Origin of the sequence: [Mycobacterium] stephanolepidis, from assembly GCF_002356335.1 — a bacterium.
GTDB classification, from domain to species: domain Bacteria; phylum Actinomycetota; class Actinomycetes; order Mycobacteriales; family Mycobacteriaceae; genus Mycobacterium; species Mycobacterium stephanolepidis.
In genome coordinates this window covers 4,459,805-4,517,475 of the sequence record NZ_AP018165.1, presented here as the reverse complement: position 1 = coordinate 4,517,475, position 57,671 = coordinate 4,459,805, and the positions used below count along the sequence as shown (strand labels likewise).

At 62.2% G+C, this 57,671-nt stretch carries 47 protein-coding genes, 1 tRNA gene and 5 pseudogenes (2 of these 53 running past the window's edge); 28 read left to right on the top strand and 25 right to left on the bottom strand.

Features of this window, described 5'->3' with window-relative positions; translation table 11 throughout:
- On the top strand, positions 1-1,212 hold the 3' portion of the coding sequence (locus MSTE_RS22435; protein WP_096506269.1) for an AMP-binding protein. It extends 429 nt beyond the left edge of the window; the window shows 1,212 of its 1,641 coding nt (coding positions 430-1,641); the start codon falls outside the window, past its left edge; it ends in the stop codon at positions 1,210-1,212.
- Positions 1,202-3,085, top strand: coding sequence for an acetoacetate--CoA ligase (locus MSTE_RS22430; RefSeq protein ID WP_096504523.1), 1,884 nt, complete (start codon positions 1,202-1,204; stop codon positions 3,083-3,085). Before MSTE_RS22435 ends, MSTE_RS22430 begins: the two co-directional genes overlap by 11 nt.
- A 17-nt stretch (positions 3,086-3,102) precedes the next feature.
- Here MSTE_RS22430 and MSTE_RS22425 read toward each other — a convergent pair whose 3' ends face one another.
- Complete coding sequence (locus MSTE_RS22425) at positions 3,103-4,164, bottom strand: ferredoxin--NADP reductase (RefSeq protein ID WP_096506267.1); 1,062 nt, start codon at positions 4,162-4,164, stop codon at positions 3,103-3,105.
- Between the two features lie 89 nt (positions 4,165-4,253).
- Between MSTE_RS22425 and MSTE_RS22420 the strand changes: the two genes are divergently transcribed.
- The 4 genes from MSTE_RS22420 to MSTE_RS22405 are packed head-to-tail and all read left to right on the top strand — an operon-like array spanning position 4,254 to position 8,331.
- Positions 4,254-5,108 carry an SDR family NAD(P)-dependent oxidoreductase gene (locus MSTE_RS22420; RefSeq protein ID WP_231896941.1) on the top strand — a complete coding sequence of 285 codons (855 nt, stop codon included), beginning with the start codon at positions 4,254-4,256 and terminating at the stop codon, positions 5,106-5,108.
- Between the two features lie 36 nt (positions 5,109-5,144).
- Complete coding sequence (locus MSTE_RS22415; protein ID WP_070921111.1) at positions 5,145-6,065, top strand: ferritin family protein; 921 nt, start codon at positions 5,145-5,147, stop codon at positions 6,063-6,065.
- 11 nt (positions 6,066-6,076) lie between these two features.
- Complete coding sequence (locus MSTE_RS22410) at positions 6,077-7,576, top strand: flavin-containing monooxygenase (protein WP_096504519.1); 1,500 nt, start codon at positions 6,077-6,079, stop codon at positions 7,574-7,576.
- Positions 7,573-8,331 (top strand): MerR family transcriptional regulator, encoded by a 759-nt coding sequence (locus MSTE_RS22405; protein WP_070921109.1) that lies wholly within the window; start codon positions 7,573-7,575, stop codon positions 8,329-8,331. The genes MSTE_RS22410 and MSTE_RS22405 overlap by 4 nt, the downstream gene beginning before the upstream one ends.
- 18 nt (positions 8,332-8,349) lie before the next feature.
- Here MSTE_RS22405 and MSTE_RS22400 read toward each other — a convergent pair whose 3' ends face one another.
- From MSTE_RS22400 to MSTE_RS22390, 3 genes are read right to left on the bottom strand one after another with little or no spacing between them, the layout of a single operon-like run.
- Positions 8,350-8,610 (bottom strand): cytochrome C oxidase subunit IV family protein, encoded by a 261-nt coding sequence (locus MSTE_RS22400; protein ID WP_096504517.1) that lies wholly within the window; start codon positions 8,608-8,610, stop codon positions 8,350-8,352.
- A 4-nt stretch (positions 8,611-8,614) separates the two neighbouring features.
- On the bottom strand, positions 8,615-9,208 hold the full coding sequence (locus MSTE_RS22395) for a cytochrome c oxidase subunit 3 (RefSeq protein ID WP_096504515.1): 594 nt from the start codon (positions 9,206-9,208) through the stop codon (positions 8,615-8,617).
- Positions 9,205-9,957, bottom strand: a complete 753-nt coding sequence (locus MSTE_RS22390) for a hypothetical protein (protein ID WP_070921106.1) — start codon at positions 9,955-9,957, stop codon at positions 9,205-9,207. The genes MSTE_RS22395 and MSTE_RS22390 overlap by 4 nt, the downstream gene beginning before the upstream one ends.
- A gap of 542 nt (positions 9,958-10,499) precedes the next feature.
- Between MSTE_RS22390 and MSTE_RS22385 the strand changes: the two genes are divergently transcribed.
- Positions 10,500-10,895: a hypothetical protein gene (locus tag MSTE_RS22385; protein ID WP_096504513.1), complete on the top strand. Its 396-nt coding sequence runs from the start codon at positions 10,500-10,502 to the stop codon at positions 10,893-10,895.
- On the opposite strand, the gene MSTE_RS22380 is transcribed toward MSTE_RS22385, so the two are convergent.
- Complete coding sequence (locus MSTE_RS22380) at positions 10,892-12,100, bottom strand: DNA polymerase domain-containing protein (protein ID WP_162291718.1); 1,209 nt, start codon at positions 12,098-12,100, stop codon at positions 10,892-10,894. The two genes, MSTE_RS22385 and MSTE_RS22380, sit on opposite strands and share 4 nt — an antisense overlap.
- A 121-nt stretch (positions 12,101-12,221) precedes the next feature.
- Here MSTE_RS22380 and fadD2 point away from each other — a divergent pair, with 121 nt between their 5' ends.
- From fadD2 to MSTE_RS22365, 3 genes are read left to right on the top strand one after another with little or no spacing between them, the layout of a single operon-like run.
- Entirely contained in the window at positions 12,222-13,892 is a 1,671-nt protein-coding gene (gene fadD2 / locus MSTE_RS22375; RefSeq protein WP_070921103.1) for a long-chain-fatty-acid--CoA ligase FadD2, read from the top strand.
- Between the two features lie 3 nt (positions 13,893-13,895).
- Positions 13,896-15,155, top strand: coding sequence for a saccharopine dehydrogenase family protein (locus tag MSTE_RS22370; RefSeq protein WP_070921102.1), 1,260 nt, complete (start codon positions 13,896-13,898; stop codon positions 15,153-15,155).
- A gap of 27 nt (positions 15,156-15,182) precedes the next feature.
- Positions 15,183-15,647, top strand: coding sequence for an SRPBCC family protein (locus tag MSTE_RS22365; RefSeq protein ID WP_070921101.1), 465 nt, complete (start codon positions 15,183-15,185; stop codon positions 15,645-15,647).
- 27 nt (positions 15,648-15,674) lie between these two features.
- On the opposite strand, the gene MSTE_RS22360 is transcribed toward MSTE_RS22365, so the two are convergent.
- From MSTE_RS22360 to MSTE_RS22335, 6 genes are all read right to left on the bottom strand, one after another.
- Positions 15,675-16,619, bottom strand: a complete 945-nt coding sequence (locus MSTE_RS22360; RefSeq protein ID WP_070921100.1) for an alpha/beta fold hydrolase — start codon at positions 16,617-16,619, stop codon at positions 15,675-15,677.
- The gene (locus MSTE_RS22355) at positions 16,609-18,792 is read right to left on the bottom strand and encodes an acyl-CoA dehydrogenase (RefSeq protein WP_096504509.1); all 2,184 of its coding nucleotides are present in this window, start codon (positions 18,790-18,792) and stop codon (positions 16,609-16,611) included. Before MSTE_RS22355 ends, MSTE_RS22360 begins: the two co-directional genes overlap by 11 nt.
- 14 nt (positions 18,793-18,806) lie before the next feature.
- Positions 18,807-19,658 carry an SDR family oxidoreductase gene (locus MSTE_RS22350; RefSeq protein ID WP_046255035.1) on the bottom strand — a complete coding sequence of 284 codons (852 nt, stop codon included), beginning with the start codon at positions 19,656-19,658 and terminating at the stop codon, positions 18,807-18,809.
- Between the two features lie 65 nt (positions 19,659-19,723).
- The gene (locus MSTE_RS22345; RefSeq protein WP_096504507.1) at positions 19,724-20,680 is read right to left on the bottom strand and encodes a 2-hydroxyacid dehydrogenase; all 957 of its coding nucleotides are present in this window, start codon (positions 20,678-20,680) and stop codon (positions 19,724-19,726) included.
- Positions 20,656-21,780 (bottom strand): alpha/beta hydrolase, encoded by a 1,125-nt coding sequence (locus MSTE_RS22340; RefSeq protein ID WP_096504505.1) that lies wholly within the window; start codon positions 21,778-21,780, stop codon positions 20,656-20,658. Before MSTE_RS22340 ends, MSTE_RS22345 begins: the two co-directional genes overlap by 25 nt.
- On the bottom strand, positions 21,781-22,386 hold the full coding sequence (locus MSTE_RS22335) for a TetR/AcrR family transcriptional regulator (protein WP_030097221.1): 606 nt from the start codon (positions 22,384-22,386) through the stop codon (positions 21,781-21,783).
- 115 nt (positions 22,387-22,501) lie between these two features.
- On the opposite strand from MSTE_RS22335, the gene MSTE_RS22330 reads away from it, so the two are divergent.
- The gene (locus MSTE_RS22330; RefSeq protein ID WP_096504503.1) at positions 22,502-23,083 is read left to right on the top strand and encodes a VOC family protein; all 582 of its coding nucleotides are present in this window, start codon (positions 22,502-22,504) and stop codon (positions 23,081-23,083) included.
- On the opposite strand, the gene MSTE_RS22325 is transcribed toward MSTE_RS22330, so the two are convergent.
- Positions 23,073-23,675 (bottom strand): TetR/AcrR family transcriptional regulator, encoded by a 603-nt coding sequence (locus MSTE_RS22325; protein ID WP_162291716.1) that lies wholly within the window; start codon positions 23,673-23,675, stop codon positions 23,073-23,075. The two genes, MSTE_RS22330 and MSTE_RS22325, sit on opposite strands and share 11 nt — an antisense overlap.
- Before the next feature lie 70 nt (positions 23,676-23,745).
- Here MSTE_RS22325 and MSTE_RS22320 point away from each other — a divergent pair, with 70 nt between their 5' ends.
- The 3 genes from MSTE_RS22320 (at position 23,746) to MSTE_RS22310 (ending at position 27,808) form a co-directional block, all read left to right on the top strand.
- Positions 23,746-24,681, top strand: a complete 936-nt coding sequence (locus MSTE_RS22320; RefSeq protein WP_096504499.1) for an oxygenase MpaB family protein — start codon at positions 23,746-23,748, stop codon at positions 24,679-24,681.
- Between the two features lie 633 nt (positions 24,682-25,314).
- Positions 25,315-26,841, top strand: a complete 1,527-nt coding sequence (locus MSTE_RS22315) for a sugar transferase (RefSeq protein WP_231896940.1) — start codon at positions 25,315-25,317, stop codon at positions 26,839-26,841.
- Between the two features lie 64 nt (positions 26,842-26,905).
- Complete coding sequence (locus MSTE_RS22310; protein WP_096504497.1) at positions 26,906-27,808, top strand: class I SAM-dependent methyltransferase; 903 nt, start codon at positions 26,906-26,908, stop codon at positions 27,806-27,808.
- Here the strand turns inward: MSTE_RS22310 and MSTE_RS22305 are convergent.
- A complete protein-coding gene (locus tag MSTE_RS22305) occupies positions 27,805-28,989 on the bottom strand; it encodes an alpha/beta hydrolase family protein (protein WP_096504495.1) in 1,185 nt (394 codons plus the stop codon). The genes MSTE_RS22310 and MSTE_RS22305 overlap by 4 nt on opposite strands.
- 261 nt (positions 28,990-29,250) lie before the next feature.
- On the opposite strand from MSTE_RS22305, the gene MSTE_RS22300 reads away from it, so the two are divergent.
- From MSTE_RS22300 to MSTE_RS22290, 3 genes and pseudogenes are all read left to right on the top strand, one after another.
- A complete protein-coding gene (locus MSTE_RS22300) occupies positions 29,251-29,661 on the top strand; it encodes a DUF6188 family protein (RefSeq protein ID WP_030097214.1) in 411 nt (136 codons plus the stop codon).
- A 149-nt stretch (positions 29,662-29,810) separates the two neighbouring features.
- Positions 29,811-30,355, top strand: a pseudogene (locus tag MSTE_RS22295) (hypothetical protein); the annotation flags it as partial.
- A 70-nt stretch (positions 30,356-30,425) separates the two neighbouring features.
- Complete coding sequence (locus MSTE_RS22290; RefSeq protein ID WP_231896939.1) at positions 30,426-31,583, top strand: IS3 family transposase; 1,158 nt, start codon at positions 30,426-30,428, stop codon at positions 31,581-31,583.
- Positions 31,584-31,944: 361 nt separating this feature from the next.
- On the opposite strand, the pseudogene MSTE_RS22285 reads toward MSTE_RS22290, so the two are convergent.
- The 5 genes and pseudogenes from MSTE_RS22285 to MSTE_RS22260 all read right to left on the bottom strand — a co-directional run.
- Positions 31,945-32,727, bottom strand: a pseudogene (locus MSTE_RS22285) (class I SAM-dependent methyltransferase); the annotation flags it as partial.
- Between the two features lie 322 nt (positions 32,728-33,049).
- Positions 33,050-33,190: pseudogene (locus MSTE_RS22280) on the bottom strand (class I SAM-dependent methyltransferase); the annotation flags it as partial.
- Positions 33,189-33,994, bottom strand: a protein-coding gene (locus MSTE_RS22275) for an IS5 family transposase (RefSeq protein WP_231896907.1) whose coding sequence is annotated in 2 segments (ribosomal slippage) — positions 33,189-33,647 and positions 33,650-33,994 — 804 coding nt in all. Because the reading frame shifts where the segments join, the coding sequence is not laid out codon by codon here. The pseudogene MSTE_RS22280 and the gene MSTE_RS22275, both read right to left, overlap by 2 nt.
- A 33-nt stretch (positions 33,995-34,027) precedes the next feature.
- Positions 34,028-34,672, bottom strand: a pseudogene (locus tag MSTE_RS22270) (class I SAM-dependent methyltransferase); the annotation flags it as partial.
- Positions 34,673-35,168: 496 nt separating this feature from the next.
- Positions 35,169-36,449: an IS256 family transposase gene (locus MSTE_RS22260; RefSeq protein WP_193442044.1), complete on the bottom strand. Its 1,281-nt coding sequence runs from the start codon at positions 36,447-36,449 to the stop codon at positions 35,169-35,171.
- A 115-nt stretch (positions 36,450-36,564) separates the two neighbouring features.
- Here MSTE_RS22260 and MSTE_RS25760 point away from each other — a divergent pair, with 115 nt between their 5' ends.
- Together MSTE_RS25760 and MSTE_RS22250 are read left to right on the top strand one after the other, a co-directional pair.
- A complete protein-coding gene (locus MSTE_RS25760; protein ID WP_096504491.1) occupies positions 36,565-36,756 on the top strand; it encodes a helix-turn-helix domain-containing protein in 192 nt (63 codons plus the stop codon).
- 1 nt (position 36,757) lies between these two features.
- A complete protein-coding gene (locus MSTE_RS22250; RefSeq protein ID WP_096504489.1) occupies positions 36,758-37,936 on the top strand; it encodes a tyrosine-type recombinase/integrase in 1,179 nt (392 codons plus the stop codon).
- A gap of 79 nt (positions 37,937-38,015) precedes the next feature.
- Here the strand turns inward: MSTE_RS22250 and MSTE_RS22245 are convergent.
- Positions 38,016-38,089, bottom strand: a tRNA-Gly gene (locus MSTE_RS22245).
- 309 nt (positions 38,090-38,398) lie between these two features.
- Here MSTE_RS22245 and MSTE_RS22240 point away from each other — a divergent pair.
- From MSTE_RS22240 to MSTE_RS22225, 3 genes are all read left to right on the top strand, one after another.
- Positions 38,399-38,938 (top strand): hypothetical protein, encoded by a 540-nt coding sequence (locus MSTE_RS22240; RefSeq protein ID WP_157997735.1) that lies wholly within the window; start codon positions 38,399-38,401, stop codon positions 38,936-38,938.
- Positions 38,935-39,740 (top strand): IS5 family transposase gene (locus tag MSTE_RS22235; RefSeq protein ID WP_231896907.1). Its coding sequence is split into 2 segments (ribosomal slippage): positions 38,935-39,279 and positions 39,282-39,740, totalling 804 coding nucleotides; the frame shifts between segments, so codons are not numbered across the junction. The genes MSTE_RS22240 and MSTE_RS22235 overlap by 4 nt, the downstream gene beginning before the upstream one ends.
- A gap of 1,212 nt (positions 39,741-40,952) precedes the next feature.
- Positions 40,953-42,290 carry a Fic family protein gene (locus MSTE_RS22225; protein WP_096504483.1) on the top strand — a complete coding sequence of 446 codons (1,338 nt, stop codon included), beginning with the start codon at positions 40,953-40,955 and terminating at the stop codon, positions 42,288-42,290.
- A 603-nt stretch (positions 42,291-42,893) separates the two neighbouring features.
- Here the strand turns inward: MSTE_RS22225 and MSTE_RS22215 are convergent.
- The 3 genes from MSTE_RS22215 to MSTE_RS22205 form a co-directional block, all read right to left on the bottom strand.
- Positions 42,894-43,193: a hypothetical protein gene (locus MSTE_RS22215; protein ID WP_096504481.1), complete on the bottom strand. Its 300-nt coding sequence runs from the start codon at positions 43,191-43,193 to the stop codon at positions 42,894-42,896.
- A 110-nt stretch (positions 43,194-43,303) separates the two neighbouring features.
- Positions 43,304-43,936: a hypothetical protein gene (locus MSTE_RS22210; RefSeq protein WP_096504479.1), complete on the bottom strand. Its 633-nt coding sequence runs from the start codon at positions 43,934-43,936 to the stop codon at positions 43,304-43,306.
- Positions 43,937-44,204: 268 nt separating this feature from the next.
- Positions 44,205-44,873, bottom strand: coding sequence for a TetR family transcriptional regulator (locus MSTE_RS22205; protein ID WP_096504477.1), 669 nt, complete (start codon positions 44,871-44,873; stop codon positions 44,205-44,207).
- A 178-nt stretch (positions 44,874-45,051) separates the two neighbouring features.
- Between MSTE_RS22205 and MSTE_RS22200 the strand changes: the two genes are divergently transcribed.
- The 5 genes and pseudogenes from MSTE_RS22200 to MSTE_RS22180 all read left to right on the top strand — a co-directional run bounded on the left by MSTE_RS22200 (position 45,052) and on the right by MSTE_RS22180 (position 52,634).
- Positions 45,052-45,483 carry an MmpS family transport accessory protein gene (locus MSTE_RS22200; protein WP_096506257.1) on the top strand — a complete coding sequence of 144 codons (432 nt, stop codon included), beginning with the start codon at positions 45,052-45,054 and terminating at the stop codon, positions 45,481-45,483.
- Positions 45,480-48,384, top strand: a pseudogene (locus tag MSTE_RS22195) (MMPL/RND family transporter). The gene MSTE_RS22200 and the pseudogene MSTE_RS22195 overlap by 4 nt, the downstream one beginning before the upstream one ends.
- Before the next feature lie 303 nt (positions 48,385-48,687).
- Positions 48,688-49,965, top strand: coding sequence for a S1C family serine protease (locus MSTE_RS22190; protein ID WP_162291714.1), 1,278 nt, complete (start codon positions 48,688-48,690; stop codon positions 49,963-49,965).
- Between the two features lie 56 nt (positions 49,966-50,021).
- Positions 50,022-51,755: a MalT transcriptional regulator family protein gene (locus MSTE_RS22185; protein ID WP_157997734.1), complete on the top strand. Its 1,734-nt coding sequence runs from the start codon at positions 50,022-50,024 to the stop codon at positions 51,753-51,755.
- Between the two features lie 39 nt (positions 51,756-51,794).
- The gene (locus tag MSTE_RS22180; protein ID WP_096504471.1) at positions 51,795-52,634 is read left to right on the top strand and encodes a helix-turn-helix transcriptional regulator; all 840 of its coding nucleotides are present in this window, start codon (positions 51,795-51,797) and stop codon (positions 52,632-52,634) included.
- A 20-nt stretch (positions 52,635-52,654) separates the two neighbouring features.
- Here the strand turns inward: MSTE_RS22180 and MSTE_RS22175 are convergent, their stop codons facing one another.
- The gene (locus tag MSTE_RS22175) at positions 52,655-54,073 is read right to left on the bottom strand and encodes an alkaline phosphatase family protein (protein WP_096504469.1); all 1,419 of its coding nucleotides are present in this window, start codon (positions 54,071-54,073) and stop codon (positions 52,655-52,657) included.
- 352 nt (positions 54,074-54,425) lie between these two features.
- Between MSTE_RS22175 and MSTE_RS25135 the strand changes: the two genes are divergently transcribed.
- On the top strand, positions 54,426-54,797 hold the full coding sequence (locus tag MSTE_RS25135) for a hypothetical protein (protein ID WP_096504467.1): 372 nt from the start codon (positions 54,426-54,428) through the stop codon (positions 54,795-54,797).
- Between the two features lie 300 nt (positions 54,798-55,097).
- Here MSTE_RS25135 and MSTE_RS22165 read toward each other — a convergent pair whose 3' ends face one another.
- Both MSTE_RS22165 and MSTE_RS22160 read right to left on the bottom strand, forming a co-directional pair.
- Positions 55,098-55,553, bottom strand: coding sequence for a nucleotide triphosphate diphosphatase NUDT15 (locus MSTE_RS22165; RefSeq protein WP_096504466.1), 456 nt, complete (start codon positions 55,551-55,553; stop codon positions 55,098-55,100).
- A gap of 127 nt (positions 55,554-55,680) precedes the next feature.
- Positions 55,681-57,671, bottom strand: partial view of an arylsulfatase gene (locus tag MSTE_RS22160; RefSeq protein ID WP_096504464.1) — the 3' portion only. Its footprint extends 517 nt past the window's final position; the window shows 1,991 of its 2,508 coding nt (coding positions 518-2,508); its start codon lies off the right edge, out of view; the stop codon is at positions 55,681-55,683.

Sequence of the window (57,671 nt, the reverse complement as noted above, 5' to 3'; positions counted from 1 at the left end):
CTGGTGGACGTGTTGTTCATCGGAACCTCCGACTGGGCGGATCTGATTGCGGGAGCAGGGCGGGTCTCCGAAGAGGCGTTGCGCATCCGGATGTCGCAGCTGTCCAACACCGATCCCATCAACATCCAGTACACCTCGGGGACAACGGGTTATCCGAAGGGCGCGACGCTGTCGCACCGAAACGTGGTCAACAACGGATACTTCGTGGCCGAGTCGATTCATCTGAAAGCCGGCGATCGGCTGTGCGTCCCGGTGCCCTTCTATCACTGCTTTGGAATGGTCATGGGCAATCTCGGATGTACGACGCACGGCGCCACCATCGTGGTCCCGTCGCCGGGATTCGATGCGGCGCGCACGCTCGATGCCATCGAACGTGAGCGCTGTATCGGGGTGTACGGAGTGCCCACCATGTTCATCGCGATGCTCGCGGACCCTGATTTCGCGCAGCGTGACCTGTCCTCACTGCGGGCGGGCATCATGGCGGGTTCGGTGTGTCCTGCGGAAGTGATGAAGCGGTGTATCGATGAAATGCACATGGTGGGTGTCGCTATCGCGTACGGCATGACGGAAACCTCGCCGGTCTCCTGTCAGACGCTCTTCGATGACGATCTGGATCGTCGCACCACGACTGTCGGCCGTGCGCACCCGCACGTCGAGATCAAGGTTGTGGACCCCGGGACCGGAGAAACGGTAGAGCGCGGACACTCCGGTGAGCTGTGCACGCGCGGCTATTCGGTGATGCTCGGTTACTGGAACAACGAGGAGTACACCGGTGAGGTGATTGACGCCGACGGATGGATGCATAGCGGGGACCTGGCCGTGATGCGAGACGATGGCTACTGCACCATTATTGGGCGAATCAAGGACATGGTGATTCGTGGCGGCGAAAACATCTATCCGCGCGAGATCGAGGAGTTTCTGCTCACCCATCCCGACATCGAGGACGTCCAGGTCGTTGGGGTGCCGGACGAGAAGTACGGCGAAGAATTGTGCGCGTGGGTTCGGATGAGGACAGCCCGCACGATCTTGGACGTCGCCGCTGTACGTGCCTTCGTCACGGGGCGCCTTGCCCACTACAAGATTCCGCGCTACGTGCACGTGGTGGAGAGCTTCCCCATGACCGTGACCGGGAAGGTGCGCAAGGTCGATTTGCGGGCGCAGGCGATCGAAATTCTGGGGTTACGCGAGCCGGACCGAGCACATGGGGGGTAACGCGTACGAGCGGTTCGTCGAGCACGTCTCGCGACGGTATGGGCTGTCACTGAACGACTACGACGATGTGTGGCGCTGGTCCGTTGATTCTGTACCGCAATTTTGGCGCGCATTGTGGGAGTTCTTCGATGTTCCGGGACGCGGGCTGCGTGATGGTGATGACGGCGTGCTCGCCGGTTCGGTGATGCCGGGGGCGCAATGGTTTCCGGGCACGGAGCTCAACTATGTGAGCCCGATGCTGCGCCATGCACATCTCGATGGGGCGGCCATCGTGGGTGTGGATGAAGCGGGCGAGCGCATCGAGGTCAGCTGGCGTGAATTGCCCGGCAGGATCGGTGCGGTGGCCGCAGCGCTGCGTCGGCTGGGGGTCGGCCGCGGTGATTGCGTGGCCGCGTATCTGCCGGATGTGCCCGATGCGATGGTCGCCTTCCTGGCCACTGCGGCGGTCGGTGCGGTGTGGGCGGGATGTGGCCAGGACTATGCCCCCGAGGGGGCGGCCGCGCGGTTGGGTCAGCTCAATCCAAAGGTGCTCATCTCCGGTCCCGGATACCAGTACAACGGCCGCTGGGTGGATAAGGCGGCCGACACCGCCGAACTACACCGTCTGTTACCCGGCACTCCCGCGCTGATGGTCGAATTACCCACGGACAGTGAGGACCCCGTGGTCGACATGGTGCCGTTCGATCATCCGATCTGGGTCTTGTTCAGCTCGGGCACCACCGGTAAGCCCAAGGGGATTGTGCACGGCCACGGCGGCATGCTCCTGGAGCATCTCAAAGGGGTGGGGCTGCACTGCGATCTAGGCCCGGGCGACGTGTTCTTCTGGCAGACCGCGTTGTCGTGGATGATGTGGAACTTCCGGTTGAGTGCGCTGCTGGTCGGCGCCACGGTGGTCTGTTACAGCGGACATCCGCTGTATCCCAACGCGGATCGGCTGTGGGAGCTGCTGGGTTCCGAAGCGGTGAGCTATTTCGGGACCAGTCCCGGACACCTGCAGGCAACCAAGAAGGCGAAACTGGAGCCGGCTGCCGAGTATGACCTGAGTGCACTGAAGACGTTGGGAAGCAGCGGATCTCCTCTCTCGCCGGACCTGTTCGATTGGGTGCGTTCGCATGTCGGAGTCACGGTGTCGTCTCTGTCGGGAGGCACCGACGTGTGCACCGCCTTCGCCGGCGGTACGCCGGGAGTGCCCGCGTATCCCGGCGAGTTGCCCGCCCGCTATCTGGGGGTGGACCTGCGCAGTTGGTCACCCGATCGCAGGTCTCTCGTCGGGGAGGTGGGCGAGATGGTGATCTTGCAACCCATGCCGTGCATGCCCATCCGATTCTGGGATGACGACGATGGATCACGCTATCGGGCTGCCTATTTCGAGCATGAATGGGCCGATGGTCGCCACCCCGGAGTCTGGCGCCATGGCGACTGGGTCACGGTCACCGAGCACGGATCGCTTGTCATCCACGGGCGCAGCGACGCCACCTTGAACCGGAACGGAATCCGGATGGGCTCGGCGGACATCTACGAGGTCGTGGAGTCCATGGACGAGATCGCCGAGGCATTCGTCCTCGGCGTCGACGGACCCGGCGGCGCGTACTGGATGCCGCTGTTCGTCACCATGGCGCCGGGGCACACCTTCGATACCGACCTGGGCGCGCGGATCGCACGGCAGATTCGCGCCCGCTTGTCGCCGCGGCATGTCCCCGACGAGGTGATCGAGGCGCCGGGAATTCCTCACACCCGAACCGGCAAGAAGCTCGAGGTCCCCATCTGTGGGGTACTCGCCGGACGTATTGATGTGTCATTGGATCCGCGCTCCATCGACAATCCGGATCTTGTTGATTGGTACGGCGAGCAGGGCCGCGGTCACCGCTGGTAGCGGCGCTAGAGCTTTTTCTAGCGGTCGAAGGCGACGGTTAATGTGTCCGACTGCGGCAGTGATTGGCACGCCAGCCGTACGCCGTGGCGGATCTCGTGGTCATCGAGGATGTCGTTGACCTGCATTGTCACTTCCCCCTCGCGAAGGGTGTAGGAGCAACCGCCGCAGTTCCCCTCTCGACAGACGTAGGGCGCATCGATTCCGAGGCCCAGGAGCACGTCCAGAAGGATCTGTGTTTTCGGCCAGCAGATCTGGTGGGTGTCGCCATCGATCTCCACGGTGGCGCTCACCGCATCGGGATCGGCCGGTGCGGTCGCGACAACTGGTGCCGCGGCGAAGGCGTCGGTGCTCAGCGACACGAAGATCTCGCGATGGATGTTCTCACGGGCCAGTCCGGTATCGCCCAGCGCGGCTGCCGCCGCATCCATGAAAGGGGCTGGGCCACAGAGATACGCGGCGGTGCCGGGGACTGGCGCGGGGAGCAGCGCGCGCAGGCCGTCCGGGGTCGGCAGACCGGCCTCCGCCTCGATCCAGTGCACGATCGTCAGGCGGCTCCCGTACTTCGATTGCAGTGCCGCCAGCTCGGCGTCGAAGATCACCGAGTCGCGGTCTCGGTTGGCGTAGACGAGGACGGCATTCTGTGCGGAGGTGGAGAGCACCGTACGGATCATGGACATGATAGGCGTGATGCCGCTGCCGGCCGCGATGAATATGGGAACTGCCGCGGTATCGCGAAGGGTGAATGTTCCTGCAGGGCGAAGTGATTCAAGGACCATCCCGGCGTGAGCGTTATCGCACAGCCAGTTCGATGCCTGGCCGCCGGTTGTGCGTTTGACGGTGACCTTCAGATGTTCGTCGAGGTCTGGCGCACTGGAAAGCGAGTAGCACCGGGAGATGGCTGCGGCGTCGCTACCGGCCGGCACGCGCAGGGTCAGGAACTGTCCGGGTCTATAGGTGAATTCCGTTTCGGCGTCCTGCGGTGCGGCGAACACGATGGAGACTGCGTCGGGAGTCTCGGTGATGACTTCAAGCACATTCAACGCATAGGCGCTGGGGGTTGTCGCTGCGTGCGTCGTCATGCGAGTTCCTTCCGGTGTGGTGAACAACTCATTGTCACCATGGACTGTGCCTTTGACAAATGGCACAGTTGCTGCTGTTCTATTCTGTCATGGGGTTACTTGATGTCTTCAGACGCCCGCCGATCTCTGTCAGCGCACGAGCAGTGGTCACCGGCGCAGGCAGCGGCATTGGGCGTGCATTCGCCCTCGAGCTGGCTCGTCGCGGCGGGCATGTGATCTGCGCGGACATCGACGGCGAGCGGGTCGCAGAGACCGTGGCCCAGATCGACCGGTTGTCATCGGGCTGCGCGCATGCTGTGACCTGCGATGTGTCGTCACGCGACGATGTAGAAAAGCTGGTCTTCGAGGCGCAGGAGGTCTTCTCCGGGCCACCCACGCTGGTGATCAACAATGCGGGCATCGGAATCGGGGGTAAGCCCGTCGGCGAAGTCGGGCTGGGCGACTGGAACTGGGCTCTGGGCATCAATCTGTGGGGCGTCATCTATGGGTGTGAGCTGTTCACGCCGTTACTCCGCAGCGCCGGGCGCGGCGGAATCATCAATGTCGCGTCCGCTGCAGGATTTGCTGCAGCGCCGGTGATGGGACCGTACAACGTGTCCAAGGCCGGGGTCATGTCGCTGTCGGAGACCCTCGCTGCCGAGCTGAGCGGCACGGGCATCAACGTGACGGTGCTGTGCCCGACTGTCGTCAAAACGAACATTTTCAAGGATGGTCGCCTCACCGGGGTGCAGGTCGGCACATCGGGTCTCGTGGACCGTCTCATCGAGCTCACGGGCTTCTCCCCGGAGCGCGTCGCTATAGACACGCTCGATGCACACGATCGTGGCCGTCTGTATGTGGTCCCGCAAATCGACGCCAAGGTCATCTGGCATTTCAAACGGCACTTCCCCGTACTGCACACGCGCGTTGCGGGCTTGCTTGGCCGCCTTCTTCCCACTCACTGAACTTCGCATTTACCTGACTGAAAGGAAAAATCCTCCATGGCAATGGATCTCGACAACATGCTGCAGATGATCAAAGACAAGCAGTGGTCCCTGGCCGATATCGACTGGGAAGCACCCGGTGCGGAGCTGATCGAGCCCGACCTGTGGGCCAAGCTCAAGCCGTTCATCGCGGATCTGATGTGGATCGAGAACGTCGGCGCACGCGGATTCGCGGCGCTGGCCAAGAAGGCGCCGAATCCCACTCTCAAGAGCATTTACGAGCACTTCCATGCCGAAGAGCAGAAGCACGCCAACGCCGAACTTGCGCTCATGCGCCGGTGGGGCATGCTCGAGAACGACGAGATCCCCTCCCCGAGTATCAATGTGCAGTTGGTGATCAACTGGCTCGACAAGTACTCCGACGGTATGTCGCTGTCGTTCCTGGGGACGGTCATCCCCATGCTTGAGGTCGCCCTGGATGGCGCACTTATCAAGTTCATCACCGACGAGGTCAAGGATCCGATCGCGCAGGAGGCGTTCAAGCGGATCAACTCCGACGAATCGCGACATCTTGCAGTGGATTTCGAGGTCATGGACATCCTCGGCCATGCCAAGATGCGCAAGATGCTCATCGAGTTTGTCGGCGGCTGGCTCAAGCCCAGCCTGCTGATCGGCGTGCTGAGCTATGTTCCGCTGCTCAACAAGATGCGCGACAACATCGTGGCGATGGGTGTCGACGAGGAGCGTCTCTACGGGGCGATGAAACGGTACAAGAGCGTGGGCGAGCGTAACGAGAATGTCCGGCGGCTGCCGAACTACCGCGTCATCTCCTGGCATGCGATGAAGGTGATCAATCGCAAGTCGAAGTACCACATCACCGCTGACTTGCTCGTGAAGTTGACGGGCAGAATTCCCTTGCGGTTGGTGGAGAACAAGCCCACCTGGTCCCAGGAACTCACCTACGAACCCGTCGCCTGAAAGCAGCCAGCATGAACATCTCCGTAGCCATCATCGGTGCCGGCTTTGCCGGCATCGGTGCAGCGATCCGCCTGAAAGACAAGGGAATCACCGACTTCGCGATCTTCGAACGCGGAGACACGGTGGGTGGCACCTGGCGTGATAACACCTACCCCGGGGCGGCGTGCGACATTCCTTCGAGGCTGTACTCCTACAGTTTCGCTCCAAACGCCGAGTGGTCGCACACGTACTCCGGTAGCGGCGAAATCCTGGGCTATATCGACCAGATGGTCGAATCGTCGGCCCTCGGGCCGTACATCCGCTTCGGGCACAACGTCGTCGGCCTCACATATGACGAGGTCGCCGGGGAGTGGACTGTCGAGTTCGAGGGCCAGGAATCGGTGCGGGCACGCACCGTCATCATGGCGTCCGGCCCACTCGCGAATGTGAGCTTTCCGGCCATTCCGGGCCTGGAGAGCTACGAGGGCCACAAGATCCACAGTGCGCGATGGGATCACGATTACGACTTCACCGGCAAGCGGGTGGCAGTCGTGGGCACGGGAGCCAGCGCCGTCCAGATCATCCCGGAACTGGTGAAGTCAGCCGAGATGGTGAAGGTTTTCCAGCGAACACCCGGATGGGTTTTGCCTCGAGTCAACCGCGCCACCGGTGGTCGGCTCAAACAGCTGTATCGCAACTGGCCGCTCAGTCAGCGGCTGGCGCGTGCGGCCTGGTTCTGGGGGCATGAGTCGGTGGCCATGGGTGTCGTGTGGGATACGCCGTTCACCCGTGTAGTCGAGGCGGTCAGCTCCGCGCACCGCCGCATGCAGGTCAAGGACCCGTGGTTGCGCCGGCAGCTGACGCCCGACTTCTCGGCCGGTTGCAAGCGTCTGCTGATGACCAGTGACTACTACCCTGCCTTGCAGGCAGAGAACTGCAAGCTGGTCACCTGGCCCATCGCCCGGCTGGCCCCGAAGGGTATTCGCACGGTTGAGGGTATTGAGCACCAGTTCGACTGCATCGTCTTCGCAACCGGTTTCGACGTGTGTAAGGCCGGTACGCCCTTCCCGGTGACCGGGATCGACGGACGGGACCTGGCCACCGAGTGGTCGGGAGGGGCGTATGCCTTCCGCAGCGTGGCGGTATCGGGCTACCCCAATCTGTTCCTGACCTTCGGGCCCAATTCGGGACCGGGGCACAGCTCGGCGTTGGTGTACATGGAGGCGCAGATCAACTACATCACCGACGCGATCGCGGCGGTGGTCAACAACGGCTGGAAATCGGTGGAGCCCCGCCCCGAGATTCAGGAGAGCTACAACCAGGACATTCAGCGTCGCCTGCAATCCACCACATGGAACTCGGGCTGCCAGAGCTGGTATCTGACGGATGACGGTTTCAACGCGACGATGTTCCCCGGATTCGCCACGCAGTATGTCAACCAACTCAAGAGATTCGACCTGCAGGACTATAAGATCACTGTCTCGAACGCCAGTGACGAACTGATACTGACAGGGCCAGCTTCGAAACCATGACCGAGTACCGGATCGACGACCTCGCGCGGGCATCGGGGACGACGACCCGGAACATCCGTGGTTATCAAGAACGGGGGCTCCTGCCCCGGCCGCTGCGCCGGGGCAGGACAGCCATCTACAACGATTGGCATCTGCGCCAGTTGAGGGCGATTAATCGCCTGCTCGGTGAGGGTTTCACTCTCAAACACATCACGAAGTTCCTCAGTGGGCTGCAGCGTGGCGCCCAGCTCGCCGATGTGCTTGACCTGTCGGATCTCGAGGGCCTGCTCGAGAAGCGGTTCTCCAACGCTGCCCAGGGAAATTTCTCGTTGGGTGAGCTCGAAGAGACGCTCGGCCCGATCGATTCGGCGGTCCTTGCGCGCCTGATCGAGGCCGGGCTGATCCAGCCTGTTGACGGTTCGGATTCGTATCTCGTCACCGATCTTGACACCATTGACAACTTTGCGGCATTGATCTCCCTCGGAATGAGAGTGACCGACTTAGCCGACATTCACGTGAGGACCAACGAGAAGCTCGACGATGCCGCACGGGTGCTCATCGGTGCCGCGCGCGATGAGGTGGCACGTCAACGTGGGCCCGGTTGGGTCCCCTCTACCGACGACGAACTCGCCTGGGCAACAGAACTTATCGGGACGATGCGCCGTGCGGCGACCCATACCTCGCACGCCGCCATGAACCGTGCGCTCGATGATGCGCTGCGCGCCGAGATGGACCTGTACCGGGAGCAGGCGCAGCTGCCCGCTGACCCTTCGTGAGTTGCCGGAAGTCTTGCGCTACACGTAGAAGAAACCGAGCAGGATCGTCAGGACGGATGCGACGTATCCGCCGAAGAGGAACTGCAGCACCAAGGGAGCTTCGCGCAGCTCCATGAAGTAGTTCCCGACCAGCCAGATCTTGACGAAAGTGATGGCGACGATCACCGATGAGATGTTGTGGCCGTGACCTTTTTCGGCGTCGAGCAGTAGCGATATGCACGTTGCGGCAACAAGAACGAGGAATACCAGTATCGCTTTGCGACTGTATGTGAGATTCATGTTCCTAAGCCAGATAGAGAAGTGAGAAGAGCCCGATCCACAAGAGGTCGATGAGATGCCAGAAACAGGAGCCTCCCTCTAGCAGTCGGATGTCCAAACTGGCTGCGGCGCCGCGTGATGCATATGCCATTGCCCCGAGTATGGTTGTGGCGACAATGGTGTGAACCAGATGGATTCCCGTGAAGACGAAGTAGACCATGAAGAAGTGGCTAGTCATGGGACTCAAGCCTTGGCTTGTAACCTCGTGGTATTCAATTAATTTCACGCCGATGAAGCAGACGCCGCTGCCTGCGGCCGCTAGGTAAAAGCGGGCCGCATGTGCTGATCCGTTTCGCGCCTTCTCCAAGCCGAGCACCACGAGTAGTGAGCCACTCAGCAGCAGAAAGGTATTGAGTGCTCCGAGACCAAGGTTCAACAGTGATTGTCCGGAGCTGAACGTCTCTGCTTCGGATGATCGATAGTTTGCGATGACGGCAAAGAATGCCGCGAAGACGATCATGTCGCCGAACAGAAACACCCAGAGTCCGGGCTCTCCGGGGACATGCGGATCTCGCCGGTCGGTCGGGGTTCGCGTGCCGGTTGTCGGATTTCCCGTCATGAGACCGTTGGCTTGAGCTGCTCTCGGCAGGTGGAAACCCCTGTCTGGGCGCGGTAGTCGGACAGAAGTGCCTGCGCGAGCGCAACGAACATCCCTGCCTGGAAGATTGCGGTGGCAACCACCGGGATGTATAGGCCGACAAGGCCGTCGTAGGCAAATGGCCCGTCCTTGAAGAAGATGATCAGCGCTGATCCGGCGAACAGAAGTCCGCACCAGAGGAGGAGATAGGCCGACCAACGTGGCAACGGCTCGCTGCCGGTTTCTGCGCGCAGGATCGCTATCGCCAAGAGCGTGAACAGGACGGTGAACACGGCCCAGGTGAAGAGGAAAATGAACCACCCCAGGTCGTTGAGTGTCTGAGTGATCTGCGGTTCGAGTTGCTCGGGGCGGAATGCGGCCACCGACCACGCGATGAACGGAAGAATCAGTAAAAAGAGCGCGATCGGCATGAGTACCAACGATGCGTAGGTGAACACCGGTGTGCCTCTTTCCGTTCGGCGTAGCCGGGCGAGTACCACCCCCAGTGGCAGCGCAAAGAGCGGCAGGAAGAACAGGGCCACGACGCACCCCAGGCGTATGCGATTCTTGTTCTCCACATAGAACGCCGCCAGCTGGTCAGCGCTCCAGGCCGGGCTTGGTGCGGGTAATGCAAAGCGCGCCAGGAGAATCCATCCGATGACGAATGCCAGTGTGAATCCACCGATTCCGATGGCGGTGAATACGGCCTGTGTGCGGACGTTTGATGACATGTGGGCAGACTCCTCGATACGTGAGCAGAAGATCCAGGGCGGTGGGGGACGGCGATTGCCCGGGATCGGGGATCTCCGGGGTGAGGTCTTGCTGTGCTCAGGCTCTGGATCGACGAGAAGCGATCACGGATACCCGCACCGCTCCGAAGTTGAACTCAAGGTCGGATGACACCAAGCGTGTTGTGTAAAGCCAACTTTGGAACCGATGGCGAGGCCGATGGGGAGCGGATGCACGGCTCATGCGCACCTCCTTGTGCGTCTGTTGGTGCATGCGGGTCGCCAAACCGAACGTATTTACGCTATATGGACAATCGTAAATTGAACAGTCGGTAATATCGGGTATCACACCCTTGCTCACCATGTGACGCCAGTCACATGGCGAGCAGACTTCTCGTGTCAGAGCGCCCGGGAGTGTGCATCCGGAGCGGGTATTGCGCGCCAAGGCGATCGGGATTAGTATACCGATCAGTCTACTTAAATGGTGAAGTGTAAATACGTTGTACGGCAACGTATTGCGGATATGACTCAATGAGGAGAATTTCATGCCTGCACAAGTGGCCAAACGCCCGAGCCTTCTGAAGCTTTTCATCCTGGGGCGCAGTACCGTTGCTTCCGGAAGCCTCTTTGCCCCGTACCTGTTTGCGCGGCTTTTCCGCATGCAGATCGCGGGGACGCCGGCCGTGTTCGCGATGCGGATGTTCGGAATCCGCAACGCGGTACTGGCGCTCGGCCTGGCGCGCCTGGATGCGTTCACCGTGCCCAAGACATTCCTTGGCCTCAATGTGGTGGTTGACGCTGTCGACGCGGTGGCGATTGCCGCGGCCGGGCGTCGGGGCGAAATCAGTAAGTTGACTTCGACTCTCGGCACCACGGTGGCGTTATCGGCTGTGGTGTTGGGTGCCGCCTCGTTGGCTGCGCAACCGGCGCAGCAGGGCTAGCCCCACGGCGAGTAGTCGGCGATCAGCTCCTCCTGCACGGGCCGCTGCGCCTCCGGCACGTGCACCAGGTTGACTCGCACCCGATACCAGATCGAGCTGGGGCCGCGCATTCCGTCAATCAGAATGTCTTGCGGTTCAAGTAATTTAGCTACTTCTGGATATTTGTCCCGCCACACGCCGAACGCGGCCTCAGCCTCCGGCTTGGTCTTGGTTCGCGCAACCTCGACCAGCGGCATGATCGACTGACGCCGACCGTCGCGGGAAGCGCCTTTCGGGGCCTTTTCGGCAGGGCCCAGTTCGGCGGCCAACTCCAGTAGCTGATCCAACGCCCCGGTGCCGGCTTGCCTTTCCACGTCCATGTCCCGCCACGGATCGCCGATCTCGGTGAATCGTTCACGCACGGTGTGCAGGGTGAACTCCGAAGGGCGGCAACGCGCGACCTCGTCCCAGCGCAGCGGCGTCGACACCCGGGCATCGGGGGTCGCACGCACTGAGTACGCCGAGGCCACCGTGCGGTCCTTGGCGTTCTGGTTGAAGTCGACGAACACCCCGTGGCGTTCCTCCTTCCACCACCGGCTGGTCGCCAGCTCCGGGGCGCGGCGCTCCACCTCGCGGGCCACCGTCTCGGCGGCCAGGCGCAGCTCCCGGAACGCCCATCGCGGCGCGATGGGCGCGTAGATATGAAAGCCGCGCGAGCCAGACGTCTTCGGCCATGCCGTCAGCCCGTGGTCTTCAAGAACCTCGCGCACGACGAACGCGACATCGAGGATCTGGCTCCACGGCACCCCCGGGACAGGGTCCAGATCAATGCGCAGCTCGTCGGGATGATCCAGGTCGTCCGCACGCACCGGGTGTGGATTGAGATCGACGCATCCCAGATTGAGCACCCACGCCAACGACGCCGCATCGGTGACAACAGCCTCTCGGGCGGAGGTACCGCGCGCGTAGTGCAGCTCCGCGGAGGCGATCCAGTCCGGCCGCTTCTCGGGCACCCGTTTCTGGAACACCGCCTCCTGCGCGATGCCCTTGACGAACCGCTTCAGAATCATCGGCCGGTCGCGCACTCCGCGTAGCGCCCCCTCGGCGACATCCAGGTAGTAGTGCACCAGGTCGCCCTTGGTGATGCCCGCTGTGTCCTCACCCGGTGGAAAGACCATCTTGTCGGGGTGCGTGATGGTGACCTCGCGCCCCGCGACCTGCAGCACGACGTCTGCCATGGCGTCATCGTAGGGCTGCGCACTGACTTTCCCGGGCGTAGTTGGTGACGTGCCCCCGACCGACCGGTTGGCTGTGCCGCTGAGAGGGAGGTCACATAGGCTGTCGATCATGTCGATCATCGCCGAACGGCCGCTCTTCTCGAAACTTCAGACTCTTGCGAAGCGCGGTGGCGCTGAGCTGCATTATCTCCGCAAGGTCATCGAGGCGGGCATGCTCAAACTCGATCCGCCCAACGTGCTCGCGGCGATCGTCCGCGACTTCTACCGGTTCGGGGAGATCGGTGCGGTACCGGGCTTCGGAGCGCACCGCAGCCCGGCTCGAACCGCCATCATCGACGACGAGGGCTCGATCACGTACGCCGAGCTCAACGACGCCGTCAACGCCCTGGCCCACGGCCTGAACCGCCTGGGTATCAAGGGCGGCGACGGAGTGGCGATCCTGGCGCGCAACCACCGCTGGTTCATCATCGCCAACTACGCCGCACACCGCGCCGGTGCCCGGGTGATCCTGCTCAACACCGATTTCTCTGGGCCGCAGACAAAGGAGGTCGCCGAGCGTGAAGGCGCCCGTGTCCTGATCTACGACGCGGAGTATGCCGAGTTCCTGGACGGATACAGTCCCGAGCTGGGCCGGATCATGGCATTGCCGACCAACCCGGAGAACCCGGATCAACCCGCCTCCGACGACGAGACCATCGCCTCGGTGATCAAGCGCAACAGCACCTCTGCTGCGCCGCGCCCCTCGAAGTACTCCTCGCTGGTGATCCTGACCAGTGGCACCACCGGCACGCCCAAGGGTGCGCCGCGCAAGCTGGCGCTGACCCTGGCGCCGGTCGGCGGCATGTTCTCGCATGTGCCGTTCCGCTCCGGCGAGGTGACATCGGTGCCCGCCCCGATGTTCCACGCCTTGGGATACCTGCATCAGAGCCTGGCGCTCACCCTGGGCTGCACTCTGATCCTGCATCGCAAGTTCAAGCCGGAGAACGTGCTCTCCGATATCGAGAAGTACCGGGTGACCGCCGTCGTGGTCGTTCCGGTGATGCTCAACCGCATCCTGAACGCCATCGATGAGGCCGCGAGCAAGCCCGACTTGTCTTCGCTGCGTATCGTTTTCGTGTCGGGATCGCAGTTGGGCGGCGAGCTGGCCTCCCGCGCGCTGGACACGCTGGGGCCGGTGATCTACAACCTCTACGGCTCCACCGAGGTCGCCTTCGCCACCATCGCGCGGCCCCAGGATCTGGCCATCAACCCGTCCACGGTGGGCCCCGTTGTCAAGGGCGCCACCGTGAAAATCCTTGACGACGAAGGAAAGCCGGTCTCGCAGGGCATCGTCGGACGGATCTTCGTGAGCAATGCGATCCCGTTCGATGGCTACACCGGCGGTGGGCACAAGCAGATCATCGACGGACTGATGTCCAGTGGTGACGTCGGCTACTTCGACGAGCACGGGCTGCTCTACGTCTCCGGACGCGATGACGAGATGATCGTCTCGGGCGGCGAGAACGTGTTCCCGGCGGAGGTTGAAGATCTCATCAGTGGACACCCGGAGGTCATCGAGGCCACCGCATTGGGGGTCGACGACCCGGACTGGGGCGCACGGTTGCGGGCGTTCGTGGTCCGCCACCCCGAATCGACGGTGGACGAGGACGGCATCCGCGCGTACGTGCGCGATAACCTGGCACGGTACAAGGTGCCACGTGACGTTGTCTTCCTGGATATCTTGCCGCGCAACCCCTCCGGCAAGATCCTCAAGCGCCAGCTGCGCGACTTGGAGGTGTAGTCGATGTCCCGGGAACATGACCGTGCCTATGACGTGGTCCTTTATGGGGCGACGGGATACGTCGGCAGACTGACCGCGCTGTACCTGGCAGGACGCGTGGAGGCCACCGGTGCGCGGATCGCACTGGCGGGACGAAACACCGAAAAGCTTGCCGCCGTGCGTGATGAGTGTGGGCCGGCGGCGCGCGACTGGCCGTTGATCGAGGCCGACGCCACGCGACCGGCCACGCTGGCGGCCATGGCAGCCTCGACCCAGGTGGTTGTTACCACTGTCGGGCCGTACACGAAGTACGGACTGCCGTTGGTGGCCGCGTGTGCCGAGGCCGGAACCGACTACGCGGACCTGACCGGTGAGGTCAATTTCGTGCGGGAGAGCATCGATGTCTACGGCAAGCAGGCCGCCGACACCGGCGCCAGGATCGTTCATTGCTGCGGATTTGATTCCATCCCATCGGATCTGAGCGTGTACGCGCTGTACCGGCAAGCTCAGGAAGACGGCACCGGCGAGCTGCTCGAGACAACCTATGTGCTGAGCAAGTTCCGCGGCGGTGTCAGCGGTGGCACGGCCGCGTCCATGGTCGAGGTGATGGAGGCGAGTGCCGAGGATCCGGAGGTGCGCCGTAACTCTCAGGACCCCTACTCGCTGAGCCCGGACCGTCCCGCCGAGCCTGAGGTGGGGCGTCAACGCGAATTTCAAACGCTTCGTGGTGAATCCGTGGCGCCGGAATTGGCGGGCAAGTGGCTGGGAGCATTCTTCATGGGGCCGGTCAACACCCGGATTGTGCGACGCAGCAACGCATTGTTGGATTGGGGCTACGGAACCCGGATACGTTATCGCGAGGTGATGAGCCTGGGAAGTTCGGTGGTCGCGCCGATCGCCGCGGCCGCCATCACCGGATTTCTGACAGCGGGCTTCGGGCTGGGAACTCGGGTTCGGATGCCGAAATTCGTTGCGCAGCGCCTACTTCCGAAGCCGGGTTCGGGCCCGAGTGAGCGCACCCGGAACAAGGGTCACTACCGTGTCGAGACGTACACAACCACAACCCAGGGTGTGCGTTATCGTGCGGTCATCGCACAGGAGGGCGACCCCGGATATAAGGCAACCGCCGTGCTCCTGGGTGAAAGTGGCCTGACCCTGGCGCTCGATCGCAGCGAATTGCCGGACAGGCTTGGGGTTTTGACGCCTGCGGCTGCTATGGGAGATCCGCTGCTGAAGCGGCTGCGGGTGGCCCAGGGCGTGACGGTCGAAGTCGAACGGCTCTAGTTCTCCGTTAAACGAAGGAGTGGGTGTATGTCGGTATCAGTGGTAGACGCGGGGCCCCAGCAGGTTCGTCGTTCAGTCGATGTATCTGCTCCGGCAGCGGAATTGTTCGGTATCGTCGCCGATCCGCGCCGTCATCACGAACTGGACGGGTCGGGCACTGTCGGCCAGAACATCCGCACGCCCGATCATCTCGAGGTTGGTTCGCGCTTTTCCACCGGCATGCGGATGTTCGGGCTTCCTTACCGCATCACCAGCACCGTGACGGAGCTCCAACCGGACAGGGTCATCGAATGGCGGCATCCGCTGGGCCACAAGTGGCGTTGGGAATTCGATGCGCTATCGCCCACCAGTACCCGTGTCACCGAGACGTTCGACTTCCGTAATGCCGGTGCGATACAGACCCTGCTGAACTACAAGCTGCCTGGCTTCATCAAGGCAAACGCCAGTGGAATCGAGGGCACACTGACGCGACTTCAGGGCCGCTACAGCTAGTCGGCATGAGGTCCGCCGGGACGGAGATTACCCGGCGGACTCCGTGGCGGTGCGGGTAACCGGCTGCTCGTGAGCTATCGCCTCGAGCACCGTGACGATCTCGTTGACAACCTCGCCGGCGCGCTCGTTGGGCAGCATATGACCCGAGCCCGGGTAGGTGCGCAGTTCGTTGGTCTGTAGGGCCGCGGCAATGATGCGGGAATCGCCTGCCGGAGTGAGGAAGTCACGGCCACCTGCCAGCACCGCGGCAGGCTTGCCGCGGTAGGCGCCCAGGCCTTCGGTCAGGTCCTCGTGCAGCACCATGCTTTCGGCGGCATCCTTGTAGCTGCGCGGGGTTCCGGAGCGGATCTGGTCCCACACTCGGCTTACGTCGTAGGGCCGTGGGTCACGCCCGAACACCAACGTCGAAATGATGGGGCGCATCAAATAGCCCTGCTGGAGGAACCAGCCCTGCGCCACCACACCCAGGATCACCGCCTTGACGACTTCGAACACCGGCGGGACGACCCGGAGCCGGTGCAGCAGCCTGCCCGCCGAGGTGGCGACAAAGACCGCACCGGATATCCGTCGCGCGACCAGGTCCGGGTGATATTCACCGAGGCCCATCATGGTCATGCCGCCCATCGAGTGACCGACGATCACGATCTGCCCGGTCGGGATTTCGGCATTGATGAAGTCGGCTGCATCCGTCGCCAGTTGGGGAACGTTCACCGAGCCTTGGGGCGCCGGATCGGACTGGCCGTGGCCCCGGTGATCCAGTGCGAGGATGCGCAGTTCGGGATTGCGCTCGTGCAGCGGACCCGCCACGTCGTCCCAGGCCTCACGGTTCTGGGTCCAGCCGTGCAGGAACAGTACGGTGACGGGCGCCGTGCGGTTCCCGGTATCGGAGAACCCGATTCGGGTGCCGTCAGCAGCGGTGAAAAAGTCCTCATGCTGACGCCACGCGGTTTCGGTCGCGGTATTACGGGTCACGCGGTAGTCCTAACAGTCGCTCGGCAATGATGTTTAGCTGCACTTCGGAGGTGCCACCGTAGATGGTGGTGGCACGGCTAGCTAGAAGATAGTCGGCCCAGCGACCTTGTTCCTGCTCGGAATCGCCGATAGCGCCGTCCGGTCCGAAATGGTTCACCACGAACTCGGCGTATCCCTGTCCGGTGCGCATGCCGAGCAGCTTGGACACGGCTGCCGAGGGCATCGGGTCCCCGCCCGCCAGCGTGAGGAGCGTGGAGCGCAGATTCAGCAGCTTCACGCCGTGTCCTTCGGCGATGAGTTGGCCCGCCCGGTCGCGTGCGACCTCGCTGAGTTCGTGCTCGCCGATGAAGGACACCAGATCGTCGAGGCTGGCAAGGAACGGCAGGTCGGAGCTGCCGATCGAAACCCGTTCCGCGGTGAGGGTGTTGCGGCTGACCTCCCAGCCGCGGTCGACCTCGCCGACGACCAGCTCATCGGGTACGAACACATCGTCGATGAAGACCTCGTTGAACAGTGCGCCGCCGGTCATCTCGCGCAGCGGCCGAACGGTGACACCCTCGCTCTTCATGTCGACCAGGAAGTACGTGATGCCATTGTGTTTAGGAGCGTTGGGGTCGGTCCGGGCCAGGCAGGCACCCCAGTCGGCGAACTGGGCCACCGAGGTCCAGATCTTCTGGCCGGTGAGGCGCCATCCGCCGTCCACCTTGACTGCCTTGGTGGACAGACCCGCGAGATCGGACCCGGCGCCGGGCTCGGAGAACAGCTGGCACCACATCATCTCGCCCCGGAACGTGGGAGGCAGGAATCGCTGCTTCTGCTCCTCGGTGCCATACGCGACGATGGACGGCACCAGCCAGGTCGCGATGCCGAGCTGGGGCCGGCGCACCTTTCCGGTGAGGAACTCCTGGGAGATGATCACCTGCTCGATGGGTGACGCGGCGCGCCCCCACGGCGTCGGCAGGTAGGGCAGTACCCATCCGCCTTCGGCGATGGCGGTGTTGCGCTTCCCGGACGGGATCTCCTTGAGAGCGGCGACCTCGGCACGAATCTCCTGGCGCAGCGCCTCGGTCTCCGGTGCCAGGTCGATATCTACCTTGCGCAGGCCGTGCTCGACCGCCGTGCGCACCACGGTCGTCGGCGCACTGCCGGAACGCCCCAGGGCGGCAATGAGACCCAGCGCCCTGCGGTAGTAGATGTGGGCATCGTGTTCCCAGGTGTAGCCGATACCGCCGTGTACCTGGATGCAGTCCTGCGCGCATTGCTGGGCAGCCGCCGGTGCCAGTGTCGCCGCCGCGGCGGCCGCGAACTCCACAATGCCCGCGGTCTCGTCCTCATCGTCGAGGGCGCGTGCGGCGTCCCACACCGCAGCGGTCGCACGTTCGGTGACGGCGGCCATGGTGGCGCACTTGTGTTTGATGCCCTGGAACTGTCCGATGGGGCGGCCGAATTGCTCACGCACCTTGGCGTATTCGGAGGCGATGTCGGTGGCCCAGCGGGCCACGCCGACGGCCTCGGCCGACATGATCGTGGAGATGATGCTGGTGGCCCGGGCATCGGTGAGGTTGGTCAGCACGCGATCGGCGGGTACCTGAACCGCGGAGGCCGTCACATGGGCGACCGGTCGCAGCCGGTCCACGCTCTGCTGCGGTGCAAGGGTGACGTCGTCGGCGCTCAGGACCACCCACACTCGATCGGTACCGACCGAAACCGGTGCCACCACATAGGCCGCCGACGCCGCCGTCAATACCGAACGCGCCTGCCCGTCGACGGTGAGGCCGTCGCCGGAGGCCGCACCGTCGAACGACGATGTGGAGGCGAAGGTGGCGATGGACGCACCCGAGGCCAGGTCGCTCAGCAGCGGGTGGTCGGGATCGTGACCGCTGATCAGCGCGCTCGCGATCACCGACGGGACGAACGGCCCGGGCACGGCGCCCCGCCCGAACTCGGCCACCACAATCGCCAGCTCCAGTGCGCCGAATCCTTGGCCGCCAACGGATTCGGCAAGATGTACGGAGGTAAGACCCTGATCGGCAGCGGCCTTCCAGAACGGAGGAGGCCACGGCAGGGGCGTTTCGAGGGTCTCGTGCAGCAGCTCGGAGGGCACCACACGTTCGACGAACGCATGCGCCGAATCTGCAAGTGCTACATGCTCACTGTTGATGGCGATAGGCATTGGTTGCTTCCTAACTAATCGGCGCTGGGCTCGCTGTGGCTGGCGCGGTTCTCGTATGCGGCACGCGCCGAGGTGCCATGGGCGTCGAGCATGAAGTGGTCCATCCCCAGCGATCGCGCCGCGGGACCGTACAGCGCCCTGGGCAGCATGGCCGTTGTCCGCAGCAGCGGGCCGAGTTTCTTGGGCACCATGACGGGGAACTTGCCTTTTCGTACGGCCTTGAGCACACCGGCGGCAATGTCTTCGGGCTGAACGATTCCGAGTAGCCAGTGTTCTTCGAGACCGGCCACCAGCTCGGTGTTGACCACGCCGGGCATCACGCAGACAACGGAGATGTTGTCGTCCTTGAGTTCGAGAGTCAGCGACTCACAGAGACCGACCACGGCCCACTTCGTCGCGCAATATGTGGCGAGCCCGGGTACGCCCATCTTGCCCGCTGCCGACGCGATGTTGACGATCACGCCGCCACCGCGCGGCTTCATCCGCGCTATGGCGAGCTGGCTGCCCCACATGACGCCGCGCACGTTGATATCCAGCTGACGTTGGATGGATTCCAGCGACTCTTCCCCGAATGGTGTGATCGGCATGATGCCCGCGTTGTTCACGATCACGTCGACGGGCCCCACGGTGGCCGCGATGGTGTCTAAAAAGGCCTCGAAGCTGCCGTAGTCGGTGACATCGAGTGGCAGGCCGATGGTGCCGTTACCGATCTCGGCCGCGGTGTTCTCACACAGCTTTTTATCGATATCGCCGATCGCCACCTTCGCGCCTTCGGCGGCGAACGCCGTGGCGATGGCCCGGCCGATTCCGCGTGCTCCGCCGGTGATGGCGACGACCTTGCCCGCGAGCTGTACAGCTGTTCCCATTCGTCCTCCCACGCCATTGTGGTTCGTTTACGAATACTCTCTAGTGTAAATCTCCGGGCGCTAGCCTAGCGCACGCGGTCAGCTAGCGGCAGTCCCTCATGTATACGCCGGCAGTTGTCTATCGCGTGCTCCAGATAGCGCGTCATGGTGTCCGCCGTGAACCATGTGACGTGTGGTGTGAGCACCACATTGGGCAGGGTCAGCAGGGGGTTGTCCGGCGAGATCGGTTCCTGTGCAAAGACATCCAGTCCTGCCGCCCCGAGGGGGCCTTGTCGCAGCGCGTCGATCAGTGCCGTCTCGTCGACGACTGCGCCGCGTGAGGTGTTCACCAGGACCGATCCGGATTTCATCCGGGCCAGGGCCGCGGCGTCGAGGAGGCCAGAGCTGGCATCGGTCAGCGGGAGATGCAGCGACACGATATCGCTGCCGGTCAACAGGTCATCCAGGCTGCGCCAGCCCGCGGAACCGTCGTTGCGGGTGCTGGTGTGCAAGACACTGGCGCCCATCGCCAACAGGATCTGTTCCAGAGTCTTGGCGATGTTGCCGTATCCCACCAATCCGACTGTGCAAGAGCCGATATCGCGCACAGTGTCGCCCAGGGACTGATCGGTGGGCCACCCGCGACCAGCGCGGATGTCTCGGTCCAGCCGTGGCAGCTGCCGCAGTGCGGCGAGCATGAGCAACAGCGCGCCCTCGGCGACCGAGGGCGCGTTCGCGCCCGGCATGTTGGCGACGGCCACCCCCTGCGCGGACGCGGCATCCAGCGCGATGGTGTTCACCCCGGCACCGAACTTGTGGATCAGCCGCAGCTGTGCGCCCTTGGCGACGTCGTCGGCAGAGAGCGGACGAAGCACATGCCACAGCACCTCGGCATGCGGTAGCTCGGCGTAGAAGGTGTCGACATCATCTTCGGCACAGAAGCGCACGTCAAGCCAATCGGCGTGTGGTGCAAGCTGTTCGCGGACGCGTGGGCCGCCCGGAAAGTGGGCGAGGACCTTCACTCCCACCGCTTGCTTGCCCACTCTGCAATCGTATCTGCCTGCTCCTGGCGGGCTCCGGGGTTCTGGAAGTAGTGGTCGGCGTCGACGGAGGCCTGGGACTTGTCGGTCGAGCCCAATGCGTCGTAGATGTGTTGAGCATCCGACGGGAAGACGCCGGTATCGCAGTCGGCGTTGATGACCAGCGCGGGAACGGTGACATCGGCAAGATGTGGTTCGGCCCGGGTCTGCGCGTGCGACAGGCTCCACATGCCGAGCCAGTTCTTCAGCGTGGTGGCACAACCGATTCCGAAAGTAGAGCGGTTGGCCTTCACCGGCACACCCGCGTAACAGAGGTTGGCCGGGCGTTTGGTGGGCTCCAGGGTGGGATCGACCATGCGGGGGTCGGCCCAGGTCCGGTGCACGGTGAAGGCGCGGTCGCTGAATCCGTCGGCGCGCACGCGGGCGAGCTCGTCGAGCGCCCATGCGGTGATCCGGTGGTTACGCGCCACCTGTCCTTCGCGGTACTTGGTGACGAATGCTGGGGAGTAAGCCGGTCCGTTGTCCTCGTTGAACAGGTCCAAGGCCGGGTCGGTGGAAGTCGGGTCGCTTTCATCGATGACCGAGGCGTCCATCCAGTCGGTCAGCACGTCGGGGCGGCCCAGGTGTGCGGCGCTGGCGACGTAGCCCGATGCGGCAGGCAGAGTGTCCAGCCCCTGCGCGGGGCGCATGCCCTCCAGGGGTGTCACCTTGGGAGCCGCCGCTTGTGACTGATACGCCGCCATGAGCGAGCCGCCTCCGGAATTGCCCAGCAGCAGCACGGTTTCCACGCCCGCCTCTTCCTGTAGCCAGCGCACGCCCACACCGATGTCGACCAGGGCGTGGTCGAGCAGGAAGTGGCTTTCGAATCCCCGGAATCGGGTGTTCCAGCCCAGGAAACCGTATCCGTGCCGCGCCAGGTATTCGGCGATGTAATGCTCTGAGAAGTCGATCTGATAGTGGGTGGCGATGAAGGCGATCCTGGGCCGGGTACCCGCGGCCCGGTGGTACAGCCCCTGGCATGGATGTCCGCCGGCGCCGTTGCGTCCCGCGGTGGGCGATGGCAGCCCGACAAACTCTCGCTCGACGGTCAATTCGGTGGGCATTCAGCAGACCTCCTTGGAATAGATGGCGCGATAACAGATTCCGGCCAGGGTGTCGATGCAGGCATCGTCGTCGACGGTGGCGGCATTTCCCTGGCTGAGCTGGTTGTAGGCGAACTGGTTCATCATCGAGACGATGGCGCTGGCCATGAGGTGCGGATCGTTGCCGGGGCTGTATCCGTCGCGCTGTGCGCGTTTGATGGTGGTGGTCAGGAAATCGATGGGCTCGGAACACATCTGGTTCCAGAACTCGGCGAATTCGGCGTTGATCATGGCCAGCTGCGACACGCTGATCATCTCGGCGAGTTGGTGGCGCCAGGTGAGCCAGTGTGCGGTCGCGATGTCTCGCGCGCGCTGCTTGTTGGAGCGCCCGTGCCCGATGACCGCAGATACCCGTTCCTGCGCCTCGGTGCGAAATCGCATGGCCCACTGCGCGACCATCGCCTCTTTGGAGTCGTAGTAGTTGTAGAACGATGCCGTGGACCGGCCCGCCTCGGTAGCGATATCGGCGACGGTGGTGGCGAGTATTCCCTTGCGGGCAATGACAGTTCGGGCGGCCTCATCGATCGCGGCCTGGGTTTGACGGCCTCGCACGGTGGGTTGGACCACGACGTCCCTCTCTCGCCGAACGGGTATTGACCCGTTTCTGAATCTGATGTTAGATTCAGGTTAGCGTAAAGCGCAAGACAGTCATGCGGTCGGATCAAGGAGGCTCCCCGTGACGATGATCAAACCGAACAACCCCAACTCCGAGTTCGAGTTCGGCGGGTTCAACCATGTGGCGCTTGTGTGTTCGGACATGGCGCGCACCGTGGACTTTTACACCAACGTGCTGGGCATGCCGCTCATCAAGTCGCTCGATCTGCCCATGGGGCAGGGGCAGCACTTCTTCTTCGATGCCGGGGGCGGCGACAGCCTGGCATTCTTCTGGTTCAAGGACGCGCCGGACGGCGTCCCGGGCATTTCGGCCCCGCCTGCCATTCCGGGAATCGGCGACATCGTGAGTGCCGTGAGCTCCATGAACCACATCTCGTTGCACGTCCCCGCCGAGAAGTTCGACGAGTACCGTGTCAAGCTCAAGGCCAAGGGTGTGCGAGTGGGGCCCATTCTCAACCATGACGAGAGTGAATTCCAGGTATCGAAGGAGCTGCATCCGGGCGTGTACGTGCGGTCCTTCTACTTCCTCGATCCCGATGGAATTACTTTGGAATTTGCTTGCTGGACCAAGGAATTCACCGCAGCGGATGTAACGGTAGCGCCGAAGGCGGCTGCTGAGCGCACCCCGCGGGAGGTCGCTACCGCCTGACCGGGTCGAGGAGCCGGGTCAAGACGGCGATGAGCTCGTCCGAACTCAGCGTCAACTGGCCGGAAACCCAGGCCGCGAGCGTCTGGCCGACGCCGCCGACGGCGAAATAAGCTGCGGCGCGCATCGATTCATCGTTCGGTAGCTGATATGTCTTGTTCAAGTGTTGACCGGAGAGCGCCGCGAAGAGCTGCTCTGCCGCGCTACGGCGTTGTGCGATTACCGAATTCGCCGGATTGCTACCGAAGAGCAGGTGGCCGATTCGTGGGTCGGCGGCAATGACGTGCACGATATTGGCGATACCGGCTGCGGTCTTCTTGCGCAGCGGCGCGGCGTCCACTGCTTTCTGGGTTGAGGTGGCGACCTCGCCGATCACGCCGTCGTACACCTGCGCCGTCAGCTCGTCCAGGTCGGTGAAGTTTTCATAGAAGTACCGGGCGACCACGCCGGCCTGCTTGCATACGCCGCGGACCGTCACGCTCGGCGCGGGACCGGAGGTCAGTAGGTCAAGACCCGCCTCTAGGAGCCGATTCCGACGCTCGGCCTGGCGGTCGGGGGCCTGTACACCCCCATAGACCCGCGATGACGTCACCAGTACATCTTGACAGGTGGCACCCCATTGAGAGATATTTGAGAACAATCGTTCGCAGATTAAGGGGTCAACGGTGACAATCGAGCGGGTGTCTGAAGTGGATGAAACGGTCGTCGGTGACGGCGGCCCGGGTACCCGGAGTCGTCGCGGCGAGCCGGTACCACCGGCTGCGCGTCTCTCGCCGGGATGGTCTTGGCGGCGTCAGCCCACCATGGTCGACAACATGATGGGGCTGGCCCTGCTGGCGGGCCCGGCCAACATCGTCATGCAATTGGCGCGCCCCGGTGTGGGATACGGCGTCGTCGATAGCAAGGTAGAGAGTGGACGCGCCGATCTGCACCCCGTCAAGCGGGCGCGCACCACATTCACCTACCTGGCGGTGGCCACCATGGGCAGCCCCGAGCAGAAGGCGGCATTTCGCAAGGCGACCAATCGATCGCATGCGCAGGTGCGTTCGGCCCCCGGAGACGCGGTGCAGTACAACGCCTTCGACCCGGACCTGCAGAAGTGGGTGGCGATCTGCCTCTACAAGGGATTCGTCGATGTGTACGAGGCTTTCGTGGGTCCGATGACGCCCGATATGGCCGAGCGGTGCCTGCAAGAAGGCGCCGTCATGGGAACCACGCTGCAGATGCCGCTGGCGATGTGGCCGAAGTCGTGTGCGGAGTTCGACGCGTACTGGCAGCAGTCCCTGGATCAGGTTCATATCGACGATCACGTCCGGCCCTACCTGTACCGGATCGTGTCGGCGTCCATTGCGGTTCCACGGTTCATGCGCAGGCCGGTGGGTGCTTTCTCGAGACTCATCTCGACGGGATTCTTGCCGCAGCGGTTCCGGGATGAGATGAGGCTGCCCTGGAGCCCGGCACGTCAGCGAACCTTCCGGGGTGTCGTCACGCTGCTGGGCGTCGCCAATCGCCTGTTGCCCAATGCGCTGCGCCGCTTTCCCTTCAACGCTCTGATGATCGACCTCAACTGGAGAATTCGCAGCGGTCGCGATCTGGTCTGATCAATCGTCGAGCTAACACGTGGATCTTGTTAGCGGCGCCTCGCGGGCACCATCTTCTTCGTGACCATGTGGTTAAGAGTGTTACCAAACTTATTGAATTCGACGTCTAGTTATGGGCAAAACCATCCGCGTGCTCGGCGTGTGGGCTGGTGGGCGCGGATACTCGCCGCGCGGCGGGCTCTGGTTGTGACAGATGTGTTGCGCCGTCATTGACAGAAGCGGGCCCTATCATTGCTGGGGCTACGCGGGGTGCCGTGGCCCGCGAGTTAACAATGTACGCAGCGAACTTTACGGCGAGTGATCAAATCTGCCATTTACGCAGTACAAAGCCCAAAAGTTCGGGATCTTGATCGTGGGCGATCTGTACGCACCGCACATTTGCCTTATCGCCATAGTGACGCTGGCCACAATTGCGGAAGCATGTGGCTCTGGTGTTGCCAGATGGTGCCTCAGTAGTTAGATTTCCCCCGGTACGAAAACTGGTAACGGATGTTCCCTTTCTGGGGGCGCGAAATACCGGTCGTTTGCACGAGGGTTCTCATCGTCGGGTTGCGCCGAGATTTCCGCGCCCGACGCCTCATGAAACGAGCACTTTTGTATTTGCTGTTGGGGCTGTTCTGAGAGGACACGCGCGTGGTCGCGGTGAACGAGGGCTCGTCTGCAACGACCCGGCTGAGGGGCCGGATCGGCAGCGTGCGGCGCCCCCGCCGGTCCTCATCGGCAGTCGGTCAGACCTCCGCGGGGCACCGCGCAGCGCGGTGGGGCGAGCAGTACAGCCGGTGGTTGCTGATCTCCGACACCGCCATCGTGGCGGGTGCCGGCTGGACCGGGGTCGAACTGCGTAACGCGACGGATCCGATGACTCCTGTCGAGCTGTGGATCCGGATCGGCTTCTTCTGCTACTGGGCGCTGCTGCTCGGGGTGTACCGCAGCAGGGATCTGCACCTCATGGGCAGCGGCGGCGAGGAATACCAGCGGGTGCTGCGCGCGACATTCCACATGTTCGGTCTCTTCGCCATTGTCAGCGTGCTGTTCAAATTCAACGTCTCGCGTTTCGCGCTGGGGATGGCGCTCATCGTCGGGATCGTGTTCCTGCTGCTCAACCGCAAGCTCAGCCGGACCTGGCTGAACCGACAGCGTGCACGCGGTAAGCAGATTTTCAGGGTGGTGGTGCTCGGCGGTGACGCCGCGGCGCTCAACCTTGCCGAGGCTTTCGGGCGTGACACCGCGCTCGGATACCGCGTGGTGGGCGTGTGCGTCCCCGGATACCTGGGTGCACCGGGCCAGAACATCGAGGTCATCGACCGGGTCATCCCGATCCTGGGCGCCGAGGACCGCATCGTCGCGGCGGTGCTGGAGGCCGGCGCGGACACGGTGGCGGTGACGGCCACCGAACAGCTTGGCCCGGAGAAGATGCGTGAACTCGCCTGGCGTCTCAGCGAGATCGGCGTCAATCTGCTGGTAGCGCCGGGTGTGTTCGACGTCGACCAGCCGCGGGTCCGGGTGCGGCCCGCCGGTTCGGTGCCGCTGATCCATCTCGCCGAGCCCCAGTACGAGGGTGCGTCCCGGCTGCACAAGGTTCTCTTCGACCGGATCGGCGCGCTCCTGCTCCTCATCGGATTCAGCCCGATCCTGCTGGCCTGCGCCCTTGCGGTGAAGTTGGAATCGCGCGGTCCGGTGTTCTACTCTGCCGAGCGCATCGGCGTGCGGTCCAAGCCCTTCCGCATGATCAAGTTCCGGTCCATGGTGGCGGACGCAGACCAGATGGTGGCAGCGTTGCTGGCACAAAATGATGGCGCCGGGCCACTTTTCAAGATGCGCGAAGATCCGCGGGTCACCGTGGTGGGCAGGTTCCTGCGCCGTACCAGCCTCGACGAGCTGCCCCAGCTGATCAATGTGCTGCGCGGGGAGATGAGCCTGGTGGGTCCCCGGCCACCGCTGCGGCGTGAGGTCGAGGAGTACACCGACGTCATCAAGCGCAGGCTGCTGGTCAAGCCCGGCATGACCGGTCTATGGCAGGTCAGTGGGCGTTCCGACCTGCCGTGGGATGAGGCGGTGCGGCTGGATCTGTCGTATGTCGAGAACTGGTCCATGGTGTCGGACGTGTCGATCCTGTGGCGCACATTCCGTGCGGTGGCGCGTAGCGACGGCGCCTACTAGCGCGCCATCCACGCGCCCACGCATGTCAACCTAGTTGTCACAGTCGCGGAGTATTGTCGCGACCATGCGTACCGATCGGGATAATTGGGACATCAACACCAGCGTCGGCTCCACCGCGCTGTTCGTAGCGGCCAGCCGAGCGCTCGAGGCCACGAAACCCACGCCGCTGGCGGTCGATCAGTACGCGGAGGTTTTCTGTCGCGCCGCAGGTGGGGAATGGGCCGATCTGGTCGCCGGCGGTGTACCCGAACACCCTTTGCGTTCAGAGGAATTCGGACAGTACTTCGTGAGCTTTCAAGGCGCACGCACCCGCTACTTCGATGGCTACTTCGGCAGGGCGATCGAGGCCGGCGTCCAGCAGGTGGTAATCCTGGCCTCGGGGCTGGACTCGCGCGCCTATCGACTCGACTGGGCGCCGGGCACCACGATCTTCGAGTTGGATCAGCCGCTCGTGCATCAGTTCAAGCACGAGGTACTCGCCGGGCATGGCGCCGAACCCAAGGCGTCTCGGCAGGAGATCTCCATCGACCTCCGCGAAGACTGGGGTAAAGCACTACAGGACAAGGGCTTCGATCCGTCCGCACCGTCGGCGTGGATTGTCGAAGGACTGTTGATCTACCTGCCGGCCGACGCGCAGGAGCGACTTTTCGAGTCCATTGATCAACTGGCCGCCCCGGGCAGCTTCGTGGGCATCGAGCAGATGACGACGTACGCCGATGTGGTCTTCGACATGCTGGTCGCCGGCGCCAACGAAAGCGGCGATCAGGCCAATTCGGACTTCTTCTCGCTGATCTACAACGAGCAGCGCAGCGAAGCCTCCACCTGGTTTCATTGCCACGGTTGGGATTCTGTGCGCACCGAGCTGCTCGACTACCTGAACGTCTCGGGGCGCACTGTGCCGGAGCCGAGCCAACCCGCGTGGTACATGTTCAATTCGATCAGCCTGGTCTCGGCAGTGAAGGGTTAGATATTCAGATGCCGATCGAGGAATCCGGTCATGCGGCGTAGGTAGTCGCCCTGATTCACGTGCAGGATGTGATTTCCGGGGAACCAGTGCAGCGCACAGCGATCCCAGTGTTCCCACAGCATCTCGGCCTGTTCGGGCGGCGCTAGCCTGTCGCCGAGTCCGGTGATGATGAGGCGCTGCTCTTTTGGTACGACCGGCTGGTAGGTGAGGGGCGACGAATAGGAGAGCGCACCGTCCAGCTGGTTCTGATCGAGATGTCCCAGCTTGGCGGCCAGCTTGATCGTCGGTTCGGCCGGAACCCAGCCGTGCAGAAGCGATTTCACATCGACCACGGGAACGTTGGGGATGGTGACATCGATTCGGCGCTCGACGGTGGAGATCAACCCGGTGGTGTATCCACCCAACGACAAACCCGTCAGCCCGATCCTTTCCACGCCGGTGCCGCGCAGATAGTTCACAAAAATCCGGAAATCGTGGACGGCCTGACACATCGACTCCGAGAAGCCGGTGAACCCGTGGCTGAAGTACCCGGCTCCGCTGAACGGTGAATACTTCTCGGCGCGCCTTCCGTGAAAAGGCAAGGTGTACAACAAGATGTCGTAACCGTTGCGGAAAAACCAGGGGAGCGCGAAGAACACCCCGTTGAGCAGATACGGCGATCCGAAGAACCCGTGAATCACGCACAGGGTGGGGCGTGGACCGTCGTCGTGGCGCCAATGCTGTGCGCGCGCGATGCTGTTGTGCGGGAAGCGTTGCCAGTAGTCACGCAGAGCGGGATTGCGTGCCACGTAAGGGCTTTCGAAGTCCAGGTTCTCGACGTTGCCCTTGGCCAGGGCCTGCGCGAGCGGCCCCGCGGGGCGCGAGAACACCACGGGTGTGGTCTCCGGCGCGGGGAAGGAAAGGTCCGCATCGCCCACAGCGGCAAGCTCGCCGTAAAAGGCCAGGTTGTCGCGTTCGCGCGCCACGAACTCCCTGTCGATGACCAGGCTCGGGGCCACCACTCCCATGACCGATAAGGCGCCGACGGTGCGCAGAGCGATGTCGGTGAGCGCGGAGGTTTCGACCATCGCGCGCTCGCGAAAGGTCAGGTCACCGCTGCGGGGCAGTTGAGGGCGCTCGGTGGGCGCGGCTCGCGGAGTGATCCGCGGCTGATCTATGGGTTCCGATAGCTCCGCTGTCATGGGTGTCCCTTTCGCCCCCTGTGCTAGCCACGCTGCTAGCTCATAGCGAATGCTAGGGCACCCAAGTGAAATTCGTCCGGCAAGTGCGGTGATGCCGCCGTCTTAGCGGGAGTCTGGAAACGGCGGGAAAGACAAGCAAAATAGTGTGCTGCTCAGGTTCGCGGGCAGCACAAATAACGTTTACGTTTCGACCAGTTTCGACAATAAAACTTGTGCCGTCAACCCCTTGTGCTAGCTGAGGGGCGGGTTCAGAGTGAAGGTATGTCCGAAGCATGGATTGAGGGCTTGCCGGTCCAGCGGATCATGTTCCGTGACGGATTGGTAATCAGCCTGGGTGACTACAACGAGGTGGTTATCGCCGTGCCGATGTGGCTCACGCTTCCCCCTGCGGGACGGTGGCCACGGGAAATTGTTTGCGTCGATCCGAAGGCAATCCTGGATGAGGAGCGTCCGCTCTTCAGCATCTCCGGTGCAACGTGCACCGAGGCCAGGTGGAACGACAAGGGCGATTTGCACATGGAGTTCTCCGATGACCACGCGATCGACGTGCCGCATCACGACTTTGACACGGCGTGGGAGATCTATGGCAAGTACCACGGGTATGTAGCCAGTCTTCCGCGCGGCAAGGTCCGGGTGGTGCGCCACGATGTGCCGGAGGAAGCCGGGGCCTAACCGGTTTCGCCGCGATCGAACCCGACGGTGGGTTGGTTCGTGGTTACCGCGTGAGGCTTCTCGCGGTGGCATGTGCGTCAGCGGTACTCGCGACAGCTGCTGGTGTGAATGCTCCGCCCGGCATGCCCGAGCGCAGTGCGGTGTTGGACGTGGGCTTGGCGGCGGCGGTGCAGCCCGCGCCTGGGGCGCTGATTACCCAGTTCCTGGCCAATCAGGTGCAGAACTGCTCGCTGATCTGTCCCTTCGTGGTCCAGGGCGCCGTCCAGATCCCGACGGCGGCGTTGTTGACGCCGGGGACATTCGTGACGCAGCTGCAGGCGGGGCAGCCGCTGGTGCAGGCGCTCGGGCTGACCGGCGCGACGGTCAGCGGGCCCGCCAACGAGGTGTGGACCGGGCTCATCCGCACCGACCTGGATCAGGTGGTGCCACGCACACAGTTCGGCACCGAGGTGATCGCGGTGGGGCTCGTGCGGATCGGCGAGGCGGTGCTCACCCGGCCCGGTCAACTTCCGGGGGTCCTTGGGGCAGGCGCGCACCGATCTCTTCGACGCGTTGAACACCCCCCCCAGGCCCGGAGCCCGTGCCGGTGGTGCATACGCCGTTGGAGGCGGCGGCGGTGCGCGGCACCGAAGTGTTTTGGGCGGTGGCATTTCATTCGACAGAACAGCTCACGCTCGTTGTGACGCGGGTGCCCAAGGGTCTGCCCAGGGTTTGGTTGACTCCTGACCCGCAAGCTTGGTGCTTGCGTTGGAAGGATGTATGTCATGCCGAAGGCTTATCCGCCCGAGTTCCGTAGCAATGTGATCGCGGTGGCCCGTCAGGGTGCTGCGACGGTGTCGCAGGTCGCTGCCGATTTCGGGATCTCGGAGTCGTGTTTGCAGCGCTGGCTCTCGATTGATGATCGCCGGGTCGCTGGCGGTGAGAGCGCCACCGATGCTGATGTGCGGGCGTTGCGGGAGGCCCGCAAAGAGGATCGCGTTGCTGGAACAGGAAAACTATGTGCTGCGGCAAGCCGCCGCCTACCTGTCTCGGGGCGCGGTCCCAAAATAATCTACCCGCTCGTTCGTGAGCTAGCCGCGGCCGGTAACCCCACCAGGGTGCCGGCCGCGGTGACGTGTCGGGTATTGAAGTTAACTACGCAGGGTTACTATAAATGGCTTAAACATCCTGTATCACAGCGTGATTGGGATGACGCGCATCTGATCGACGCCGCGATCGATATTCACCGTGATGACCCCGAGTTCGGTTACCGGTTCATCGCCGACCAGCTCGGCGAGGCCGGATATCGGGTCTCAGAGAACCGGGTGGCCCGGCTGTGTGCGCTGCAGAAGATTTATTCGGTGCACGCCAAAACGCGTGGGCGTCACCGGCGGCCCGGCCCGCCGGTGCGCGATGATCTGGTGGAGCGCAAATTCCGCAGCAGCACACCGGATACGGTGTGGCTCACGGATATCACCGAACATTCCACACGAACCGGGAAACTGTACCTGTGTGCAGTCAAGGACACTTTCTCCAACCGCATTGTCGGCTACTCGATGGCCACCCGCATGACCTCACAGCTGGCCGTCAAAGCACTCAATCATGCTGTAGCTCAGAGGAACCCGACCGGAACCGTGGTTCATTCGGATCGAGGCGGCCAGTTTCGGTCGGTAGCCTACGCCAACGCTCTTGCCATTCATGGACTACGCGGATCCATGGGCAGGGTTGCCACCTGCGCCGACAATGCCGCCATGGAATCGTTCTTCTCACTGCTGCAAAAGAACGTCCTGAACCGCAGGCGCTGGGACAACCGCGAGCAATTGAGCTTAGCCATCGCGCACTGGATAGAACGGACCTACCACCGGCGGCGCCGTCAACGCGCCCTCAGCAAACTCACCCCCATCGAATTTGAGACAATCAACCAGACCGCAACCGCGGCCTAAAAAGTTAACCGAACCGAGTCAACCAAACTAGGGGCAGACCCTTCCGTCAAGTGATCTGCGTCGGTGGCTGTTTCGGTTGACTTTGGTTCGACGTTTCCGTGGGGCGTCGGGACTGGAGGAGGCCGGGATTGGCGCTGGTTGTCTTGTCGGTGACGTCGCAGCGGTTGGATGCGGTTCGGATGGTGTTGGCGGGGTCTCGGTGACCGAGGTGGCCGCTCAGGTTGGGGTGTCACGGCAGTCGGTGCATCCGTGGCTGAGCCGCGATTTAGGCGAGGGCGTGGTCTGCTTGGTGTAGCTAGTTATTCGTTGCCTGGTGATTTGGGATTGGGGTGGTGTGCGTCGCGTCGGCGTGCGCCGGGGTGGGCTTGATGATGAGTCCCTGTCCGGTGGGCAATGCGCAGATAGGCACTCCCAGCTTGTTGGCTAGTTCGTCCATCGCGAGGCGTTGTTCGTCGAATCCGCGTTGGGCGTAGTCGTCCAGCAGCACGATTGCGCCAGGGGTTAGGCGCGGCCAGAAGTATTGCAGTGCGGCGACTTCGGGTGGGGCGCAGTTCATGTCGATGTGTAGAAATGCGACTGCGGTCGTGTCAACCTGGTTGAGGGTTTCGGGTACCGTGCCGACTATGATTCGCTGGTTGTGCCATTGTGCGAAGTTGGCGCGGACACGCTCGGCGCCGTTCACGTAGGCTCCGAATTGTAGTGCTGCCTGGCTTTTGTTCATGGCGCCTGCACCGCGTTCGACCTCGGTGATGAATCGCGGGTCGATTCCTGCGAAGGTGTCTAGCAGGTAAAAGGTCTTGCCCAGGTGGTCCCAGTTGAGTTGCTCCATAATGGCACTGCTTAGAAATCCGTAATTAACTCCGCATTCAACGAAGTCTCCCTCGAGGTGGCTTGCATTGGTTGCAGCCCACAAGCCGATGTGTACTCGCCAGGGCCATTGGTAGAAGTCTGTGCCGCCCAGGGCACGAACACCACGTCCGTAGGCACGTTGGAATACGGGATCATTCATAAATTCATGCCGGTGAAAGCTAATTAACTGGTCGTTGGCGTACACGCCAGGCAGAAGTGTCCGCACGAACCAATAGAAACCGCGCAACGGCCAGACCACCAGAGACACAATGGTTCGAACAAGCCACTGTGGCATGCTGGTCAACCACTGCAACTTGATTGAAGCGGTTGAGCTGCTCTTTCCCATGCGCCGAACCGTAGCACCAACATCATCGTCAGACATCTTAAATGTCAGGCATTGAGACTTCGGAGCCTCTGGAGGGGAAGTGGTTACGCGCCTGGGCAGCCTGTCGAGACACGTGACCGCATGAATACCGTTGCTGGATTGGGGTATTCGCCGGGCTAGTGCGGGATGTTTCTGGAGATCGAGCTAATCCGCGCTGGCCGATCCGTTAAGCTAAAGTGCTGTTTTGTTTACGCGGTCAAGACCCGCAGTCACATCGCTAAATGTGAGGTTGTCATCGGAACACTGCACGTGGCAACCGCTTTGGTTCTTTCGAGCGGTGAACTACAACCACGGAGTCGAATACTTCGATTCGGTCGATTATGGTCGTCGCCAGCGGCACCCGCACCTCGCTGAGGCGCTTAGAGCGTGTCTCATGTGGATAGTTTTCTGAAGCAGACCAGGGTGGCGGCGAGTGTGAGGAATGCGGCGTAGAGATGGTCGTGGCGTTCCCAGCGGGTGCCCAGGCGGCGGTAGGTGAAGAGCCAGGACATGGTGCGTTCGACTTTCCAGCGTTTGGTGCCGAGCCGGTCGCCGGATTCGGTTCCGCGGCGGGCGATCCGGGGTGTGATGTGTCGATTGGTGAGCCATTGCCGCAGCTGGTTCGCGTCGTATGCCTTGTCTGCGTGCAGTTTTGCCGGTCGCCGCCTGCGTGGCCCGCGCGGGGATTTGATGGCGGGCAGTGCCCGTACCAGCGGCGGGACCGCATGCCCGTCCCAGGTGTTGGCGGCGGTGACCGCGGTCTGCAACGGCAGACCGGTCGCGTCGGTGAGCACGTGAATCTTGGTACCCGCTTTGCCCCGGTCTACCGGGCTCGGCCCGGTCATGGCGCCCCTTTTTTAGCCCGCACGTACGCCGAATCCACCACGGCCCGTGACCAATCCAATGCCCCATCGGCACCGAGCCGATCGAGTACCGCTTCTTGTAGACGCCGCCATACCCCGACGGCGGTCCACTCGGCGAACCGGCGATGCGCGGTAGGGACCGTCACTGCGAAACATGGTGGCAAATGCCGCCAGGCACACCCACTGACCAGCACAAACACCACCGCGGTGAATACCGCACGCTCATCGGCATACGCCGTCCCGCCGCCCTGGGGACGCACCCGCTGCACCGGCAACAACGGCTCCACCAACGCCCACAACTCGTCCGGAACCAACCTCAACGAAAGCTCTTTCACACCAGCACATCATGCCCCAACCACCCCACAAACCACACAAGACACGCTCTTAGGGTGTCCTTCAATAATCTGGCAGGCCGAGTACATTTGGAGGTAGCCCAAGTTCATTTCCAGGTAATGGGCATGCATGGCATCCATCAGCCATTTGGTGAAGTCGATGAATGATTCACGCTGGTCCCGGTAGACCGTCCAGTAGTTGGCGCAGACATCTTCCACGATATAGACGCCCCCTGGTTTGAGCCGGGGAAATAGGTATTGAAATGAGCTGATCATTTGCTTGGGCGTGTGCCCGCCGTCGTCGAGAACGGTATCGAACGGGCCGAACTCGTCCACCACACGCCCCAGGAATGCGGTATCGGTTTGATCGCCGACCCGGACGTGAATCCCGCACTGCGGGTTGTCGTACCGTGCTGAGCCCGGATTTATGTCGAGCCCGACGATGGTGGCATCCGGCAGGTATGTGCGCCACATCTGTAGAGACCCGCCCCGGTCGACCCCGATTTCTAGCAGACGTTCGGTGCGAGCCATCGCATGTTCGTAGATGGGTAGGTAGTGGCGCAGCTTGTGCACCTTGTCGGTTTTGTCGAAGACGCTGCCCACCGCTGTGTCGGCGGGGGGTGACTCGTCGGACGACATGGTGACCTTGCAGGCCAAATCCGCCCCGATGGCGTCGAGCATGCGGCGGCGCCCCTCATAGGGGTACCGCCGCGTGACGAAGGGTAGTTTCGGCTGCAGAGCCAGACGGAAAAACATAGCTACGGATTGTGTCGAATAGCCCTTCACTTTGAAGGGCTATTCGACAACCAAAAAGGGAGCATCAGGAAGCGGCAGGCCGAATCACTTGAGGCTCGGCTCTGTCCCTCGGGGGCAAATAGTCTGCGAGCTAGCACTGCATGTCGAAAAAACATTCCTCACAGTTGAACTCAACAGACACCCACCATGAACCGACCAGCGTCTCGTACCACGTACGTCCAGGATCCTCGGCGATAGCAGCCCTGAGGTGGTCTCCAATGTGACGCTCGCACACCGCGTCGCCGTCAGCGTTGACCCAAATCTGTTCCGACATGGTTAGCCCCTTTGAGATGCAGGTCATCCGGATCCGCCATTAACATAGCGAACCTTGAACTCCAGCACGTGGGGTCTGTCAGATTAACGGTGGATCTGCTTGGCATGGTTAGTTATTCGCTGCCGGGGTAATCCGGCCTTCGAACGCGATAGCGAGGGTGTTCAGGATCGATTTCCAGCCGGTGATACGGCCGCTCGGGTTGCTGCGGTTGGTCTTGCGTTCGATCGCGGTCAGGTAGAGCACCTTGAGCGCTGATTGCTCGTCGGGGAAATGCCCGCGCTTGCGGACTGCTTGCCGGAACCGGGCATTGAGCGATTCGATCCTGTTGGTCGTGTAGATCAATTTCCTTATGGGCGTGGGGAATTCCAGGAACGGGGTGAACTCGGGCCAGGAGCGTCGCCACATCGCCACCAACGCCGGATACTGGGCCTCCCAGGCCGAGGCGAACTGCTCGAATTCCACCTGGGCGGCATCGACGGTGGCCGCGGTGTAGACCCGTTTGAGATCGGCGCTAATGGCCGCCCAGTGCTTTTTGGAGGCATAGCGCAGGCTGTTGCGCACGAGGTGCACCACACAGACCTGCACCGTTGCCGCCGGCCAGATCGCCCCGATGGCATCGGGCAAGCCTTTGAGGCCGTCGCAGCACACGATGCACACATCGGCCACGCCCCGGTTACGCAACTCGGTGAGCATCGTCATCCATTGCTTAGCGCCTTCACCACCGGGCGGGCCGACCCACAGACCCAGCACATCCCGGAAACCCTCGACGCTGATCCCGAGCGCGACGTAAACGGGCCGATTGGCGACCTGGCCGTGCCGGATCTTGAGCACGATACAGTCAATCAAGATCACCGGATAGATGCGGTCCAGGGGGCGTGATTGCCAGGCCCGCATGTCCTCTAGCACCTGATCGGTCACCGTGGACACCAAGTCTCTCGACACGTCTGTGTCATACACATCCGAGAGATGCTTGGCGATATCGCCGGTGGTCATTCCCTTGGCATACAAAGAAATAACGGTTTGATCGAACCCCGCCAAACGGCGTTGATGCTTAGCCACGATTTGCGGTTCGAAACTGCCGTCGCGGTCCCTAGGAACCGCGACGCGCACCTTGCCGATATCGGTGGTCACCGTCTTGGGCATGGTGCCGTTACGGGAATTGCCGCGATTGCGGCCCAACGGATCGTGCTTGTCGTAGCCGAGGTGATGGCTCATCTCGGCCTCTAACGCCGACTGCAACACCTTCCTGGTCAACGCCGTCAGCAAACCATTCTCACCGGCCAGGGCGATACCCTGTCCGGCAGCAGCACCCACCAGCTGGTCGGCCAGCGCATCCATATCCGGCAACACCGCAAGATCGGTCACCGGGTCGTCAAACTGTTCGCTCATGAGGTGATTCTCTTTTCCGCCCCAACCCTAAAGCCGGGACATCACGCCGAACCACTTACACAAAAATCCCGACAGCCCCGCGCACGACCATCGGTTGGAACGGGAGGACAGTAGGATGTCTCAGCTATTGACAGAATCTCAAGTACGGCAGCGGATTCCAATCGGTCACAGCAAGTATTATGAGTTGATCGGCTCCGGACAGCTGAGGTCGGTTCGGATCGGACGGCGGCGGTTTGTCACCGAAAGTGCTGTCGCAGAATATATTGAGAGACTCGACGCCGAATCGATCGGCGATACGGAGGCGTGACATGTCACGGCAACAACTGCCGCCGCAGATCAAGAAGATGTCGGTCCGAGACCGGGGCACAGGCAAGATCGTCGTTCGGTATCAGCTGACAGTTGATGCGGGCGAAGATCCGAAGACAGGCCGACGTAGGCAAGTTCGGCGTCGGTACCGTACCGAAAAGGAAGCTCGGGACGCGCTATCTGAGATCGGCGATCAAGTCGCTAAGCGAACGTTCGTCCCGCGCGCGGACACAACCGTTCGGCAACTCTGTGAGGCGTATGTCGCGGGCAAGCATCGAATCCGGGCGACATCGCTGGCCAAGCTGCAATACGACTTGGAACCACTTCTGCAAGTCCACGGGGGCATGGCTGCGCAGAAACTAACTAAGGCGCACGTCGACAGGCTGGTCGTGCAACTGCGCAAGGGAGGTACGAAGACGGGGAGGGGAAGGACGCGGCGGCCGTGGTCGGCAGCGTCGGTCAACAAGTTCATTTCGACAATCGACCAGGTTCTTGGTGACGCATTGCGTCAAGGCATCGTCTCTCGCAACATCGCGGAGCTGGTGGATCGCGTCGAGGTACCGCACAAGGTGATGGAGACGTACAACGAGGCTGAGGTTCGGGCGCTACTCAGAGCGGTTGCCGACAACCGCTTGCAACACGCCTGGGAATTGGCATTGTCGGGTCTTCGTCGCGGCGAGATTGCTGGGCTGCGATGGGCTGACATCGACTTGAAGGCCGGTCTGTTGTCGATCGCCAACAACCGCGTATCAGCTGGTGGCAAGACTGTCGAGAACGAGCCGAAATCGCGTTCGTCACGCCGTGTATTGCCAATTCCTGCATCGCTTTTGGTGACTCTGAAAGCGGCAAAGACAAGGCAAGCTGTCGAGCGCCTGGCGTTGGGCAAGGCATGCAAGTCCGGTGCTTACGTGGTATCGAACGAGATTGGTGATCCGTACTCTCCTGCGGTGCTCTCGCGGTACTGGCGGGATGCGGTAAAGACGGCCGGTGTTCGGCATATCCGCCTGCACGACGCGCGTCACACATGCGCCACGACAATGCACCTGCAAGGAGTGCCGGTCGCAGTGATTGCCGCATGGATCGGCCACAAGGACGCCAGCCTGACGATGAGGCTGTATGTCCACAGCCAAGACGATGCACTCAAGGCAGCCGCTGCGACTTTAGATCGGGGCGTGAAATGAGTTTGGGTCGAGTTGTGACATCTCGTGCCACCCACGGGGGTGATCGAACGCATTCGAACGCCATTTGCGCTGGTCAGAGTGGAGCCGATGACGGGAATCGAACCCGCGTATTCAGCTTGGGAAGCTGATGTTCTGCCATTGAACTACATCGGCGGGAGACCAAATGAAAACCTTGATGACAATCCCTGCCAGGTGTTTTCGTACGGTCTCTGGTGTTGCTGCGGTGACGAAACGCGAGAAAATCTCACCGATCGTGATGTTTTCGCTGGCTTCAGGCCGCGACGGGAGTCTATCAGGGGTGGTGCTGACCGACGGTAGCCCCGAAGTCGAGGTGCTTGGGGTCGGGGTCTAAGTGGCGGGAGTTCGAGGTGGGGGAGATTGTGCTCAACACGGCATGGGCAGTGGCGTTCTTTGGGGGATGCACGGCATCAGACGGCAGTCAACGCTGGCAGGATGCCTTTCATGACTGAGCTCGCTGCTGCCTCTCGCACCAAGCATCTGGTGACCTGGATGGGTGTTGTTCATCCAGAAGCGGGAAACTGGTACCTGGATGTGCCAATGACTCTCCGGCATGAAGATCATGAGTTTCATTTCTCATTGACTCGCTCCGTCTTCCAGTTGGCTGTCGAACTTGATAGGCCAGACACCGGTGGTGATGAATCCGAATCTCTCGATTTTTGGGCTAACCGCGTCATGTATCGATATATGCCTCTGGTGCATGCTGTGCTCGACGCGCTTGGATTTCACCTTGGAGCTGACCTGACACCTGAACTGCTCGGCGGGAGCCTCGATAGCGACAAGGCGCTGGGAGTGTTGACGAACCTGCCCGACTTCGGGTTGGTGGCAGAGGGGAATTATGTCCCGGGCGAGGCATTAGGTGCGTATGTCAACGCTGCGATTGGCGATGCGACGGCGCGTTTCGCTTTGGCTGACGTGAGCCGTGCACTTAGAGCGTGTCTTGTGTGGTTTGTGGGGTGGTTGGGGCATGATGTGCTGGTGTGAAAGAGCTTTCGTTGAGGTTGGTTCCGGACGAGTTGTGGGCGTTGGTGGAGCCGTTGTTGCCGGTGCAGCGGGTGCGTCCCCAGGGCGGCGGGACGGCGTATGCCGATGAGCGTGCGGTATTCACCGCGGTGGTGTTTGTGCTGGTCAGTGGGTGTGCCTGGCGGCATTTGCCACCATGTTTCGCAGTGACGGTCCCTACCGCGCATCGCCGGTTCGCCGAGTGGACCGCCGTCGGGGTATGGCGGCGTCTACAAGAAGCGGTACTCGATCGGCTCGGTGCCGATGGGGCATTGGATTGGTCACGGGCCGTGGTGGATTCGGCGTACGTGCGGGCTAAAAAAGGGGCGCCATGACCGGGCCGAGCCCGGTAGACCGGGGCAAAGCGGGTACCAAGATTCACGTGCTCACCGACGCGACCGGTCTGCCGTTGCAGACCGCGGTCACCGCCGCCAACACCTGGGACGGGCATGCGGTCCCGCCGCTGGTACGGGCACTGCCCGCCATCAAATCCCCGCGCGGGCCACGCAGGCGGCGACCGGCAAAACTGCACGCAGACAAGGCATACGACGCGAACCAGCTGCGGCAATGGCTCACCAATCGACACATCACACCCCGGATCGCCCGCCGCGGAACCGAATCCGGCGACCGGCTCGGCACCAAACGCTGGAAAGTCGAACGCACCATGTCCTGGCTCTTCACCTACCGCCGCCTGGGCACCCGCTGGGAACGCCACGACCATCTCTACGCCGCATTCCTCACACTCGCCGCCACCCTGGTCTGCTTCAGAAAACTATCCACATGAGACACGCTCTTAGGTTCGATGAGGATTGTGCGTTCCACTGTTACCGTGCGCTCGAAGATATCCGGCAGCGATACTCCGACTCCTCTGATTCCCGCGAAGCCTCGTGGGAAAAATTGAAGTCAGACTTAGGCATCGATCGCGAAGAGTTCCGGGCAATTGAGGTCGAAGCCATCGCGCGCCGTCACGGTGAGCGGGCGGTATCCACTCACGAGGAGAGAATCAGCTGGGCGAAGTGGACGCGCAAGGTGGTTGAGACGTACATTGCCCGCTACCCCTCTAAGGGATATGTGCTTCCACGCGCATCCACGTAGTCGGTGGGTACAGCGGATTCTCAAATCCATGCGCCAGGGAGTATTCGATGGCTCGAGACCTTGGGGGGCTAAGTGAGGCGAGATTGCTTGGTATGTGGTCTGTTTGGGCGTTGGGCCGCGGGTGAGCGGTGGGTGCGGCGATGGATGCCGAGGTTTCGGTCAGTGTGATCGCCCGCAAGCACTGAAGCGGGGCTACGAGCTGGTCGTGTGGTGGGTTCTCCTGCTGTGGAGGAGAACCGGGTGCTTGCGCAGTTCATGACCTCGCACGGCGGCACACTCCCCATTCGCGAACCTGCGGCGGTAGGAGTGGATGACAGGCAGGGCGAATCTTTTTGGCCCTCTGGCTCAGCCTCCCAACTCTCGCGAATCGGCGTTTACACATTGGGTGTTCGTGTCTCAGGACCAGCCTGTTCATCGATAGCGAAATATAGAGGCGCCATTGTTATTTGGTCTCCGTAGGCTCGTCCATGTGGATAGATTGATTGTCTAGCAACCTATTTGGCATTCCGCCGACAACACTGTTCTCTAGAGTTGATCTCTTGATTCGGAGGGCAAGGTCATACGAGGGCCCAAACGCAGCGAGCGGGAACGATACGTAGGCCGGCTTGGCTGAGGTGATACTTGGGTGAGGGGTGTCCTCGTGCAAGGGGGCGGGTTCAACGTAGCGCTGGAACCCTATAAAGAACCTCGAACTGCATCATTGGAAAGTCAAAAGATCTTCCAATTTTGTCAAAGTTGGAACTTTGTCCTGCTTAAAACTAGGTTCTAGCTGCGGAGATATCCGAAAGAATCGCTGTCTCTGGGGCCTGGCGGCGCCCACTAGCGTGTAAAGTCAACTTTTGACCATGTTTGACTTTCGATGTAAGAAGCGTCGATCAGGAGGTGCAACATCAAGAAGCCGATGCCCCCGCCAACCCTCAATGGGGATCTGGGGCTGTTCAAAACGATGGACACCAGCCGCCTGGTCAAGATCATGACACGGAGCGTCAACGTTGCGACCGATCCGTACCTTCCATGGGACGAGCTTCGATTCAGAAAGCCGCCAGACGACGCTACGCACAACGAGTGGTGGCTTGCAACTCGACTGGCGCGCAGCAGCATTCAGCGCGCAATTCCACTTACGACGATGAGCGGGGGAAACTTTACCTACGCGCTCCCCGACGAGGTTCTTCGCCTTTTGGATGAGGTAACCCAACGTGCCAGTGGCCAGATTGCGGTGCCGGAGCAGGTAACCAACGCTGCAACAAAAGATCGGTATGTCATCAGCTCGCTGATAGAAGAAGCAATTACTAGCAGTCAATTGGAGGGTGCTTCCACCAGTCGAAAAAGAGCCAAAGAGATGATTCGACATGACAAGAAGCCGACTACGCGAAGTGAACAGATGATTCTCAACAACTATCGCGCAATGCAACATGTTAGTGAGAATCGAGTTGAAGAGTTCACGCCCGAGGCAATCTGTCAGCTTCACGAGATTGTCACCTACAAGACTCTTGACAATCCGGAATGTGCCGGAAAAATCCAGAGCGATCCCGATCCGGATGATCGTGTGAAGGTTTTCGACAGCGAAGGTAATGTGCTGCACACGCCGCCACCAGTGGACCAGCTCCCTGAACGGCTGCAACGACTCTGCGATTTTGCGAATGGCAACGATGGTCAAAGGGTGTATGTTCCGCCGGTCGTTCGGGCCTTAGCGATTCATTTCATGATGGGATATGACCATTATTTTGAAGACGGAAACGGTCGAACGGCCCGCGCACTGTTTTATTGGAGCATGTTACGGCAAGGGTATTGGCTTTCAGAGTACCTAACGATCTCGCGAATACTAAAGACTGCACCCTCAAAGTATTCAAAATCGTTCATCTTCACCGAGCAAGACCAAGGTGACCTCACGTATTTCCTCATCTATCAACTCAAGGTGATCCAACGCGCGCTCGATGATTTGAACAAGTATCTAGCACGCAAGTCCGAAGAGCTTCAAAGCACTCGAAAGTTACTGACGCGTACCGAGAGTAAGTTCAATCATCGACAGTTGGGACTACTAGAGTTTGCGATCAAGCGTCCAGACGAGTACTACACTGTTAAGTCGCATGCTAAGAGTCACGGAGTTTCGGAGCAGGCGGCCCGGAACGATCTGTACGAGCTCGAGCGACGGCAGCTTTTGGAGCGCGACAAGATCGGGCGCGAATTCATTTGGACAGCACCGCCCGATCTCGCTGAAAGGATCAAGTCGAGTCACTAGAAGTCACCTCCCGACAACGGATTGAGCCAACGCCGTTCTAGCTGACCGGGCTGCGACTTGTTGGCCTCGGTCCCGCTGATGAGCCTGGATTGCCAGGCTGTCGCGTGGCACCAGGTGGTAGGTACTGTGCCTCATAGGGCTGCATCGTCCAGCATGTCGTATCGAGCACCGCTCCTACTCCTGCTGCGACAATCATCGCGGCGATGACATCCGCCAGGTGACCGCGGTCGGCGGTCGGCATGTACCAGCCGTTTCCCATCAAAGACACCCACGGGCCGTCAAGGAGTTGCGGCACAGCTGCTTTTCCGATGGACCGGTCGTCCAGCACTTCTTCGACTCGAGCGACCAGGCGTTAGGGCCCGCTGACCCATGTAACAGCCAGGGGGGCGACGCAGCCGGACGGGTGCGGGTAGACGAGAGCGGAGTCGCCCTTAGAGGTGACGGTGCAGCAGGTGCTGTTTAGGCGGGGCCCTGCGATCGAGAAGGTCGCTCGCGGCCGAGAGTAAAACTGGGTACCGCGGCACCGACATGCACAGATGGGGTATTCGAGAGGGATCGCAGAGCAGACCTATGTGCTCTTGATTCCGTTATGGTCCCCTTGGCCTATGTCGGGCCTCCATCTTTGCCAAAATCGTGATCAGACCAGAATCCCGGTGCCATGAGAGGGCGCATCCGGGAAATTAGGTGGCCGTCTTCGCCCAGGCTTTCAACGGATACGAAACCATCGGTCGTGAGACCACTGGGCCACCGTTCGTAGAAAGCCGTGGCGACAGCAGTATCGGTCATCGCCTCTTCTTTGTTGTTGCGCATCATTATTGCGGTGCCTAATACCCGGTCGATCACCAACCAAAGGTCGTGCCCGACTATATCGACGGCGTTGTGGACGACATAGCTGCCACTCATCTGGCCACACTAACGACATTCGCGACCGATGGCCGCAGTTTCAAGATCTGCGCAGGTTTGTAGAGCTGGACAGGGATTAACTGCGGATTGGCCTGTCTGACGGCAGCTCGCTATGTTTGGGATTCCGACGCTGCGTATAGCTCGTTGATGTCCTGCTCACTTAGCCACATCGTCAATAGGTCATTGCCGTTTGAAATTTCCTGTTCAAGACCTTGGTTCAGCATGCCGCATATCTCGAGCATGCGTTCTGCCAGGCATGCCTCCGGGCCGATCATATGCAGAAGCATGTGCCCAACCCCTGCAATGGCACGTGGCATCGGCGGAGGTGTCAAAAGCGCGATTATGCGGACACCCTCGTGATCGCCAACCCTGTGCGCGATGTGCTGATTGGTCATTTCAAGAATTTTCTCGTGTGCCACAAGCTGTTCGGGGGCGAGCATGTCGGTCCAGGCTTCATGCAACTTGAGCCGCTGGCCCTTCGAGACGAGATGACCACGACCTGAGGTAAACGCACGGCGATACGAAATGGCACCTGCTGACCAAAGTGCCTGGGCTACCAATGAATCCTCGCCCTGCGTTGACGGACCAGTTGGTGCACGCGAGAGATAGCCTTCGGCGCACTGCTGCGCGAAAACAATGTCGCGTTGGATCGAGACGAGATCAGCGACCATGCCCGCTGTCTTCCCCGAGAGTCCGAGTTGTAGGTACTCGACACCTTGCGGTTCGCAGTTCTGGGTTTCCACGAGCGTGACGGTACGGCTTAGCTGCTCCCATGTGGCTGATTTTCAGGAGTGCAACCGCTGGCTACGTATCAGAATTGGGCGTCGGCGTTCAGGTCCGTTCTGCTCACTGATGCCGAAATGCGAAGAGGTGATTGTCATCTGATCCCCATCGGCGACGAGCGGTCTGTCCGGCGGAACCGGTAGTACCTCTCGGCGTGTGAGCTTACATGTGAGAACGTCCGGAAGTCCGCGCCATGACCGCTTTGGGACGTGCGGCGCGGACGGGCGATCAGGAACTGCGCTTGACCAGGGCGCCGGTGATGAGCCGCGCCAACATGGTCTCCAGGTCATCGTTGAAGTTCAACGAGATGTCCGCCAATTCAGGTTCGGCCTGGCAGGCGGCGACCGCGCTGGCCGACGGCTGGGCGTACATCCACAGGGCGGCGCTGGTCACCACGGTGGAAAGGGACACGCTTCGAGCATCGTCACCGAGCTCGGGGATGAAGTCGCGAATCGCATCGGTGTAGATGGCAATGGTGTTGTGGGCAGAGCGCCGAAAACACAACAGTGTCTCGGGCGAGACGTTGTACTCCAACACTCCTGGTTGGGCGGTCATGAGGTCGCACAGCACGGCGCGTTCTCGTAAAGACCGGCTGAGCAATGCGGCCAGGCGATCGACCCTTTCCTGCGCCGAGCCGGATCGCGTGTCGCAAGAGAGCTCCGCCACAATTTCGGTGACCCAGCAGCGTAGTGACGTGTCGAGAAGTTCCAGCAGCACGGCCTCGCGGGACTCGAAATAGCGCATCATCGCGGACTTTGCTAGGCCGGTGCGTCGGCTCAGCTCATTAAGGCTGATCTGGCTGACCGGCATGTCGCTGAGCATCGATGACGCGGTTTCCAGGATGGCTTGCCGACGGATCTCGCGCTGCTCCTCGCTGCGCGCCCGACGGAAGGTCATGGCCCGATGTTAATCCGCCACCAGGTCTTCGATAGTGAACCGCCGGTCTATTACCGTGATACGGTGCTGCCGTAATAGACCGGTGGTACACAATCCCCTGGCGTCGGACCGCGGCAGTTGCCTCTTCGGAGGGAATCCGCGGGCCCGTGCAGGGCAGAAGCAGAAGGGGATGCGCGCGGTGTACCGACTGTTGAAGCGGTTTTGGATTCCGCTACTGCTGGTGATTGTCGTCGGGATCGGCGGATACGCGATTGCGCAGATCCGCAGCTCGGCGATTCCACGCCCGCCGAAGCCGGGTGAGGGGTCGGGAATCACCGCCAACTTCAACCCGAAGCACATCACCTACGAGATCGTGGGGACGGGCGGCACCGCGAACCTCAACTACCTCGATGAGAACGGGCAGCCCCATCTCATTGAAAATGCGCCACTGCCTTGGTCTTTCACGATCGTGACAACCATGCCGTCCATGTCGGCCAACATCGTCGCGCAAGGCGATCGCAACGTCAGCGGTCTTGGATGCCGCGTGACGGTCGACGGGGGCGTGCGCGATGACCGAACCGGCACAGACAAAGTCAAACCGTTTATCTACTGCTTGGTGAAATCCGTATGAGCAACGCGCACGCGAAACCACACCGGCCGTTTATCGGCCACATGATCCGGATCTTCTCGCTGCCGATCATCTTGTTCTGGGTCGGGCTGGCGGTCATCCTGGGCACGGTCACCCCCTCACTCAACGAAGTGGCGGCCAGCCGGTCGGTGCCGCTGAGCCCGCAGAACTCGGAGTCCTACCAGGGGATGCTGAACATCGGCAAGGTGTTTCAGCAGTACGACTCGGACTCGTCGGCGATGGTCGTCCTGGAAGGCGACGACAAACTCGGCGATGCCGCGCACAAGTACTACGACGAGATCGTCGCCAAGCTCAAGGCCGATCACGAGCACGTGCAGAACGTCCAGGACTTCTGGAGTGATCCGTTGACCGCGGCGGGCTCGCAGAGCGTGGACGGTAAAGCCGCCTACGTGCAGATCTTCCTGAACGGATCACAGGGCACCAGTGCCAGTCACGAGTCCGTCGCCGCGGTGCGCCAGATGGTCAGCTCCATGCCCGCACCGCCGGGCGTCAAGGCGCATGTCGCGGGCACCACCGTGCTGAACGCCGACACTCAGGTTGCCGGTCACCAAAGCATGGCGACCATGGAATTGGTGTCGGTGGGCGTGATCGTCGTGATGATCCTGTTCATCTACCGGTCCATCGTCACCATGCTCATATCCATGGTCATCATTGGCCTGGAACTATTTGCAGCACAGGGTGTTACGGCTACCGCGGGATACATGAACATCATCGGTCTGACCCCCTACGCGGTGAGCATGGTGACGATGCTGGCGCTGGCGGCCGGTACCGACTACGTGATCTTCTTGTTCGGCCGCTATCACGAGGAAAGGTCAAAGGGCCGTAGTCGCGAAGACGCGTATTACATGTGCCTATCATGGCGTCTCGCACGTCATTCTGGGATCCGGTCTGACCATTGTCGGCGCCTGCATGTGCCTGAGCATGACCACGCTCCCGTACTTCCAGAGCATGGCCCTGCCCTGCGCGATCTCGGTGCTGGTGATCGTGGTCGCGGCGCTGACGCTGGCGCCCGCCGTGTTGACGGTGGCCTCGAAGTTCGGGCTGCTGGAGCCCAGAGGCAAGCTTTCCACCACGGGGTGGCGCAAGGTCGGAACCGCGGTAGTGCGTTGGCCTATTCCCATTGTCTTGGTGACCAGCATGATTGCGATCATCGGCTTCGTCAGCCTGATGACCTACGTGCCGCAGTACAACGATCAGAAATTCACGCCCGCCGATATGCCGGCCAACCTCGCGATGGATGTGGCAGATCGCCACTTCTCGCAGGCCCGCATGAACCCGGAACTGTTGATGCTGGAGGCCGACCACGATCTGCGCACCCCCGCAGACATGCTCGTCATCGACAGGGTGGCCAAGGGAATTGTCCATATGCGCGGTATCGAACGCGTGCAGACGATTACCCGCCCGCTCGGTGCGCCGATTGAACACAGCTCGATCCCGTTCCTCATGGGCGCGCAGAACGCGGGCACGCTGCAGACCGCAAAGTTCAACAACGACAGCTCTGCTCAGATGCTGGAGCAGGCCGACGAGTTGAGTAAGACGCTCTCCAGCATGGAGAGGATGTACAGCCTCATGCAGGAGCTCACGGGCACCATGCACAGCATGGTGGGCCGGACTCACGAGATGGTGGCAACCATCCAGCAGATGCGCGACAACCTGGCCAATTTCGATGATTTCTTCCGGCCGCTGCGCAATTACTTCTATTGGGAGAAGCATTGCTTTGACATCCCGGTCTGCCAGTCGCTGCGGTCGATCTTTGATGTTCTGGACAGTGTTGACGTGCTCGCCGACCAAATGAGTGGTCTGGTCACCGATATGGATCGCATGGATCAGCTGATGCCGCAGATGCTGCCGGTCCTGAGAACGACCATCGATTCGATGAGTCGTATGCGCGATTTCATGCTTGCCATGCACAGCACCCAGGCGGGCACTCAGGCCCAACAACAAGAACTGGCCAAGGGTGCCACGGAAATTGGCCTCTACTTCGACCAAGCCAAGAACGACGACTTCTTCTATCTACCGCCGGACGTGTTCACCAACCCGGACTTCAAACGCGGGCTCAAGATGTTCGTATCGCCGGACGGCAAGGCAGTCCGATTCATCATCACCCACCAGGGAGACCCGGCGTCCGTCGAAGGCATCGAACACGTCCGTGACATCAAAGGCGTTGTCGCCGATGCGGTAAAGGGCACGCCGCTGGCCAACGCGAAGGTCTCGTTGGCCGGTACCGCATCGATGTACGCCGATATGCAGGACGGTGTGACCGTAGACCTGGCCATCGCGATCATCGCCTCGATGATTCTGATCTTCGCGATCATGGTGGTGATCACGCGCAGCGTGGTGGCCGCCCTGGTCATCGTCGGCACGGTGGCCGCGTCTCTGGGTACGGCCTGTGGTCTGTCAGTGTTGTTGTGGCAGGACATCCTTGGGCTCGGCGTGCAGTGGATCGTGATCCCGTTGTCGATGGTGATCCTGCTGGCGGTGGGTTCGGACTACAACCTGCTGGTGGTGTCGCGTCTCAAGGAGGAGATCCACGCCGGGCTCAACACCGGCATGATCCGTGGCATGGGGGCCACCGGGCGCGTTGTCACCGCCGCGGGCCTCGTGTTCGCCTTCACCATGATGTCGATGATCGTCAGCGACCTGCGCGTGGTCGGCCAACTCGGCATGACCATCGGCATCGGCCTGATTGTCGACACTTTGATCGTGCGCGCATTCATGACGCCCGCCATCGCGGCTGCACTGGGCCGGTGGTTCTGGTGGCCGATCAACACCTTTGAGATTGTCCGGCGTGGCCGCGATGCGGACTCGGCCGAACCGGAGACGGCACCCCTTGCGGTGGTGGATGCGGGACAGCAACCACCGTCTACTCCCACCACCTCCTGAAAAGTCTTGGGCAGCATCGAGGAAATTCTCAGCCTGGCCTCAGCGGATGCAGGCACTGTGACAGTGCGTACCAGAGGCGGACAGTGCCCTGACTGCATCTTGAGGAAGAAGGACATATCAATGAACTACCAGCCTGGGCATCCGCCGTACGGAAACGAATTCCCGATGGGACAGCACGGCTATCGGCAGGTGCACGGTCCATCCACCGACACCCGGACACGCTACGCGTACGGCGAGACGTTCCCGGACCGTGCCGAACTGGCTCCGAACCCGCTGCGCCGGAAACGTCTTCGCGCTGTCGGCCTGACCGCGGGTGCCGTTGTGGTGGCCATCGCCGCCAGCGCCACCACGGCCGTCGTCGTGGTCAACCAGTCCGGACACCCCGCCCCGGTGGCGCAGAAATCGAGCCCAGGAGTCGCCGGAAAACCCTCCCTGCCAACAGGTTCAATACTCGGACAGCCGGGTGCCGCGGCCCCGGTCGGCTCGGTCGAGCAGGTGTCGGCCAAGGTGCTGCCCAGCGTGGTGCAACTGAAGATCCAAAGCGGGCAGCAGGGCGAGGAAGGCTCCGGCATCGTGCTGAGTCCTGACGGGCTGATCCTGACCAACAATCACGTTGTGGCAGCGGCCATGTCGGGCAGCGGCGATCTGGCGCCCTCGGCCCCATCGCGCCGCGGGCCCCTCACCAACCTTCCGCCCGGCATCCTGCCCGGCGAACAGCTGCCCGGCGACTATCAGGATGGTCGTGACGGGCAGGTGCCCAACGGCAACGACCGGCGCAGCACCCGGCCTTCCGCCCACTCCGGCGACGGGGTCAAGGCAACCGTGACGCTGGCCGATGGTCGTACGGTCCCGTTCACCGTCGTCGGCGCGGACCCCGACGATGACCTGGCCGTGGTCCGGGCCCAGGGCGTCTCCGACCTCACCCCGATCTCCATCGGTTCCTCGAAAGACCTGAAAGTCGGCCAGAACGTCGTCGCCATCGGCTCACCCCTGGGCCTGAAGGGGACGGTGACAACCGGCATCATCAGCGCGCTCGGTCGCCCGGTCAGCACCGGCGATGACCAGAGCGGACAGCATTCGGTGATGAGTGCCATCCAGACGGATGCGGCCATCAACCCCGGCAACTCCGGCGGTGCACTCGTCGACATGAACGGTGACCTCATCGGGGTGAACTCGGCGATCGCGTCACTGTCCGGCGGCCAGGACTCACAGGGCGGCGGACAGGCCGGCTCGATCGGCCTGGGCTTCGCCATCCCGGTGGATCAAGCCAAGCGCATCGCCGACGAGCTGGTCGCCACCGGCACCGTGCGGCATGCCTCGCTGGGTGTTCAGCTCGGCTCCGGTGACGACATGCCTGGCGCGGTCGTGGCAGGTGTGGTCAGTGGCAGCGCGGCGGCGACGGCCGGCCTGCCCAAGGGCGCGGTGATCACCAAGGTCGACAACCAGGTCATCGACGGCCCCGAGGCGCTGGTGGCCGCAGTGCGGTCCAAGGCACCCGGCGACGCGGTAACGCTCACCTACGCGGACCAGTCGGGAACGTCGCGCACGGTCCAGGTCACCCTCGGGCAATCGGCAACGTGACAGCGCCGAACCTGGGTGGCTAACTCGGGTTCAGCGGTTCCGGAGACAATGAACGGATGGCTGGCTGCGACGACCTGACTGCAGGCGGGACACCCGCCGGCTCGACGGCCTGGAGCCCGGCCCCATGGTTCCTGGCCACGCCACCGTCATCGAGCCCCGGAATGATCGCCCGCTCGCATGTGCACCGCACTCTTGACCTGCACGTTCAGCAGTCTCGGGCGGTCGTGGTGCTCGCCCCATCAGGGTTCGGCAAGACGGTCGCGGTGGGCCAATGGGCCGCCGCACAGCGGCAGCAGCAACCGGGCTCGGTCGGGTGGCTGACGGTGACGGAGCAGGCGGCAGACTTCCCCGAGCTGATCCGCGGCATCATGACGGCGCTGCGGCACGCGGCGGGTGACGGTGACGATGCCCAGGTCCGGCGGGCACTGGCTACCGCCTTCGAGCTGCCGTCCCTGGGACTGGTCTTCACCGCCCTGTCGACGATCCAGATGCCGGGCCGGGTCACGGTCGTGCTCGATGATTTCCAGAAGGCCATCGGAGTCACACAGTCCGCGGAGTTTGTCGAGTTCATCGAGCATGGTCCGCCCTGGCTGCGGTTGGTGTTGATCACCACGGAGGCGCCGGAGACGTTGCTCACCAGGCTGCGGGTGCATGGTCAGGTGGCGGTGGTGACGGCGGGCGAATTGGCGTTCACCGCTGAGGATGTGCTGTCGGCCGCCTGCCATGTGCACCAGCAGGACCTCGCGGCCGGGGACGCCGAACGCATCGCGTACAGCACCGGGGGCTGGCCCGCGGCCGTGCGGCTTGCGCTCTTAGACGGCGAAACGCCCAGTGCTCTTGATGATCTCGATCTGAGTGAATACATCCGTGCCGCCGTTCTCGGGCGGCTACGCCCGGAGCTTGCCGAGTTTGTGCTGGCCGCGACCGTATGCACGCGGGTGGATGAACGCCTGGCCGCGGTGCTCTCCGGGCGCGTCGATGCCGCGGGGTTGCTTGCGGAATGTGCGACCTCCGGGCTGTTCATCGAACGATTCGGATCTGGCGAAGATGCTATCTACCAATGGCATTCGATGTTCGCACACGGATGTGGCGAGGTACTCAGGCAGTCGGACCCGGCGCGATGGAGCGCCTTGAACCTGTTGGCAGCGCGCGAGCTGCGGGACCGCTACCCGTTGGATGCCGTCGAGCATGCCGTTCGCGGGGCGGACGGGCGGTTGGCCGCGGAGACAATCACCGATCATTGGCTCGAGCTACTGCTGGAAGCCCGATCGGTGGCACTGGAGAGTGTCTGCATCGCGGTGGCCGACGCATTCGGTGAGACCGCCGATATTGCGATGGTGCGTTCCTGTTGCCGGGAGGTCGCGGGTGATCGCCTTGGCGCACAGCTGCATTTCGAGCGCGCGCAGGCCCTGACACATGGCCACGTCGAGTCTCGGCGGGTGCGTCTCATCGCGGATGTGAGCCGCATCCTAATCTCCGACGACCACAGCACCATGGCGGGAGCTGTCGACGCGGTGTCCGAAGCCTTGACTGATCGCACACTCGTGGCGGACCGCGTGTATGCGTGCGCGCTGTTTCTGGTGGGCTGGGCCGAAACCAGGTTGCGGCGCGACGTCGGTCACTCGATGCGACTGCTGGAGTCGGCGGCGCAGGAGTGCCGTGCGCTGGGTCTGGCAGCGGTCGCTGATAGGGCCACGGAGAGCCTGGCATTCGCCTACGTCCATGCCGGGCAGTTCGGCCGCGCCCAGCGGTCGCTAAGCCTGGCAGAGGTGCCCTGGCTCTCCCACTAGGGCGGCGGGATATCCTGTTTTACAACGGGATTCATACAGATGTGGCAGGGCGATCTGGCGGGGGCGCTCGAGGATTTCACCGTGGTGGATGCTGCGGTAGGGGATGGTTACCCGGATATCGGGCGCATGATGTTGGTGTTCAGTGCTGCAGCACTGGGGAACCAGGGGTGCGATTGGTCCCTCCCGCAGCTGGAGGCGGTGGCCATGCGCATCGGCGAAGACGAGAACAGGGCCGTCCCGATAGGCAGTTTCCGTGCAGCCGCACTAGCGAGGATCGCCGAGATTCGGGGGCACACGCGCGAGGCGTTACAGCTGGCGGCGAGGCTCCTCGATGTGACGCCATTGCCGACAGCCTCTGTGATGGTGGCGGGCGTATGCCGACGGCTCGGGGACATCGACCTCGCAGAGTCCCTGGCCGACAATGCACGTGGCGAGTCAGTACCTTCATACACGCGTGCCTACGCAGCTCTGGTGGGCGCGTTGCTGACGTGGGATAGCGGCGATAATGATCGGGCTCACCAACTGCTGGAGGAGTCGCTCGCATTGGCGGCCCCGGAATCTGTGCGCTACCCGTTCCTGGACAACGCCGGTCAGTCGTGTCGTGATCTGTTGGGGGCGCACAGCTCACGGACCGCGTATCCGGATTTCCTCGCCGAGTGTCTATTGTCCTGCGAGACGGGTGCATCGGATAACCCTGCCGCATCACTCACCTCACGGGAGCGAGAAGTGTTGGCATACTTGCGGACTCCGATGACTGCGGCGGAGATCGCCGCGAAGCTGTCGGTTTCGGTCAACACCCTGAAGACACATCAGCGTTCCATCTACCAGAAACTGCAGGTATCGAACCGCCGTGAGGCGATCGGCATTGCGCCGCACTGACGCTGTGGTGCAAAACCTGGTTACAGGGCCGGCAGCACCTGCTGGGGCAGGCTGCGGTCGTTGTCACCGGGCGCCGCATCGACGACTCCCGCGCCGGTGAGACGGTTGACCACGGTGACGACCGTATTGGTCACCACCGTGAGTCCTTGATTGAACGCCCCCAATGCCCAACTTGTGGCGCTGGCCAGTTGTGAGAACACGGGCACTCCGGAGGAGCCCACCGCATCAAGCTGCTGCCGTATGCCGTTGACGCCATCGACGATTCCGTCGAGCAGCGGACCGGCGGGAAGGCTGATCACCGAACGGATTCCGAGCCGCAGCCGGGTGAGCAGGTCTGGATAATGATTGGCATTGACCATGTCGCTGATCGCTGTCTTGCGGTTGGTTGGGGTACTGGCATGGTCGGCGAGGGACCGCAGATCGGTGCCGTCCGAGTCGGGAAGCGACGACACTCCGAGTAGCCCCAGGGCGGTCGGGGTGATGTCGTCGATCCCGAACGCCGGGTTGATCTGGCCGGGTGTGAAGCTGGGGCCGCGAGCGATCACAAAGGTGGATGTCTCGTTGGGAGACTGGAATCCATGCCCGATACCCAACTCCGGACGGTGTCCGTGATCGGTCACCACCAGCACCGTCCACTTCTCGCCGGTCGCCGCTTCTCGGGCTCGGACCGCGTCCATGATGGTGCCGACGTTGGCGTCTGTGTGCTCGAGTGCGTCGATGTATTGCTGAGACCCGCCGCCGTAGAGGTGGCCGGCGTGGTCCACCTGGTCTAGGTGGGTGAAGAGAAAGTCGGGGCCGTCTTTCTGGATTGACGTGGCGACATGGGCAGTGGTCTGCGCGTCGAGTTGGCTTTCGGAGTCGTCACCGGCGATAGCGGGCGTGCGGACAACCTGGTCGGCGCCGATACCGCCCTGCGCAATCTTCTCCAGCACGTTCCAGTCTGCTATCGATGCGGTTTTGAGTTCCGGTTTGGCCCTTTCGATCTGGGTGTACACGGAGGGGAACCGGGTGAAGTCGTTGGTGATGCCGTTGTTGGTCACCCCATGTTTGGTGTCCCATACGCCGGTCAGGATCGTCGTCCACGAGTCTGCGGAGATGGTGGTGTGCCCGGCGATACTTGACACGCCAGTGGTGCCCTCTTGCATCAACTCGTGGAAGTTGGGTGTCTGCGCATCAAGAATCTTGCTCATGTTGGTGCCGTCAACACCGATCACCAGCACCTTGTTCACAGGTTCCTGGGTCACGGTGTCGCCGGCGCTCTCACCGCGCTTGCGGGTGTTGACAGAGGTCGACGTGACGGAGCTGGTTCCACCGGTGGGCGCCGGTGGATTGACTGGCACCGGAACGGGCGCGGGCGCCGGGGGTGCAAGTGGGGCGACCGGCGCGGGGAGGGCAGGCGCCACCGCCGTGGCGACGGAGGCCTGTGGCGCTAAAGCCATTGGTGCCAGTGCTACTTCGGCTGGGGCTGACTGGCGTCGTGGCAACTCCAGTGTTGCCAGGTGCTGTGGTGCGACCGTATCGGTGAGGGTTGCTGTCGGCGCGCTTCGGGTGATGCTGACCGTGGAAGTGGTCTTGTTGGCCGGCTCGCTATCCGCTGCGGTGTGACGTGGCGCAGTGACGGCAGGATCAGTGTCTCGGGCGGAAGTCCTTTTGCCCGCCTGCGGTGTCTGTGTGCTGGGGACGCCAGCGGCGGAGGGAAGCGAATCCGGTACGGCGATCTTGATTCGAGGAAGTTGCGCCTCAATTGCTTTCGGATCGCTGATCGTTGTGTCGAGACCTGACAGAGTCTGCGTGGGCGACTTGGAGTCGTCGGCTGGTGTGGTCCCGGCGGTTGCGCCCGCGGTACTTGGTTTCGCGCTGGTGAGAGTGTTGGTCCGCGGTGCGTGTGCGTTATCGGGTTTATCGCTTGTGGCTGCGGCATTCCCAGACGACGAGGCACTACCGGACTTCTGCTGCGACGTGGCAGAGCTGCCGGGGCTCGCTGTGCTGGATGAATCTGCTGCATCGCGCGGATTGCAAGGGGCGACCGAGCGTTGTGATTCCTTGGAGGACTTGGTGTTGGCGGATTCTGTGGCTGTGGAAGTCCCGGCGGGAGCAGTGGATTCACCCCAAGACTTAGCGCCGGAAACGGATTTCGCCGCACCGGCCGACTCTGCCCCATGAGCTCCGGCCCCGTCACCGGACGGTGCGGCCTGCGCCGCACTCGCACCTACCAGGCATCCTGCCGTAATCAGCAGCGCTCCAGCGCTCGTCCGCAATAGCAAGGTGCCACAGTCGACCACCGGATACTCCAAACCACTCGGAATCAAGAAGTTGCGCAATCGGATCACGGAAGTAGATAGCGACGATCGAACAAATGAGGGGAGTTGGTTTGGCCGCTAAGCGAAGTCGCGGTGAAGATTTGACTGTATCCGGGAGTTAGTCAACTCGTTGTGAGTTTGAGCAGCCTGTACTTTGGCGCTGTCATGCATACGGGTTGGCGACCAACAGCTCGCGTAGACGCGCGTAGGTGGGCGAGGTCAATAGATCAGTCCATACGCCGAATAGCGGTGTGGGCAGGCCTTCTTCCAATACGCACCAGCGCTGTTCAACGAATTTGTCAGGTTCCACGCAGATCGGTTCACCGGATTCCCAACGCGAAACGACCCAGACCGTCAGAGAACACAAACCTTCAGGATGGACAGTTGTCGTCGCACCGACGGCATGCGCATCGGTGATTCTCATGCCGGTTTCTTCCCAGACTTCGCGTACCGCTGCCGATTCCGGGCTCTCGCCCCGCTCGATCCAGCCACCTGGTACGGACCACGTGCCTGCCCCATGGGCACCACGGCGCCGGCCCATCAGAAACCGGCCGTCTCTTACGACGAAGCAGCCCACACCGGGGTGCGGCCGATCACAGATGTCAGGGTTACGAGTCATCTGGCCCCTCCGCGTGCTGATATCGGGTTCGCACATCGATTATCGACGGATGGAGCCGCCGGGCTCGGACGGACCAGCTTCCCGATGGCCCGCCCGCGCCCGGCGGCATTTCACCCCGCGTGCGAGCTCAGTCTCGCGCCCAGGCAGCCTGTGCTTCCTTCTCCAGGTCGATGAACGTTTCCTCGCTGACGTCGATCGCGACACCCTTGATGGTTCCCCCGGTGAACGTCCCGGGATGGGCGTACAGCTGCGACACGTTGTCTCCACTGTCGAAGCCGACACACAGACCGTCGCCCGCCAGGGTGAACTTGCCGATCTGGGCCCGCATCGGGCCGTTGGCAACTGGCTTACCGTCGATGAACAGCGTTGTCGTGCCAAGTGATTCGCCGTACTGTCCCTTGTCCTTGCGGACGAATTCCATACCCAGGGTGCGTTTCCCGGGAGCCACCGGCGGTGAGACGAACACCTGCTCCGGCTTGAGCCCCAGAAAGTTGTAGACGTAGTGGAGCTTTCCGTCCTTGAGGAAAAGGGCATGCCCGCCGAATCGCGAACCGTGCGCGAAGATCACGCCCTGTGAATCCTTCGTGGTCTTCACGTCGGCGATGATCTTGTACGACCGGCCGCGGATGCTGACCGCCACGCCCTCGGGCACGGGTGCGGTGTCGGGGTAGTAGATGTAGCGGTTGCGTTTGGGCTCGGTCGACGGCCGCTCGATCGTGAGCAACTCGGTGGCGGACCGGTCGTCGAGGGGCAGCACGAAGTTCTTGTCTGCCTCGTCGAACCACGCCGCGATCAGCCCCTTGAGCTTGTCGGGGTACTTATCGGCCAAATTCGTTGACTCGGAGCGGTCTTCGTCGACGTGATACAGCTCCCACTTGTCCTGGTCGAAATGGCCTTTGCCGCTGATCGGTGCGTGCAGCGCCGCGGCCTTCCAGCCGTCCTCCCAGATCCCGCGGGTACCCAGCATTGCGTAGTACTGCCGCTTCTTGGTGGTGGGGGCATCGGCCTTCTCGAAGCTGTACCGCATCGAGACACCGTTCATCGGATACTGCGTGACGCCGCGGTAGGTCTCCGGCATCTGCAGGCCCGTCACGTCGAGGATGGTCGGCACGATATCGGTGACGTGGTGGTACTGGTGGCGCACCTGGCCCTTGTCCTTGATGCCCTTGGGCCAGTGGATCACCAGCGGATCGCACGTACCGCCCGAGAACTGTGAGTAGCGCTTGAACATCTGGAATGGCGTGGAGAAGGCCACCGCCCACCCGGTGGGGTAATGGTTGTAGGTATCGGGGCTGCCCAGCTTGTCCAGGTACTGCATGTTCTCCGACAGCTCATCGGGATAGCCGTTGAAGAATTTGTTCTCGTTCACCGAGCCGTTGGGGGAGCCCTCGCCGGAGGCGCCGTTGTCCGCGCAATAGAACACGATGGTGTTGTCCAGCTGGCCGGTCTGTTCCAAATAGTCGACGATCCGGCCGACTTGGGCATCGGTGTACTCGGAGAACCCGGCATACACCTCGGCCATCCGGGAGAAGAGGCGCTTCTCGTCGGGATTCAAGGTGTTCCACGGCCGCACGGAGTCTGCCTCGTTGGCCACCTCTGCGGGCATCGGGTTGAGCGGGGTGAGCTTGGTGTCCTTCGGGATGACACCCTTCTCGATCATGCGAGCCAGCACCCATTCGCGGTAGGCCTCGTAGCCGTCATCGAACTTGCCCTTGTACTTCTCGGTGTACTCGGCGGGGCTGTGATGGGGAGCGTGGTTGGCGCCGGGGCAGAACCACAGATACCAGGGCTTGGACGGGTTGGTGGCCCGCTGATCCCGCAGCATTCGAAGAGCCTGATCGGCAAGGTCTTTGGATAGGTGATAGCCCTCTTCAGGGGTGTACGGCGGCTCGATGAACCGGTTGTCCTCCACCAGGTCGGGGTACCAGTTGTTGGTCTCGCCGCCCAGGAAGCCGTAGTAGCGGTCGAAGCCCTTCTGCAAGGGCCACTCGGATCGGCTACCGCCACCGGCGATGTCTTCTTCGGGCACGTTGTGGTTCTTGCCCACCCAGAACGTGCTGTACCCGTTGTCCTGCAGCACCTGTCCGATGGTGGCGCACTCGGCGGGCAGCCGACCCG

What these genes read in the sequence shown, in the direction of transcription:
- MSTE_RS22430 (WP_096504523.1), top strand. Translation starts at nt 1,202, where the DNA reads ATGGGGGGTAACGCGTACGAGCGGTTCGTCGAGCACGTCTCGCGACGG.
- MSTE_RS22425 (WP_096506267.1), bottom strand. Translation starts at nt 4,164, where the DNA reads ATGACGACGCACGCAGCGACAACCCCCAGCGCCTATGCGTTGAATGTG.
- MSTE_RS22420 (WP_231896941.1), top strand. Translation starts at nt 4,254, where the DNA reads ATGGGGTTACTTGATGTCTTCAGACGCCCGCCGATCTCTGTCAGCGCA.
- MSTE_RS22415 (WP_070921111.1), top strand. Translation starts at nt 5,145, where the DNA reads ATGGCAATGGATCTCGACAACATGCTGCAGATGATCAAAGACAAGCAG.
- MSTE_RS22410 (WP_096504519.1), top strand. Translation starts at nt 6,077, where the DNA reads ATGAACATCTCCGTAGCCATCATCGGTGCCGGCTTTGCCGGCATCGGT.
- MSTE_RS22405 (WP_070921109.1), top strand. Translation starts at nt 7,573, where the DNA reads ATGACCGAGTACCGGATCGACGACCTCGCGCGGGCATCGGGGACGACG.
- MSTE_RS22400 (WP_096504517.1), bottom strand. Translation starts at nt 8,610, where the DNA reads ATGAATCTCACATACAGTCGCAAAGCGATACTGGTATTCCTCGTTCTT.
- MSTE_RS22395 (WP_096504515.1), bottom strand. Translation starts at nt 9,208, where the DNA reads ATGACGGGAAATCCGACAACCGGCACGCGAACCCCGACCGACCGGCGA.
- MSTE_RS22390 (WP_070921106.1), bottom strand. Translation starts at nt 9,957, where the DNA reads ATGTCATCAAACGTCCGCACACAGGCCGTATTCACCGCCATCGGAATC.
- MSTE_RS22385 (WP_096504513.1), top strand. Translation starts at nt 10,500, where the DNA reads ATGCCTGCACAAGTGGCCAAACGCCCGAGCCTTCTGAAGCTTTTCATC.
- fadD2 (WP_070921103.1), top strand. Translation starts at nt 12,222, where the DNA reads ATGTCGATCATCGCCGAACGGCCGCTCTTCTCGAAACTTCAGACTCTT.
- MSTE_RS22370 (WP_070921102.1), top strand. Translation starts at nt 13,896, where the DNA reads ATGTCCCGGGAACATGACCGTGCCTATGACGTGGTCCTTTATGGGGCG.
- MSTE_RS22365 (WP_070921101.1), top strand. Translation starts at nt 15,183, where the DNA reads ATGTCGGTATCAGTGGTAGACGCGGGGCCCCAGCAGGTTCGTCGTTCA.
- MSTE_RS22355 (WP_096504509.1), bottom strand. Translation starts at nt 18,792, where the DNA reads ATGCCTATCGCCATCAACAGTGAGCATGTAGCACTTGCAGATTCGGCG.
- MSTE_RS22350 (WP_046255035.1), bottom strand. Translation starts at nt 19,658, where the DNA reads ATGGGAACAGCTGTACAGCTCGCGGGCAAGGTCGTCGCCATCACCGGC.
- MSTE_RS22340 (WP_096504505.1), bottom strand. Translation starts at nt 21,780, where the DNA reads ATGCCCACCGAATTGACCGTCGAGCGAGAGTTTGTCGGGCTGCCATCG.
- MSTE_RS22330 (WP_096504503.1), top strand. Translation starts at nt 22,502, where the DNA reads ATGATCAAACCGAACAACCCCAACTCCGAGTTCGAGTTCGGCGGGTTC.
- MSTE_RS22310 (WP_096504497.1), top strand. Translation starts at nt 26,906, where the DNA reads ATGCGTACCGATCGGGATAATTGGGACATCAACACCAGCGTCGGCTCC.
- MSTE_RS22305 (WP_096504495.1), bottom strand. Translation starts at nt 28,989, where the DNA reads ATGACAGCGGAGCTATCGGAACCCATAGATCAGCCGCGGATCACTCCG.
- MSTE_RS22300 (WP_030097214.1), top strand. Translation starts at nt 29,251, where the DNA reads ATGTCCGAAGCATGGATTGAGGGCTTGCCGGTCCAGCGGATCATGTTC.
- MSTE_RS22290 (WP_231896939.1), top strand. Translation starts at nt 30,426, where the DNA reads ATGCCGAAGGCTTATCCGCCCGAGTTCCGTAGCAATGTGATCGCGGTG.
- MSTE_RS22260 (WP_193442044.1), bottom strand. Translation starts at nt 36,449, where the DNA reads ATGAGCGAACAGTTTGACGACCCGGTGACCGATCTTGCGGTGTTGCCG.
- MSTE_RS25760 (WP_096504491.1), top strand. Translation starts at nt 36,565, where the DNA reads ATGTCTCAGCTATTGACAGAATCTCAAGTACGGCAGCGGATTCCAATC.
- MSTE_RS22250 (WP_096504489.1), top strand. Translation starts at nt 36,758, where the DNA reads ATGTCACGGCAACAACTGCCGCCGCAGATCAAGAAGATGTCGGTCCGA.
- MSTE_RS22240 (WP_157997735.1), top strand. Translation starts at nt 38,399, where the DNA reads ATGACTGAGCTCGCTGCTGCCTCTCGCACCAAGCATCTGGTGACCTGG.
- MSTE_RS22225 (WP_096504483.1), top strand. Translation starts at nt 40,953, where the DNA reads ATGCCCCCGCCAACCCTCAATGGGGATCTGGGGCTGTTCAAAACGATG.
- MSTE_RS22215 (WP_096504481.1), bottom strand. Translation starts at nt 43,193, where the DNA reads ATGAGTGGCAGCTATGTCGTCCACAACGCCGTCGATATAGTCGGGCAC.
- MSTE_RS22205 (WP_096504477.1), bottom strand. Translation starts at nt 44,873, where the DNA reads ATGACCTTCCGTCGGGCGCGCAGCGAGGAGCAGCGCGAGATCCGTCGG.
- MSTE_RS22185 (WP_157997734.1), top strand. Translation starts at nt 50,022, where the DNA reads ATGGCTGGCTGCGACGACCTGACTGCAGGCGGGACACCCGCCGGCTCG.
- MSTE_RS22180 (WP_096504471.1), top strand. Translation starts at nt 51,795, where the DNA reads ATGTGGCAGGGCGATCTGGCGGGGGCGCTCGAGGATTTCACCGTGGTG.
- MSTE_RS22175 (WP_096504469.1), bottom strand. Translation starts at nt 54,073, where the DNA reads ATGGCTTTAGCGCCACAGGCCTCCGTCGCCACGGCGGTGGCGCCTGCC.
- MSTE_RS22165 (WP_096504466.1), bottom strand. Translation starts at nt 55,553, where the DNA reads ATGACTCGTAACCCTGACATCTGTGATCGGCCGCACCCCGGTGTGGGC.